Source organism: Streptomyces sp. NPDC058872 (assembly GCF_042743065.1).
In the GTDB taxonomy this organism is placed as follows: domain Bacteria; phylum Actinomycetota; class Actinomycetes; order Streptomycetales; family Streptomycetaceae; genus Streptomyces.
The window spans coordinates 1-44,575 of sequence record NZ_JBHYMK010000064.1 but is presented as its reverse complement, the minus strand read 5'-3'; the positions used below and the strand labels follow the sequence as shown (position 1 = coordinate 44,575).

Below are 44,575 nucleotides of genomic sequence, written 5' to 3'. Positions count from 1 at the left end.
TCGTTTGTCCACACACCAACCGATGATCACGCGGTGGCCGTACCCGTTCCCAGCCAGGGTCGCCACAAGATCGCGAAACCAGACTGGAGTATTAGCCGGCGGGTAGTGCTCTTGAGCTGTTATCGCGAGGTCTTCGGTGAAGGCTTCGAGTGCGCCGACAGCGGCAACGACGACAGCGCGGTTCAGAGCCGAGTGCTCCGCTCCGGGCTGTCCGCTCCCTCGTTTGCCCTGCGCCTGCCGCTCGGTGGTCTTCTGGGTGAGACGTTCCTGGGTCGCTCGGTGGATGAGCTGTGCGTCCCGGAGGTAGTCGGTCATCTTGTCCAGTGGGGACTGGAGAGGGTGCAGTAGGAGTGCCACGCGAAGCCCTTCGGGGAGTGCGGAACGCCATAAACGGTGCTGGGGTGCGGCTGACCCTGAGAATATGGCGCGGTTTCTGAGATCTCACAGAACGACAAGGGATATCAGTTCGCCGGGGGCAGACAGGAAAGATGCCTGAAAGACTGGCCAACGGGGGCAGGGGCATGTCAACGTAGACGACCTTGCAAGAAACTCCAGGTCAGAGAGGTGATTGCTCGTGACCGTGGCTCCTGTGAGCCCTGGATTCTCCACGAATGTAGAAGCTCTGCGACTCCGTGAGTGGCAGCTCGGTCCCGGCCAGCCCACGCTAGTGATGGACCAGTTCTCCGCGGAGGACTTCCACCTCATCGTGGATGATCGCGCGGACGTACACGTCAGCAGCAAGGACGGCCGGTTCTACCTCGGCTGGTTCCCGCTCGGTCGTCCCGGCGCCAACGGCGAGGGATGGAAGATCGCCGTCACCGGCACGGCCAAGGTACCTGGCTACCACGTGTCGTTCGACACCGAGACACCGGCCGAGATCGTGGCCGCCACCGTGGCACGCGTACTGGAGACCTCACGTCGCGTGTGACGGAGCAGGTGCACCAGCCTTTGCTCCTTCCGAGCCCGGCGGCCGGCTGAGAGCCACCGGCCGCGTACCTATCGCCCGCTGCATTTGCCCCAGGAGGCTATTCGTGACGTCCCCGGAGATCACCGTCGGCAGTCTCATCGACCTGCTGTCCCGATGCGACCGTGACGCTCCGGTTCGCCAGGCCATGAACCCCTTCTTCCCGACCGCGCACCGCCTGACACAGGTTGTGCAGTCCGTGGACGCGACCGGCCAGACCGTCGTATACCTCGCCGAGGGCCGCGACGAGAACGCCCAGCTCGGCCACCTGCCACCCGAGGTCGCTGTCGCCCTGACCTGGCAGGGCCCCGTCCAGGCACCCCCACGCCGCCCCCGCCGCACCGCCGGCGGCAAGTAGACCCGCACCGAGCCCTTGGAGGCGCCCCTGTCCCCCGACATTCCGCCCATCTCGTCCCATGGCCAGCCCGAGTTCTGGGTCGGTCCCCGACACCTTGCCGGTGACGATGGCAGTCTCTACGACACCGTCGCCGACACGCTCGCCGGCCTGGGCTGGGCGAGCCTGACGGTCGTCCGTGGTCGCCATGAGCCGGACGAAGCGTGGGAGGACCGTCAGGTCCTGCGCAGCACCGTCCTGCACATCAGCCCGGACCGCCTCCGGTGGGCCCAGTGGAGTCTGGCCGATGAGCCGTTCTACCTGGGGGAGCTGCCGATCGCCTGGCAGGTCTCCGCCCGCGCGGAGATGAGCAGTCCGCTTGCTGGATGGTCGGCCTACTTCACCCCCGATGTCCCCGGCGAGGCCGTGGCCGACTTCCTCGTCGCGCTCGACGCCCGCGACCAGCCCGTCGAGCCGCTCGCCGGCCCGGAGGTGGTCCTCGACGCCGTCGCCGCACACGGATGGCTCCGTGACATCGACCAGCCGCAGGCGGTAGCGACCGACCCGACGTTCACCTCGCACCTCAGCCTCGGTGAGGTACCGCCTCTCATCCAGGACGGCGACCCGCGTGTCCTGACCACGAACGCGGGTGAGGCGGGACCGCCAGGTTGGCAGGCATGGGCCGAGCCCGTGCTCGGGGCACCGTGCCTGTGGGTGGCGTCCTTTGGCCCCAGCGCTCCGCACGACCTGGTCGCCGCCTTTGCCGCCTCCCTCAGCTCGACCGCACCGGTCCTGCGCCGGGTCTTGCCCGAGGCCACCCGGGATCGGCTCCTGAGCTGCCCCGAGTTTCGTAGAGTCCGGTGATCTTGTTTCAGGCGGACTGCGGGGTCTGTTCCTGGCTCCGCCAGAAGGCTTCTTCGTACTCGGCGGGCGGTACGTAGTCGAGCGCGGAGTGAAGGCGTTCTTCGTTGTACCAGGTGATCCACTGGAAGATCGCCCGCTCGACCTGGTCGACGTCCTTCCAGGGACCCTGCATCTCGATCAGCTCGGCCTTGAAGGTCCCGTTCAGCGCCTCGGCCATCGCGTTGTCATACGAGTCCGCGACGGAGCCGACGGAGGCGGAGGCGCCGATGTCGGCGAGCCGGTCGGTATACCGAATCGACACGTATTGCGACCCGCGATCGCTGTGGTGTATCAGTCCGGAGTCCTTCTTGATCCGGCGCCGCCAGAGCGCCATCTCCAGTGCATCCAGCGGGAGTTCGGTCCGCATGTGGTTCGCGACCTGCCAGCCGACGATCATCCGCGAGTACACGTCCAGGACGAACGCCACATACGCCCATCCCGACCAGGTGCGGACATACGTCATGTCCGCGACCCACAGCTGATCGGGCCGGGAGGCGGTGAAGTCGCGGTCGACCAGGTCCGGCGGACGCGGCGCCGACGGTTCCGGAATCGTGGTCCGGCGCCGCCGGCCACGGATGACGCCCTCCAGGCCCAGCTCGGCCATCAGCCGCTCGACGGTGCAGCGGGCCACCCCGTGGCCCTTGCGCCGAAGCGCGCGGGTGATACGGCGGGCGCCGTAGGTGCCGCCCGATTCCGTGTGGACCTCTTCGATCAGCGGCATGAGCTGCTCGTCCCGGAGCCGTCGGGCCGACTTCGGCCGCTTCTTGCGGGCGAAATACGTCGACGGCGACAGCTCCAGCACCCGGCAGACGGGATCGACCCCAAGGCCCCTCTCGCGCAGGTGGTCGATCACCTGCTCGGCCTCGTCCGGGGACGGTCGATCTCCTGGGCAAAAAACACCGAGGCGGCTTTCAGGATCTCGTTCGCCCGCCGCAACTCCGCTACTTCTTTACGGAGTTGCTTGAGCTCGTCCAGCTCGGCGGTGGTGAGCCGGTCGTCCCGCTCGCCGCGGTCGGCCTCGGCCTGGCGGACCCAGCCTCGCAGGGCCTCCTTGTGGATGCCCAGGTCCTTCGCGACGTGCGCGATCGGGCGGCCGGTGGTGCGGACCTCGCGGATCGCGCGCTCGCGCAGTTCGTCCGGATATTTACGGGGTGCTGCCATGGTGCTGGTGGATCTCCTTCGCCAGGACCGTAACCCTGGCATCAGGGACTCCACAAATCTCAGTACAGCTCATCCTTCGCGCGCCAGCCATTTAACGCCTGGCGGCCACCTTCTCGCGCGACGCGCACAGCCCGGCTTCTCCCTATGGGAGGGCCGGGCTTCTTGCTGCTCGCGCCCCGTGCCCAGGCGCCGCCCGGTCAGGGCTGGTCCTGGTGCTGGTCCCGGCGGCATGTGCTGTTGAGCGTGTTGATCAACGCGAGGATGCCCCCGACGAGCAGGTCGGGGGCGTCCGTGGGTTAGTGCCGGTCAGGTGGTCGCTGTGGCCTTGGCGAGGGCCGTGCCGAGGTGGCGGTCGACCAGTGCCGGCGAGCCCGAGACGATCAACAGCAGACTGCCGTCACGGATCGCGGTCTGCTTCACCACGGTGCTCCGTCCTCCGGCGGTGAACGTCAGGAGCTGGCTCCACTGCTCGTCACCGAGACCGTGGGGCGCGGGCAGCTTCCGCGTGGAGACGTCGATCGGGGTCCCACCCGCGACGACCTGATAGCTCGGGCAGCCGGTCATGGCGTCGGAGATCCGGCTTATGCCGTCGGACAGCTTGTTCGCGCTGTCGCTGTACAGCTCCTCCGAGAGTTCGGAGGAGCCGTCGGCGTAGGTGAAGGCGGCCTTCGCCTTGCGCGGGAAGGCGAGCGTGCCGCCGGTCGCCGCGTCGCCGCCCAGCTTGCTCAGGGCCGGGCAGCCGACGACGGTGATGTCGTCGTGCTGGGCGGCGCGCTCCGGCTTGTGCACGTAGCCGCCACCGAGATCGCTCTCGTCGAGCAGGCGCCTCTCCAGGATGTCCGAAGACAGCAGAGCGGCGTTGCGGTCGGAGAGGGCCGGCTTCTCGGAGGGGACGGAGGAGGGGGTGTCGGACTTCGTGTCGGCGGTGGTGCTGGAGCACGCGGACACGGCGAGAAGAGCGGCGGTGATGCCGAGGGCGGTGGTGGCGACGCGAACGCGCATGACGGAACTGACCCCTTGGTGCTAGGCGACGGGTGGTCAGTGCGGGCCCGTGGGCCCGGTGGGGTTGTAGGGGTGGGGGTCAGTGGCCGAGGTGGCGCAGGCAGTCCTCGAACGTGGCATGCGTCGCGTCTGCGGGCCCGGCACTCCGGTTGTACCAGGCGGTGTCGAGGCGGTTCTCCTGCTGCTGGTGGCCCGCCGGGCAGCGCAGCCAGATCTGATCGCGGGTGGACAGGACGAGCCAGTTCCGGTACGCGCCGCACTCGGTGCAGGCGACCATCTCGTCGTCGAGGACGAGCGGCTGCTTCCAGGGCATCATCCTGCCGTCGAGCTGGTCGTGGCTGGGCACCCGCAGGTCCGGCGGAAGGAAGTCGTCCATCGGGGCGGCCTGCTCAGCGGGCTCGGGCTCGGTCGGCGGCCCCCCGATGCCCGGCGGGACCTGGTCCTGCAGCCGCGCCGACATCTCGAAGAATCGGCGCTGCGCCTCGCTGGGCTCCGCCGCCCGGCGGCGTATCCGGTGAAACATCCTGACGTCCTCCTCTGCCTCGTCCTTCTCGCGTCATGATCGTGCCCCACGCCGCCGGGAGGTTCAATTCACAAAGTCTCCAGTGGCCTGGAGGCGGCGGTGGCCCTGTTGCTGGCGGTGTGCTGGCACGGCGGTACGGCATGTGCTGGAGGGTTCACCGGGTCTTTCCGGCGGTGCCCTCCGCGCTGCGACGCCGGCCAGGGGCAGAGGGTCGGGATGCCGCCCGGCTCGTGGGGGACGAGCCGTCTGTTGTGCCGTACGCGGGCAGGTCCGAGGCGTCGGCGGGCAGATCGGCCATCCGCCGCATCCGCCAGACCAGCACGTCGCTCACTGACTCCGCGGTGTCGAGTTCGCGGCGCTCGACCGCGTTGGACAGCAGGGCGGCCGGGTCGTGGCCGGCGGCTTCGGCGTCCGCGATGGTCGCGGCCAAGGCGTACCAGCCGGGTTCGGCGAGGATCTGCTCGGCCAGGGCGGGCAGTGCCTCGCGTAGCACGACCGTCTGTCGCTGGAGCAGGGGCCGGTTCAGGCGCCGGCCTCGCTGGTAGAGCACGCCCAGGGGGTGGGCGGCGGCGGCCTGGTAGGCGGAGCGCAGGTGCTCGGCGGCCCGCGCGGCGGCGACGGCCTGCTGCGCGTGGCCCTTCTTCGCGTGCCAGTGGGCGGCGGTGGTGATCAGGAAGAACAGCATGTCGATGGCCATGGCGGTGGTGGCTCCGTCCTCGCCGCGGCCGAGGGCCGGACCGCCGTGGACGAGGTCGCGGGCGGCCTGGCGCAGGGCGCGGTCGTGCCCTCGCACGGCGCGGACGTGCGAGCGTGAGGCCCGTTCGAACGCGGTGGCGGCGTCACGCAGTTCGCTGCGGGTGTGAGCGGCAGACGTCTTCGCGAGGGCGTCCAGGATCTCGCCGGCCGCGGCGATGTGGGCGGCTGCGACCGCGTCGTCACCGTGCTCGATGACGAGCACGGCCTGCCACGCGGCCGATGCCGCCCGGCGACGGGCGCTAGCCGGGGTGCTCGACCCCGAAGGAGCCGCGTCCTCGCGTCGGGGAGCGGCGGCGTCCTGGGCGTCGCCGGACCAGCGCTCCCGGATACGGGGCAGTGAGAGGTCGGGGGCGAGGCGGGCACCGGGGTAGAACACCGGCTCGCCGTCCTTGTTCCGGTCGTCGGGCAGCGCGACCTTGTACCCGAGGAGGTCCCCGGAGGGCGCGGCGCGCTTGCGGATCAGCAGGCCGGCGTCGGCGAGCCGGTCGAAGAACTCCTCCTCGCTACTCGCCCCGGCCACCGCCCGCCGCACCGTCTCACGGAGTTCTTCGCGGGCGGTGCGCTCACGGCCCTGACGCTCGGCCTTGTGGCGTTCGGCGCTGGTGGGCCGCTGAGCGGCGGTGCCGTCCCCGGGCGCGACCTCGTGAAGGCCGAGTTCCTTCTCGATGAGCCGGGCTTCGGCCTGGGCGCGGGTGCCCGAGCGGAAGTCGTCGGGGCGTCGGCCGTCCTCGGCCACGAGCGTGGCCACGATGTGGATGTGGTCGTCTGCGTGCCGCACGGCGGCCCAGCGGCAGCCGGGCTGTCCGTCGCCGGGGTCGATGCCGGTGGCGGCGACGATCCGGCGGGCGATACCGGCCCATTCCTCGTCCGACAGCGTCCGGTCGCCGGGGTCTGCGCGTACGGAGGTGTGCCACACGTGCTTGGCCGGGCGGGCGTGCCTGGGGAGGGCTTGGACGGGTTGGTCCAGGAGCTGCTGGAGGGCCTTCAGCGTGGCGTTCGGGTCGCGACCGGGGTCGGGGGCCATGCCGTCGAAGGAGGCGACGAGATGCGGGTCGATGTGCTCCTCGTGCTTGCCGGGGCCGTAGAGGTAGGCGAGCAGGCCGATGGTCCGGTCGCCGGGGTTGTTGACGCTGGGGATCATGTTGCCTGCCGCTGTTCGAGGACGGCGGTCGCGGCGGCGTGCACGGCGTCGGCGGCCCGCCGTACGGCCGCGAGGCTTGCCTCCAGCTGAGGGATGGTGGCATCGGCACCGGTATTGAGGGCCTTCGTCATCTGGTTCAGGTTGCTGCCGGCCCAGCCGAGCTTGCGCCGGCTGTCGAACAGCGCGGTCAGGACATCGCGCTCGGTGGCGATCTCTGCGTCCGTTCGATCGAGATCTCGGGCCGCGGCGAGCGCGGCACGAGCGAGGAAGCCGCCGACGGTCAGGTTGCACTGGGCGGCGGCGGAAACGATCAGAGCGCACTCGGCGTCGTTGAAGCGGGTTGTACGCAGGTGACGGCGCTTCTTCTCGGGCGGCTGACGTGGACGCTGACGGGCAGAACGCTCGCGAGGCTCACGATTCGACTTGCGTTCCCCCTCAGGCTTCGATCCGCCCTCGGTCGAAGCCTCCAGGACCTGCGCCCCCCGGTGCAGGTCCTCTCCCGCCCCTTCAGGGGCGGGCTTGGCGGAAGTACTACTTCCGCCCCAACTTGCTCGCCCCGAGACCGAGTTGTGGTCGCGAGCAGGTTCCGGGGTGGTGCCGTTCTGGATCGGGTACGTCATCGGGATTCGGGCCTCGTGGAACGGATGTGGAGCTGGATGGCGGCGGCCAGTCCGAGGACGTCGGCCGGTCCCGCAAGGACGCGGACCGGGCCGTCGGGACGGCCCTGGACGAGCCACTGGCCGGTGGGCACGAGAGCAGCGGCGTGCACGAGCCGCCGACGGACCAGGACGTCCGCCCAGGCGCCGGCCTCGGCGACCGTGGGCTCGGATGACCGAGGAGAAGGCGGAATCACGGCGTACCTCCATAAGCGGGGCGGTGGCCCGGCGCGAGGCCGGGCCACCCATGGCGGATAGGGGCGTTGAGCTGCGTCTTTGCAGGCTCAACCGCACTCGGGGCAGCGCCCGACATGACCGCTGAGGGCCCGGGCCATCCGCTGCTTCGCCGATGCGGCCTGCTTCGCGCTGGACTTCGCCGCCGGACTGCCCTCGTGCCGCTTGGAATGGGCGAGCATGAAGCCGATCTCCCGCTCGAACTGCGTACGCATGCGGGTGAAGTAGTGGCAGGTCTTCATCGGACGGTGCTCCTTGTCGTGGTGACGTCTTCGGTGCGCAGCTCCTGCAAGACCAGGCCGAGCCGGTCGTTCCCGACCCCCGTCAGGCCCTGGCGGCGGATGATCTCGCGCAGCTGCACTCGGGTGATGGCTCCGTTGCCGTCGCGTTCGAGCAAGGCAGGGACATGGGGGCGCACTTCGTGGACGAGCTGGCGCTCGGACTCGCCCAGCTCACGTGCCGGGGGCTGCGACTGCTGGAGGCGGGTCCGGGCCCGCTTCTCCTTCACCTTGGTCCGGGACTTCCGGGTCGGCTTCCGACGGAGTGGGACCTTGTGTCCTCGGTCCTGGGTGGTGTCGGTCCCGGACCGGGGGGTGGTCGGTCCTCGGTCCTGGGTGGTGTCGGTCCCGGACCGGGGGGTGGTCGGTCCTCGGTCCTCGGCGGTGTCGGTCCCGCACTCCGAAGGGCTCGGTCCCCGGTGAGAATCTGGGTCCTGAGCTGCAGCTTCTCGTGCTGGGGCATCGGGACCGGCGGATTCGGTCCTCGGGACCGCGCCGTCTTCGGACGGCTCGGTCCCCGCGAGTGTTTCCGTTTCGCCGCCCGCGGTCCTCGCCCCGGGTTTGACGTCCCGGTCCGCGTTGCAGGGGACCGGTCCCCGAGAAGTCTTCGGTCCTCGGTCCCGGACCGGCTCGTCGGGACCGTGGCCACAGACCGACGCATTCGATGCTGGCTGTGCGGGGACCGTCGCTGCCGCCGTGCCGCTGTCCACAGCGGACCAGGGAGAAGGAAGCGGGACCGTGGCGAGCGCGAGCGCGTGTCGCCGAGCGGCGAGCTGGTCGAGCAGCTGTGCGCGTTGGAGGGGGTCGGTACCCACCGAGGCCCTGTCGATCGCCTTCGACAGACGCCGGGTCAGCCGCCGGCCGCGACGGCTGGCCTGCTGCTCTGGGGTGCGCTCGGCGAGACGGGCAGCGAGAGCGACTGCGCGGGAGGTGGCCCGGTCCCGGGTGATCTGCGCGGCGTCGCGGTCCCGAGCGGCGACGCCCAGCCGAGACAGCAGCCGCTCGCGTGCCTCTCGGCTCAGGACGGCGAGCACCCCGTTTGAGGCGGCGCCGGGGGTGTGAAGACGCAGCTCGATGCCCATGGCGAGGTGCCACAGCATGGCCGCCATGACCGGGCCGACGAAGGCCCGGACGGTACCGCCGATGGGACCGCTCTCGGCATAGGCGGGGATCACCTGCACCCCGGTGATCACCCAGACCAGGGTGCCGGGCAGGCCGGGGGCGCCCTGGGTGGCCAGGTTCTGGCGTGCCATGAGCGCGGTCGCGAACAGGGCCAGTTCCGCGGCGGCGAACATGCCGGCGCGCTCGGCGGTGCCGGCCATGTTGAGGTAGTCGGCCGCGAAGCGCCAGCTCGTGTCGGCGCTGTAGGCGGTGCAGCCCAGGGCAGCGAGGGCGGCGACCTTGACCGCCGGGCCGCCGAGGCGCTTTCGCGGGCGGCTTCCCCGGCGCCGGATCGTCCAGGTGATCAGCACCAGGGCGAAGGCGGCGGGGACGCCGGCGACGAGCAGGAGCGGGAAGTCCAAAGGGGCCCCCAGGGACAGGACGGGGTGGGTCATGCGGCCTTTCCGAAAGAGGCGGACGTCACGGTCGGCGCTGCCTGGCGGGGCACCGGCCGCCGGGTGCCGGGCTTGGCGGATACAGGGCTGCCTACTGCCGGAGCGGTCTTCTTCCGCTTCTTCTTGGGGCGGGGCACATCGTAGGTGCGGTCGCGGTCGAGGACCTTGTTGGCCGATTGCCGGAGGAGGTCACGGGCGTGCTTGGGGCTGATCTGCAGGCCGGCGGCGAGCCGGGCGGGTCGCCAGCCGCGGACGTAGGCGTGGTCGATGACGACCTGGCGCTCGGCCTCGGTCAGGTGGACGTCGCGGCCCAGGAAGAATCCAGTTATGCGCCGGTAGTCGAGGCGCTTGGGCAGCCCGTCGTGCCACGGGCGGCGCTCTGCTTCGGTGAGTCCGCCCCAGATGCCCTCTTTGAGGATGTTCTCCAGGGCGTAGTTGAGGCAGTCGCCGCTCACCGGGCACCAGCCGCACAGCTCCTTCGCCTCGGCGATGGCCTCGTGGTCCCGGGGGAGTGGGAAGAACACGGCGTCGGCGTCCTCGACGTCCATGCCGTGGCACGCCCCACGGGTGTGCCAGCTGGTGTCTGCGATGCCGCGCAGGCCGGAGGCCGGCGCGTCGTGGGTGGTGATGTTGCGCAAGGGGTTCTCCGATGTGCTGCCGCGTCTGCGGGCCAGGGCGGTGCCCGGCGGGCGCGGAGTCGGGTGCGGCGCGGGAGCGTGCGCCGTAGCCGAGGAAGGACGGTGGTGGCCGGTGGCGTAGGGAGCGGGGTGCGCCAGTCATGTACGCCGGTCAGGCCATGGCCGGCTGTTGCGCCTGCTGGGCGGCGGCGAGGTCGATCCGGCCGGGGTGCGGGGTGGCACGCGGGGCGATTCCCCGCACGCCGCTGTCCGGACCGACCCGGCGCCGACGGCAGGGCTCACCGGGCTGCGCCAGGCACCAGCTGCACCGGACGCCGAGAGGATCGGGCAGTCCCTGTGCGACAGCGGCCTCGCGTGCGGCTCGGGCGGGCCGGTAGGGCGCGAGGGCTGCTCGGGCGGCGGGCGGTATACAGGAGCCGATCTCCTGCAGCCGCGCCTTCAGCGCCGGCTCGATCCCGTCGCGACCGCTCGTGATCGCCCGGGCCTGCGCGGGCTGCGCGAGACCGGTGGCGACGGCGCGGCGGGCACCGATCAGCTCGGCGGTCCAGGCGGCCTGGTCGTCCGGGTCGACGGAAGGCGTGGGGTCGGAGTGCCGGGACAGGCGGTCGCGCCGGTAGCTCTCCCAGGGACGGGCCACGTCCGCGGGCAGGATCTGATACGGCGAGGTGCGGATGTGCTGGCGGGCGGCGACGCGGGCGTCCCAGCCGTGCGGAGTGGCCATCGGCACGTCGCCGAGCAGCTCGTGCCACTGGGCGAGCTGGTCGCGGGCCTCGCCCGGGTCGGTGCGGATGGTGCGGGGGTCGAGTCGGCCGATGTAGGCCAGCAGGGCGGCGGTTTCGCGGCGGTCCACGGTCAGCCCTCCGTTCCGGTCGGCTCGTCGAGGGCGGCGAGAAGGGCGGCGGTGTGGGCTTCGGCCCGCGTCATGCCGCCCGGGGCGGCAGGGGCTCCGCCAGGCACGGCGTAGAGGTTCGGACGGCTGGGGGCGTGCTCCCGGGCGACCCAAGAGCGCCAGTCGACAGCCCAGGCATCCGCCGGCCTCGGCTTCAGCGCCGCCCGGTGGGCGCGCCACTTCGCGTCGGCTGCCTGCAGACCGTCCTGGCCGAGGCGGTCGAGGTGCCCCTGCTGGCGGATCCAGGTGTGGGTGGCGGGGTCGACCTGCCACTCGCAAGCCGAGATGACGGCAGCACCACTGCTGTACCTACGGTTCAAAACCGGTTCACTACGGTTCTGTGTGCCGGTTTCCGGTACATCGCTGTGCCGGTTTCCGGTACGGCGGGGTGCCGGTTTCCGCCGGGGCCTGCCGGATTCCGGTACTGCCGGTTTCCGGTCCCTCGCGGGGGATTCCGGTACCTCGCGAGGCCGGATTCCGTACCGCCGCAGGACCGAGATCCGCAGGGCAGAGGCGGCTTCGGGCTCGCCCTCAGGCGCCCGGTCGGCGTCCCTATCCGCGTCCCGCGCGGTCTCTGCCACGGCCTGGGCGGCGAGGGGCAGGCGGTAGACGGTGCTGCGCTGCGGGCCGGTGAGGTCGTCGAGCTGCTCCAGCTCGCCGGCATGGACCAGGCGGTCGATGGCCTCGCGCACCGTGGAGACGGAAGCGCGGGTGCGCTTGGCGAGGCTGGACAGCGAGGCCCAGGAGACGCACTGCTCGTCGGCCACCCGGTCGGCGATCGACAGCAGGACCAGGCGCGCGGTCCCTCGGCTGGAGCTGTGCTCCCACACCCACTCGCGGGCTTCGCTGCTCATCGGCCGCTCCCGGTCACGGGGCGGCTCTGTCGGCTCGCCGAGGCCGGCATGAGGTGCTCCCGCCCGGGGCCCTGAGGCACCGGGGCGGAGATGGTTGCCGCGCAGGCCAGGCGAAAGGGCCTTTTGCGCAGGGCAGGAGACATGCGATACTCCTCGTTGCAGTGTTGCCACGCTGAAGCGCCCCTCGGAAGGACTCAGCGTGGTGATGGTGGGCAACCTCCGCCCTTGCCGGGGCGGACATGCCACTTAGCGTTCGGCGTCCGTGAGTTCCCGCTCTCGGGCGCCGTCGCTGTATGCGGACCTACACGATCTGCCGTGCTCCTCAGGTCCGACGTGCCGGGCAGGGTGCCCGGGGGACGACGAACATACGCACGGACCCGTGTCAAGATCCAGACTTGGTTCTTAAACTCTGTACTGGTTGCAGAGAGTCACGGGATGGCGCGCTCCTGTGCCTATTTGGGAGCGGGGGCTCATGCAGCGTCCGTCCGAGAGTTGCCGCTCTCGGCCTGACGGCCCCTTCTTGCCCCGCCGGGCGTGGCGCCCCTCGGCTGGGTGGCATGCCGGCACACCATGTGGCGTGCAGCTGGCGTGCGCGCATCGCCCCCATCCCCCTCTTTGACGTCATACTGGACATTTGGTGTAGCTTTGAGGTCTCGCGTTCGCCCCGCTGGCTCGGCGCCGAACGTGACGGCCGCTGGTCATCGGTGGTACTCCTGCTGGCCAGGCCGTTTCCTGTGGTGCGTTACGCAGTCGACGACGCGCTGTGCACACAGGAGCCCCCAGGCTGATGCCGTGGAGGGGTGAACCTCGGCCAGCTAGTGCGATACGAGAACGTACGCCAATTGCGAAGCCGTATCAACCCTGGGCTACAGTTACGGTAGACGCCGCCCCATCGCCGCCCCCGCAGGAGTTCATGTGCCACGTCAGTTCGACGGCAGACGCGTTCGCGCTGTCCGGCGAGGCAAGGACCTCCATCAGAAGGAGCTGGCCGAGATGGTGGGCGTCAGCGCCCCCTCGGTCGCGCGATGGGAGAGCGGCCAGGACTTCCCCAAGGGCGAGAAGCTCCCGGCCATCGCGGCTGCACTTGACCAGTCGCTCGACGTCCTTTTCCCCCACGACGGCCCGGTGGACCTGCAGCTCCTGCGCTGCGATGCCGGCCTTAGCGTGGCAGAGGCCGCTGCCATCATTGGTGCGAGCCGCGCGCCAGTGAGTAACGCCGAATCCGGCCGACGCCGCCTCAGCGATGCTTACGTGCAGCCGCTTGCACAGGCATACGGGGTGACCGAGCAGGAGCTGCTGGACGCCCAGAACTGCTCGTTTGGGCTTCGCTCCAGTGCCTCGCGCGACAGGCAGTCGTCAGCGCCCCGCACGGTCGGAGAAAAGATCAACTATCTCTTGGAGTACGGGTACGTCGGTCAGGAAGCGCCCTCTGAGGAGGAAATCGCCCGCCTCGTCAATGAGCATGCGGGCGTGACGGCCGTCACCGCCGACGGCATTGCTGCTCTTCGCGCGGGTGACACGACGGAGGCTTCCGATGTGGTGCGCGCCGGCCTTGCCCATGCTTTCCAGGTCGACATGCCGCTCTTCCAGGACGACGCCCAGGTCGACCCCAAGGTCCGCGAGTTCATGGAGGCGCTCCGCTTCCTCTCCTCGATTCACCGAGGGCAGATCCTTGGCCTGGCGGCCCGCGGTAACAGCCAGGGCCTGTCAGCCGAGATGATGGCCCACATCAACCAGCTCGTCGGCGAGCTCAAGCACAAACTGCCCGAGGCGCACGGCGGGGAGTAACACCGCTCAACGCTCGGGGTCGGGACGGCCACGACGTTTCCGCTCCGCCGACTCGGCGACCATGTGTGGGGCCAGACCGGAGCGGGCTGCTGCGCAGCGGCGGCGGTGGCAACGACAGCGAAGGGATACCTCGACGCCTCCTGCCGAGCCGTCGACGTATCCCTTCCTTGGTCCCCGCCACGGCGCTCCCAGGTCAAGGGCGGAGGCTGCTCTCTCAACGATCGCCGGCACCGTGACCGGCGGCGCCTGTGCGCAACGTCAGGGGTGCGCCGGTCCGCGACAGCCGCTCCCCGAAGGCGTCGTGGCCGGCATCCGGCGATCTTAGGGCGGCCAGCTGCCCGGCGATGCTCGCCCGCGCCTGGACATGATCCACGACGCGGAGGTCCCCGTGCTCGTCGCGTCCGGAGACCATGCGGCCGTGCTTAAGTGGACCTGCGATGCGCTTGCGGCTGCGCTACGCGGCGTGCCCCCAGCGCTGGGCACTTCGTTGCCGGGAACCAGGGTTCGTCGAACGGCTGGAGGGCTTCATACACACGAATGCCGTGTGGTCGCCCTCTTCCCGCAAGCGTGTACGGCTGCCGGACTAAGACGCGGCGAGGTCCACGCCGAGCAGCTCGGAGACAGCAGCCACCGTCTGCCGGGGGTCCTGGTTGTGAACGCCGGCGAGACCGAGCTGCTGTGCTGCCTGGACATACGCTTCGGTGTCGTCGACGAAGATGCACTCCTCGGCCGGCAGATCCATCAGCTTGAGCGTGATCTCGAAGAGCTCGGGGTCGGGCTTGCGCAGCAGGTGCTGCTCGGAGATCACGACGACGTCGTACAGTCGCTCAAGGTCGTAGCCGTCGTACAGGTCCCACGGGGCAAGCCCTACGCTGTTCGACAGGATGCCCACCTTGATCCCGGCCCGCCGCGCTGCAGCAGCCGCATTGATGATCACCGGCTCGGGGCGAAGGCCGCCGAAGATGCGGCCCATCAGGTTGTCGGCAGGCACTCCCAGCATCTTGCCCGCGAATTCGTTCCACTCGGTCTGGGAGACCGCTCCGCGCTCCAGGTCACTGGTGATCCGGACGCCCTCCTCGTCCTTGTACAGGGCAGCGAGGCAGGCACCTTGCGGGAGGCCCTCACGCTGCTCGAACGCGAGCACTGCCGGCAGCAGCGGAGTGGTGAGAACGCCTCCGAAGTCGAGAACGAGGCCCGTGCGGCGGTTGGACATGCGTGAACTCCAGATTGCTGAGACTTCGAACGCCTATCCAGACCGGATAGCGTCACGGCCCGGCTACATGGCGCGACGCAGATAGCTGTGCGTCGCGGGCCGGGATGCACTTACAAGGCGGAGCAAGACCGATCAGTCCGCATGACCCACGGTACCAGCCCAGCCCATTCGGTGGACGGTGCCAAATCTCACCCGCTGACCCGCTCCAGGATCGATGTGTCGCCTATCTTCCCGACCGAGGGGAGAGCAGGCCAAGGGTGAGATGGCGTAACACATTGCTGCCTACCGATGCGGCTCTGATTCCAATCGGCCGACGTTCAGGAGAAGCTCCCGAGCCTGATCCCGGGTGCCGCACGAGTAAGCCGTGCTGACTCTTGCAAGCCAGAGGGCTTCGCTATAAGAGTCAACGAACGGCTTGTCTCTCAGTGGTGTGGTGGCGCAGGCGCTAGCGGGCGTGCTTTCAGCAGATAGGAGCGCGGCTCTAATCCAATAGGCTTCGGCGGCCGGCTCAGGGTCGGAGTGCGAGGCGGTAGTGTCCTCCGCGGCGAACATCAAGTCTTGTGGAGCGTAGTAGCGCAGCTTCTCGCAGGCATCAGCAATATCCTGAGTCCAGCGGTCCAGTCGGACGTCGATGGGGACTCGTATGTGCCTGAGCTCCGCTAGGCGCCGGCCTGGTGGATACAGGCTCGTCCCAGGAAAGGCTTTCACTAGATCGAACCAGAGCGGATGCATTGTGTACAGGGTGCGCCAGGTTTTCCAGCGGGCCATCGCAGCGCGAGTGGTGGGGATGCTCGCTCCTACGGCCACGATCAGGAAGAGCAAGTTCATCCAGATCACCGTGGCATCTATGAGGAGCTGCACCGTGGAACGGCTCAGTGGAAAAGCAACTGCAACCCAAAGGATGGTGATGCGCGCCAACGTGTGGGTAAGCCCCATCCACATCGAAATCCCCATCAAGCGCAGCCCAATGCGCATACTTGTGCTCTCGGCCTGTCGTGCAGCCCTCGTCCACTGGTACCCGCAGACTGCGGTGGTGACAAGCGGGAAGAAGTAGAAGACGGTCATGTAGACCGCGACTCCCCATTGTCCAGCGTGGTCGATCAGGAAGTTCTGACTCGGTGTGCTGCGGTCCACCACGGTGAAGAATAGGACCGTGAGGAGAGCGACGCCGGCCGCACCCGCTGCATAGGAGGCGCGGGCGATCCAGCGAGACACTGCTACGTGTCGGGGCACAGCTGCTTCCGAGCTCCTCCCGTAACTGATGGCGACGTAGGTCAAGGCAGCCATGATCGCCGCAGTGCTGGCGAAGTGCCTCAGGAGGGCACTCAGATCTACCACTGGAATGCGATTGGCCGCATGCATTGCTGCTGGCGTGTAGAGCCACAGTGCTACGGCGAACCCCGCGTAGCCGCCCCAGAGCGCCCGGCGGTGGGCGTCGGCGTACCGGACCGCGGGGAATCGCCATATGACGATGACGGTCATTACCGCCGCGGTTAGGTATTTGAGATAGTCGAACACGTGATTAGTGGGTTTCTGTATCGGCTGCGCGTTATGACGTGCCGGTCGGCGGGTTTATGGCAGTCCTGGAATCGGTGGGTGGAATGTGCGACGATGCGGAATCCGCCCCCTAACGGGCTGCTTCTGTGCGCCGGACGCTTGATCGCGGCTAACGTTGACGCCGCGGAGGAGCGACTGGGTGGGAAAGTGATACCTCCAGGAGGCTGATCATGTCGTCCCCTGCAACGGACTGGCGCCGCGCCAATCGCTTTATCAAAGACGCTGAAAGCTCGGCCTGTCGTTCCTCGGGACTGTGAAAGTCGACACGTCCCTGAACCAGGGGCGAAGGGAACCTCCGGAGTATCTCCTCCCGAATGCGTTCGGGGACGTACCGCTCTATCTCGGCGGCCGTCAAAGAGGTTCCGTGATTCAGCCATTCGTGCACGAGTTCATGGAGGATGATGTGCTCGGTCTGATTTCGACTCGAGCGGCGGCGATAGAGGATTACCGTGAACTCGGGCGCCTTTACTCGCAGGCCGCATGCCGCACCCAGGCCCCTGTCGGGATCATCCAGGGGAACTAGCCGGATCTCGCGGCCCAGTGCGTTCTCCATGTTCTGCACCAGCGCCTCAACGCTGAAAGGGGCAGGTATGGGCAAGTCGGCGAGTAGTCTCTCGCATTCCTTCACGAGGGCGCGTCGTGAAGAGTCCCTGCGCCAACGCATGGTCGCTCCAGTGAGGTTCCGCTGAGATGTTTACAGCCAGCCCCAGTCCCGCTGCTCGTGCATCAGATGCCGGTGATCCGGAGCATGCGCCCGAGGCGTGCGGTGGTCAGCCGACAAGCCGTGCCCATTGATCGTACAAGGCAAAAAACGTGATCTTTGCGGAATAGGGTGTCGTGAAGGTCACGGCGCCTACGGCCTCGATTTCAAGATCGAAATTCGGTAATTGAACTCTGAATTTCGCTGCACGGGGAGGGTTGCACTCGCTCGTGCCGCACGTCTTCCAGAGAGCGCAGCACGATCGCCAGGCCCCGGGGGGCGGGGGCTGGACTGCAGTAGTGGCCCGGCCGATCGCGATCTGCGCGGCGTCGAAGCCGGCGCGGAGGCATGCCTCCTGGAGGGCGGGCTGGGCAGGGCCACTGAGGCTTGGCGGATGAGCTACGAGGTGGCCGTCCAGGGCGGTCTGGAGCCGTACGGGACAGGGGTGCGGATGCATGGAGTGCGGGCGTTCGTGATCGGGTCAGAGCAGCCTGGGGTCGTCATCACCCGATAGGCAGCGAGGTCTGTTCCGCCGCCGGCCCCAGGTAAGTGAACTCGGTCGACCGTGCGATGCCCACCGAGTCGAGCCGTTGCCGGAAGCGGACCCGGAAATGGACGTTGTCCCCGAGTCCGGGATGCATACGTAGCAGCTCCTCGGCGTCCTCGAAACGGACGTTGTACGCGGGGGCGTTCTTGGCGGGGGCGGTCTTGACCTTCACCCAGCCGCTTTCGCGGAGTTCCGTGATGCGACCGGAGATCGTGATCTCCTGGTCCCTGTCCTGTGTCCGCCTGAGCCGTTCCACATGGCATCGACCACGTTCGGTCAGCTGGGCGCGGCGCGTGCCGCCATTGGCGTCGTACCAGGTCAGACCAAGGTCCAGCCGGAACTTGCCGAGGGCTCGGGAGAGCGAGTCCACGGCATCGAAGAGCGATGCCCACTCACGGACGTCGCCTTCGGCCTCCAGCGCCCTCAGTAGTTCGGTGAGCGCGCTCAGTCCTGTGCTAGCCGCTGACGTGGCTGGTACGTCGAGGACGTCCGCTTCCGCGGAAAGCACAGGGACGACCGGTCGGGCATGTACGACGGTGCTGCCCGCCGAGATGCCCGTGACCTCCAGCTGGACCGGGGTGCCGGCGGCGGCCGATACGGCGGCCTCCATTGGTTGCAGGAGCGCGTCGCCCCACTGGAACCGGAGCGCGCCGCCCGCAGTGTCCGGGCCGGTCAGACGGAGCCGGAGCTCCTCGTCGAGGCGGGCGTGCGGGCTGTACTCGCGAGCCGCCGCGAGGCGACCGGCCCGATGATCGGCCTCGATCTCTTCGTCGTCCCGGTCCTCGGTCCCCAGTTCGTCGAGAAGCCGAGACGCCCTCGCCTTCGCCACCGGGTCGCCGCTGAGGAGCGCGCGCCTGCGCACGCGCCAGCTGTCGCCGGTCACAGTCGCACCTCCAGATAGCCGCGTGCCGGGACGGCACTCTGTTCGGACGGTGAGCGGTCCGTCTGGTCGGCCAGCCGACAACGCTGCCACCAGTCGTCCCAAACACCTCTTTCTGTGAAGTATGTCCGCTCTTCCGGGGTGAAGCGCTCCGGCTCGAATACATGGGCAACACGGCGATACCCGATACGGACCGGCGAGACACCGAACTTCTCCCGCATGCTCTGCCGACTCTTGAAAGCGGTGGTCAGCCATTTGGAGCCTGGCCGGCCACGCACCGCACGCTCGGCGTCCGTGTCGATCAAGAGCGTCGCATCGATGTTGCCGGGGTCGCGCTTCGCGCTGACGAAGCTGCCGCCGAGCCACAGCCTATGGATGAGCGACATGCCAGCGAGGGCGTCCGCGTACTGCTCCTCCAGCTCGAGGAACGGGTCGAGGTAGTCGAGCAGCCCGTCCCACAGAGCCCTGCGGGACGTGGAGTCCTCGAATTCCGCCGCGCTGACCAGCATGGACTCGGCCTCGCTGAAGGAGACGGAGTGCCGACCCAGGGGGAGGAATCCGTCGGTGGCGAAGGTGGGCACCACGTGAGGTCCTCTCGTCTGTAGGCAGAGCGTCTTCTGGTCGGGCGGGCTGAGGCGATCCGCATCATCTTGCCGGGAAAGGTTCCGGGGCGTCGAGGCTTTCGCCGATTACCCCACTGATGTGCGTCCGCCGCAGGTGCCGGGTCCCGGTGCGCGAAAGGCAAGGTCGCAGACGTCGCAGGTCTGGAGCGAGTGTCGGACGGACAGCTCCTTGCGGGGGCGGAAGGGCAGTAGAGGCGGGAGCCAGGACGTGAAGTGGTGGGCCAGGAGGGCAACGGGGCGCTGGAGAGGCTTGGGGGCGTCGGTCAGGACGCGATGGACGGCTTCGGCAGGGACGCCCCGTTCGAGCCAGACGGCGACGCCCGGGGCCAGGCGGTCGACGTCCTTGGCCGAGAGGGGCTCCTTGCCGTTGTGCCTGAGAGTTGCCGCTCATCGGGCGTGCCTCTTCTTGGTCGAGTGGTAGCTGGGGCGCTGGAGGGCGGGCGCATCCTCTGTCTCGCGTCTACAGGCGTGGACGATCTGACGGGCGGTGCGGAACATCTCGGCGCCGTGGGCCTGGACGGGGAAGCGTTCGACGACGCGGTGATGCACGTGCTGTCGGTAGGCCAGTTCGGTCAGGCCGCTGAAGACCCTCATGTCGAGCTGCTGCTGGGAGGCGAAGCAGGCCAGTGCCGCCCGCTTGGCGGCCAAGAGGCCAGGGGTGCCGACGAAGTAGAGGTTCGGCTCGAAGTTGCGGCTGTAGGGGGAGCGGAAGTGGATTAGGTCGGCGGCCTCGCGCATCGCGACGGTGGTGGCCTCCTCGCCGGTGACGGCGTGGTCTAGGTGCTGGTCGTCGGGGTAGTGGGTGTAGACGACATCGGGCCGCTCGGCCGCGAAGGCGTCGAACAGGGCCGTGTTGATCGCGCCGCGGTGGTCGGTGAACCGGGTGTCGGGGATCCGAGAGAAGGTGTAGCCGCCGATGCCGAGGATCTTCGCGGCGGCTCGACACTCGTCGCGGCGCGCAGCGCCGTCGTCCATGCCGACGCGCCCAGCGCTCAGGCAGTGAACACGGACGCGGTCGCCGGCGAGGACGTGGTCGCGTATGCGCATGCCCATGGCGAGCTCAGCGTCGTCGGGATGCGCGACGACGACCAGGACGGACCGGGGAGTGGTCAACGGGACTCCTCGTTGGGGCTGATCTGCAGAGCGCTGTGCAGACGGCGGCCGTCGAGGCCCTGCCAGCGGAAGGGCTCGTGCTCGTGGCGGGGCCAGCGCAGGTAGTGGAGGCTGCCGATGGCATCCACTGGTCCGCGGCCGTGCCGGTAGGCGATCTTGGAGGTCTGGCCGCCGTCGAGGTGGAACACTGCCGTCGGGTCGTGGCCGGCCCGCTCGCACAGTTCGGCGGTCTCCTGGACGGTGACGCCCTGGAACGTGGGGGCGAGCGGTGCGCCGTCCAGGACGGTCAGGGTCAGATGCCGGCCGTCGAGGGCGAGCAGGGTGCGGGCGTAGCGGGCGTCGGGGCGGAAGGGGCTTGTGCCCAGACTCTGGTCCCAGGCGGTGGTCAGGCCGGTGGCGGCGTCGGCGGCGGACGGCCCCAGGGAGAGGGCGCTGCCGACGTCGGCGGTGGCGAAGGCGTCGATGGCCGTGACGTTGACGGGCGCGCCGGGGACGAGGTGGTCGGGCCAGGGCCGGTGGCTGCGCAGGACGTAGGCGCCGGCAAACAGGTCGGCGCCGCCGCCGGGGTGCACGGCGGTGATCCGCGCCCCGGCAGGGGTGGGAGCGACGGTGCAGTCGAGGGCAGCCGGATCGCGCGGTGTGGTGTTGGCGGCCGGGTTGACGTCACGGCGAAAGCCCGTGCGGGGGTCGTTGTGGTAGCGGATGCGACAGTTCGCCGCGCCGTACACGGTGAGGTGGCCGGGCGGGGCCGGGTGCGGAGGAGGTTGCTTGGAGCCGGTCCAGGTGTGCGGGTGGCCGGCGACGGTGAGGGTGCCGGTGGCGGGCAGGGTGCGTACGACCAGGCGGCCCTGGTGCATGAGGAGGGCGGGCTTGGTGACGGTGGGCAGGCTGGCGGCGTGGTGGTCTCGGACAGCGAGGTCGAGGCAGGGCTCGGCGGGCTGGTAGTCGGGGTCGTCGGAGATGTAGGCGAAGGCCCCGGAGACTGCGGCGACGACGGGGTCGGCGACGAGCTGGCGCAGGTGGAATCCACATGGAGAGGACACCGGCTGGCACAGGGCGCGGTCCAGGTCGACGGTGAGGGTGTAGGCGTTGGTGAGGCAGCCATAGCTGAGGTCGATCGGACGGGCGGTGAGGACGACGCCCGGTGCGAGGTGGCAGGTCCAGGTCGATGTGGGGCGGGCGAACGGGCTCTGGTCACAGGCCAGCGACTGGATGCTGGGTGCGTGGATGCCGCGGGCGCTCAGTTCGGCGAGCGGGACCAGGTCCGGATGCTCACCGGGAGGGGTGAAGGGGACGTTCATGCCGTCACCGGTCCGGCGGCGGCGTCCAGCAGGTCGGGGACGGTGAACGGTCCGGTGTCCAGCAGTTGGCGCAGGGTGTGGCGCAGCCGGTCGCAGGTGGCGGGCGGGGCGGTCGCCGGGTAGGGGACGGTGCGGGCCTCCAGCCGGTACAGCAGCACTCCGGCGGTCACCGTCGCGAGGAGGTCGTCGCCGCGCCAGGGCCGGGCGGGGCCGGGAGGGGTGTAGGCGTCGAGGAACGCGGAGGCGAGCGGGTGCAGGAGTTCGGGCCGGGCCGCGTGGTGCAGGACCACGTGCGCGAGGAGGTAGGCGAGATCGAACAGCGGCGCGCCCGTGTGCACGTTGTCGAGGTCGACGAACGCGGTGCGGCCCGCCGCGAGGCTGAGGTTCTTCGGGCAGACATCGCCGAGGACCAGTTGCCGGCCGGGCAGGGTGTCCAGGCGGTGGCACGCCTCGTCGAGGGCGCGGTGGCCGCAGGCGCGCAGGCAGTAGCCGTAGGCGTGTTCGGCACGGAAGAGGTCGTCGCCGTCGCCGTCGCCGTCGCGAAGCGGCGGCAGGCCGGCCGTGGCGTGGTGGATGCGGGTCAGGGCGGTGCCCAGGCGCGTGCACTCCTCGACGGTGGCGGCGCGCTGGTCGAGGTGCTCGCGCCAGGTTCGGCCGTCGGGGAAGACGTCGGTCATCACCATGGCGTGCGCCTCGGGCAGGAACGCCAGGACCTTCGGGAAGAGGTCCGGCAACAGGCTGTGGTGGATCGCCAGGGCACGGTGTTCGACCGAGATCAGTGCCGGGTCGGTGGCGATGTGCGCGATGCGTGCGAAGCGGCGACCGCGGATCTTGACGATGACGGTGCCCGCCTCGCCATGGAGGCGGAACACGTGGCTGACGCTTCCGCCGGTGCACGCCTCGATGCGGGCGGGGCGTCCGGTGTGCGGCCGGCAGGCGGCGAGGACCTGGGGCAGGTGCGTGCCGAGGACCGTTCGCAGGTCGGGCTCGGCGTGGTCGGTGGCGAGAAGGCCGGTCATCGCGTGGCTCCCAGGGCGGCGAGGGTGCGCGGGGTCGGGGCCGGGGCTACGGCCGGGTGGAAGTCGAGCACGGCGGGGGCGGCGGGCCGGTCGGCAGCGGACCATCGCCGGGACATCGACAGGTAGGCGCCGGCCATCAGGCGCGCCGGGCGCCGGTGGTCGTCCAGGTCGGAGGCCATCTCCGTGCGGGGTATGTGTCCGGCGAGGTAGGAGAGGAACTCGGTGATGGCGCAGGTGCGTGCCGAGCGCTGGGTCGGGAGCACCGCGGTCTCGCCGCTGCCGTGGACGAGGTCGGCGAAGCCGAGCGCGCGGTGCCGCTGCCAGTCGGGTCGCAGCCGGTTGTTGCGGAAGACGTGGAGTTCGATGTGGTCGGCGCCGCCGGCCGCCTGCCTGTCGATCCCGTCCTCGTTGCCGTGGAGGGTCTGCAGGACGTGCAGGTGCAGGGCTTGGAAGGGCCCTTGCTGGATGATGTGGGTTTCCTGTCCGATCCGGCCGTTGCCCTTGTAGAGGCCGCCGGGTACGGGGTGAAGGGCGCTGCGCTGGGAGAAGGTGGTGTGGGCGAGGTTGTGGCTGCCGAGCGTCAGCACCCGCCCGCGGCTGCGGTAGGCGACGTTGAGGAACACGTCGACCTCGCCGAACCCGGCGGTGAGCCGGTCCAGGTCCTGCCCGGTGTACGGGTTGCGGTCGGCGAAGCCGGGCAGCAGCCGGGCGTGGTCGGCGACGGTGAGCTGGGCGAGGAAGTCTGAGGGCCTGGTGCACGCGGCGTGGACCTCGATCTCGTCGATCTCCTTGCCCGGACGCTCGCCCGCGGCCAGCCACCACGGCACGATGTCGAAGTGGTGGTACCCGGAGTGCGCGGCCTTGCCGTAGCCGCGGTCGAAGCCGTGGTAACCCAGGTCGACGAGTTCGTCCGGCAGCCGCCACTGGCCGTCGCCGTGGCTGGACTGGACGGAGGTGACGGCGCAGTTCGTGGCGTCGGCGACCTCGGCGATCAGCTCCCGCACCCGGCGGAAGGCGGGGTGCCAGCGTCGCTGGCTCAGAACGCTGACCACCATCTGCGGATCGCGCCGTCGTGCCGCCCTGTAGGCGTTCAGCAGGGCGTCGAAGTCGTCGGCGACCGCCTGCGCGGCCTCCGGGTCGGTGGACGCGCCCGGATGCACGGTCAGCGGCTTGTCCAGCAGCACTGGCAGGCCCCGCTCCATCGCCCACAGGGCGTAGGGCAGGTGCACGGACGGTGCGGTCGCCACAACGACCGCGCCGATCCGCTCCCGCTCCACCACGTCCTCCAACACGCGCCGCACCCCGTCGGGCAGGGACCGCCGGGAGACGGGGAACGGCTGGACGGGAACGACGGGCATCCGCCGTGGCCGGCCGGGCGTGCCGTACTCGACTGCGGTGGCAGCCACGTCGGGCAGGTCGGCACCGGTGACGGTGCCGGCGAGGCCCGCGTTCTGCGCGACGGCCAGCGCGGGCAGGTGGTTGAGACGGGTGTGCGGGCCGACCCCGACGACCAGCACGTTCACGGCACCGCTCACCTGCCCACCACCGCGCGGCCGATGCCGGCGCCGAGCAGCGGCAAGACGCCCTCGCCGACCTCGTACGCCTCTTCCAGGTGGGGGAACCCGGACAGGATGAACTCCGTGATGCCGAGATCCGCGTACTCGGCGATCCGGTCGGCGACCTCGCGGTGCGAGCCGACCAGCGCGGTGCCCGCGCCGCCGCGCAGCAGCCCCACCCCCGCCCACACGTTCGGCCACACCTCCAGGTCGGAAGTCCGGCCGCTGTCCCGGAAGGCCGCGTGCAGGCTGCTCTGCCGGGCCTGCCCGGTGGACTGACTGTCGGCCAGAATGGTCTGCACCCGCGCGACGTGCTCCGGGTCGATCCCTGTCAGCAGGCGCTCGGCGGCGGCCCACGCCTGCTCGCTCGTGTCACGGGCGACGACGTGGAACCGGATCCCGAACCGCGGTGCGCTGCGCCCGGCGTCGGCGGCCAGGGCGCGGATGCGGTCCAGCTTGGCCGCGACATTGGCCGGCGGTTCGCCCCAGGTGAGGTAGACGTCCGCGTGCCGGGCGGCGACCGGGGCGGCCTCGGCGGAGGAGCCGCCGAAGTACACGCCGGGCAGCGGGTCGGGAGGCGAGAACACTGCTGCGCCCCGTACGTCGTAGTGCGCACCGGTGAAGTCGAACGGCTCGGGGGCCCAGGCGCCACGCAGGACGGTCAGCCACTCGTCGGTGCGGGTGTAGCGGGCGGCCTTGTCGAGGTGGTCGCCGAAGCGGGCCTGCTCGGCCTTATCGCCGCCGGTGACGATGTTCAGCAGCAGCCGGCCCCGGGTCTGTCGCTGGAACGTCGCGGCCATCTGCGCGGCGAGGGTCGGGGATATCGAGTCCGGGCGCTGTGCGACCAGGAACTTCAGGCGCTCGGTGGCCTGGGCGAGGGCGGCGCAGGTCATCCACGGGTCTTCGTTGAAGGTGCCGGCGGGGGTGAGTATCGCGTCGAAGCCCATGTGCTCGGCGGCCTGTGCGATCTGGGTCAGGTAGGGCAGGTCGGGGGCGCGGTGCCGGTCGGCGCCGGGGCCGGCTGCCGTGGTTGTGTCGTGGCCGGGCCCGTGGACCCCGCGCATTCCGGTGGTCAGGGTGCGGCCGTCGCTGCCGGTCGGCAGGAACCAGTGGAACTGCAAGCGGTTCAAGGGGGTCTCCTGGTGGTCAGTCGGAGGTGAAGTCGCCGGCCGCGCGGGCGGACAGGCGGGCGAGGAGCGGGCCGGGGACGGGGACGGTGCCGACTCGGCGGGCGGCGGCTTCGCGGGCGCGGCCCTGGTCGCCGGGGACGCGCCAGGTGCCGTCGGCCGCCGCTGCGGCCCGCAGCTGGTCCGCGAGGCGTGTGTTCGCGGCGGCCGGGTCCTTGTCGGGTGCGGCGAAGGTGGGGTCGAGGGCGATGAAGGCGTAGCCGGTGGTCCAGGTGGAGTCGACGTCGCTGCCCATGGGGAAGCCGAACAGGGAGCCGGTCAGGGACTGGACGAGCAGGGAGAGCGCGAGGCCGCGGTGCTCGCCGAAGACGATCGCGGAGGAGGCGGCGTGGGGGTCGCGGGTGGTGCGGCCGTCGGCGTCGACGAAGCACTCCTCGGGCAGAGGCCGGCCCGAGCGGCGGTGCTCCCACAGCACGCCCATCGGCGCGAGGGTGGTGCCCATGTCCGCGCTCAGGGGCTCGCCGAGCGTGGGCAGGGCGAAGGAGAGGGGGTTGACGCCGAGTACGGGGGTGGAGCCGCCGGCTGGGACGGCTTCGGCCCGGGAGGTGTTGGCGGCGATGCCGACCAGGCCGTGTGCGGCGATGGCCTCGGTGAAGGTGGACAGGACGCCGTAGCGCTGGGTGTTGATGATCCCGACCAGACCGACGCCGAGACGGCGGGCCCGCTCGATGGCGGCGGCGGTCGCGAAGTCGGCGCTGAGCGGTCCGATCTCGCGGTGCGCGTCGACGACGGCGAACGCCCCGCGCTCGCGGACGATCTCGGGCGCGGCCTGCCGTTCGGGGAAGAACCGGGATTCGAAGGCGAACTTCGCCAGCCCGTGGGAGGGCTTGCCGCGCAGTTCTCCGGTCAGGAAGTGCTCGGCCACCCGGCGGGCCGCGCTGTCGGGGACGCCCACGGCCTGGCAGGTCCGGGCCATCAGGTCCCCGAGTTCGGCGATCGGCACCGGCACGCGTGCCGGTTCGGCCGGCGCGGGACCGCGGGTGGAGATGGCGGTGTTGGACATGGTTCTCCGTTCGACGGTGGCGGGAGAAGGTGGGGAAGGAGGGGGGTGGTTCAGGTACGGGTGCGGAAGCGGCGCCAGGTCATGACGGAGCGCATCTGCCCCTCCCGCTCGGCGCGGCGTGCGGGAGGGCAGGTGGCGGCCTGCTCGGCGCGTCGCCGGGTGAGCGCGGTGACAAAGGTGTCGGCTGCCTCGGTAGGGGCGGAGGCCCAGCTGGGCAGCGCCCGGCGGGCCCACGCCTCGGCGTCGGCCGCAGGGGTGCCGGCGTCGATCAGCTGCGCGAGCAGAAAACCGGCGCTGAGCCACCCGGCGCCGCGCCCGGGCCAGGCCCAGTCCAGCAGGACGGCACTGCCGTCGCCTCGGACGAGGATGTTCCCCTCGTTCAGGTCGGTGTGCACGAGCCGGTCGCCGGCCAGCAGGCCGAGGTCCAGGTCGGCGCCGAGGTGCGCCCAGCGGTCCTCGACCCGCACTGCGGCGGCGGGGGCCGACAGGGTCGCGAGGCGTCGCAGCGCGTGGGCGGCGGCGTCACGGTCCGCCGAGCCCGGGGACAGGTCGGCGGCCCGGCCGGGGACGTGCTTGAACAGCAGCCACCGCCAGGCGCCGGCGGTGCCGTGGTGCAGCAGCCTGGGCGCGAGCGATCGGACAGCGGGTGCGAGGCGTGCCTCGGTGTCCAGGGTGAGCGCCTGGCGGTGGGACAGCGGAGTGGCCTTGAGGAACAACCGGCGCCCGGGGACGTCCAGGGACAGGCGCAGCCGGGCGGTCCTGCCCTCCGCGGCCTCGACGGCGTCGAGGCCGGGGCCGGCGGCGGCTTCGACGGCGGCGCGCAGCGGCTGCGGGACGCCGCTCCACACGGTGGTCGCGGCGAGGGCGGGCAGGTCGGGGGTGAGAGTCATCGGGCAACTCCTGATCCGGATCGCTGCGGCAGGGGAGGACGCGGACCCGGCCCCAGGGCCGTGCCGGATCCGCGCGGGGTTTGTGCTAGGGCTGGCGGGCGGCCATCCGGTCCAGGACGAGGTGGCCGCGCGTCACGAGCTCGTCGCGGTCCTTGGCCAGGCCGTTGCGCAGGTAGGACACGCCGAGGCGGACGGTCAGCAGATGCAGCAGGCGGTCCTCCTCGGCCGTCAGCGGCCGGCCGTAGCCCGTGAAGTACGCCTCGCGCAGCTCCGGGCGGACGGACCAGACCGCACCGCACAACCAGGCGAACTCGGATGCGGCGACGCCGTGCGCGGCCATCGCGAAGTCGATCAGACCGTGACGACCGGTGGCCTCGTCGTACATCCAGTTCCGGGTCTCGTAGTCGCCGTGTCGGTAGACCAGCGGCAACTGCTCGGCGAGGCCGGGGAGCTCCTTCGACGCGGCCTCGACCAGGGCGAGCCGGTCGGCGGCCAGGTGCGGCGCGACATCCTCCAGGCAGTCGGCGGCTTCGTGGGCTTTGGCCTCCATGTCGGAACGAACCGCGGCGCGGTCCGCGTCCGTGCCGGGCTCGGACGCGTCGTGCCAGCGGCGCAGCAGCCGCCCGGCGTCCTCGTACAGGCGCAGCTCGGTGTTGGTTTCCAGGGGCAGGTCCCGTACGACGCGGCCGGGCAGCGGCGTGCTGAGGATCGCGCGCAGGCCCGGGTCGCAGGCCAGCAGCCGCGGCGCCTCCGTCTCGCTCAGGTGCGCCGCGGTGAAGGCGTATCCGGCGACTTCGCGCTCGAAGTCGAGGTCACTGGGACTGATCTTCACGTAGGCATCCCGGCTGGCCGCGCTCACGCACCACACGAGGGAGGTGCTGCGAGGCCAGGAACGGTCTTCGTTCGCGTCCAGGCCAGAGAGGTGGCCGACGACCCAGTCGCGCAGCTCGGGCGGGAAGGGCTTGGTGGGCTTGGCGGTCGTCATGAAGATCGGTCTCCGAACGGGGGTGTAGCGGGTGGATTAGGTGGGGCCGTGCACGCGGGTGCGAGGGGCGCGCTGCGGTTCCCGCCGGTTCAACGGCCGGATAACGGGCGGGGTGCGAGGGTCAGAAGTAGTCGGCGAGCCACGGCTCCCGGTCGGCGGTGGCGGCGAGCAGGCGGGCGAGGACGGAGTCCTCCCCGCGCAGGCCCGCCAGTGCGGCGGTGGCCGGACTGCGGTAGCCGCCGGCGTACCAGAGCGAGAACTGCCCCATGGTCAGCGTGACGTCGGCGGTACGGCCGCGCTGCGCGCCGCCGGGGAGGAGGCGGGCGCTGCCAGCACTGATACTCAGGGTCTGGCGGCTGAAACCGGCGCCGTTCAGGTCGGCGAGGTCGAGCACGAACTCGTCGTCCACGTGCTCGGGCCAGCCGCGCAGTTCGACGGCACGGGCGGGTTCGAGGACGCGCAGCATCCACGGATGCCAGGCTCTGGCCGTCGCCGTGCCGACGCTCGCGAGGCGCTGCTGCAGCAGCGGGCCGGGCGGCAGCCCGGTGCGCTCGAACATCACCGTGGGGATGCGGCCGTGGTGCCGTCCGAGGAAGGCGAGCATCGCGTCCGTGGCCGGCGCGTCGGCGGCCCAGAAGTCGTGGACGACCAGCTGTCGGCCGCCCGGGGTGCGCTGCGTCGCCGTCGTCAGGACACCCCTCGTCTCCCGCCCGTGCGCGGCGAACGCGTACGTCTCCAGGTCCGGATGCCGTTCCTGCTGCCAGGTGCCCCACCAGGCGGGCCGCTGCCACGGCCCGTTCCACCGCCCGGCCAGCCGGTCCCGCAGGTCCGCGAGCTGCGCGGTGTCGCCGTGGGTGATCTCCATCGTGTCGGCGGCGGCCTGCTTGAGGGCGGCGGTGGGCACCGTCCAGGAGAACACCTGTGCCGGGGCCTCCCAGCCCAGCCGCCGCACGTAGCCGTTGGAGGCCGTCCACAGCGTGGCAAGGACCGCGCCCTGGTCCTGCAGGGCGCGCACCCTCTCCTGCACGAGGTGGGCGGCGAGTCGGCCGCCGCGCTCCTCCGGGGCGACGCAGCCGCAGCCCATGCTCGCGGCGGGCACCGGCCGGCCGCCGAACCACTGCGGCACGAGCATGCCCATGCCCCCGGCGACGACCCGGCCGCCGCGCAGCGCCACCCGCCGGTCCGCGTACGGTCCCAGGCGCGTGATGTCGGGCACCGGCTGGCCGTAGGCGCGGCGGGCCAGAGCGTCGTACTCCTCCCACTGGGCGTCGTCGGCCTCGGTGAACTCCACGTCCATGGTGGCTCCCCTTCTTCTAGTAGCCGGTGGCGTCGCGGACGACGTCCGGGTCGGCGGGGACGAAGAAGGTGCGGGTGCCGGTGACGACCAGCTCGCCACGCTGGTTGAACCCGTCGACCCGGCAGGTGACGATGCCCTGGTCGGGGCGGCTGTTCGAGCGGCGGGCGGACAGGACGGTGCTGCGCGCGGACAGGGTGTCGCCGACGTGGACGGGCTTCTTCCAGCTGACCTCGTCCAGGGCGAGGTTGCCGGTGGTCATGCCGCTGGTGGTGCGGACCGTCATCCCGAGCACGATGTTGAGGGTGAGCATCCCGCACACCAGAACCCGCGGGTGGCCGGTACGGCGGCAGTACTCGGTGTCGGAGTGGACCGGCGCCTCATTGCCCATCAGCGCGAGGACCTGCACGTGCTCGGCCTCGGTCACCGTCCGGGCCGGCCGGTGCTCGATGACCAGGCCGGGCACGAGGTCGTCCAGGCCCAGGCCGACGACCTCCCGGAGGCGGCCGTCCTCCACCTGGCGGAACCCAGCCGGGACGGATGACGGGGGCTGCTGCTTCTGCATCATCAGCTCGCTTTCGTGACAGAGGTGGTGGTGACGGCGGGGCGATGGCCGGCTCGGCGGACGACGGCGAGGGCGGCCTCGACGAGCGGCGGCCCCACCATCACGCCGTCCGCCGTGGTGATGGCGCCGCCCGCCTTGGCCACCGCGGAGGCCGCGTCGAGCACCGCACGAGCCGCCTCGAGCTCGCGCGGGCTCGGAGCGAACGCCTGCGCGATGACGCTCAGCTGGCGCGGGTGGACAGCGACCTTGCCCGCGAAGCCCAGCTCGACCGCCTCCAGGGCGTCCCGGCGCAGCCCGTCCTGGTCATCGAGAGAGAAGAAGGGCGAGTCCACGGCCGGAATCCCGGCAGCGGCGGACGCAGTGACGAGCTGAGCGCGCGGGTACCACATCGCCCGGGACGTGAGCTGGCACCCAGCCGCCGCCGCGTAGTCGGCGGCGCCGAAGAGCACGCCCGCCAGACCCGGTGACTGCACGATGCAGGACAGTTCGACGATTCCCCGCGGGGACTCGATCAGCGCCCAGACCTTCGGCGCTGTCTGCGCCCCGCGCGCGGCCTGCACGACGGCCTCGATCTCGCGGCCCGACTCAACTTTGGGCACTACGACGAGGTCCGGCCGCAACCTCCCTTCGTCCATGGCGGCAAGGTCCCGCAGGCCCTCGGCGCCGTCCACCGCGTTGATCCGCACGCCCAGCAGCGGCCCGCCGGCCCCCCGCGTGCGGGCACCGGCGAACGCCAGGACGGCCGCTCGGGCATCGGCCTTGGACCCGGCCGGCACCGAATCCTCCAGGTCGAGCAGCACCACATCGGCGCCGGAGCCGACCGCCGTGTCGAAACGCGCGGGCGCGATACCGGGAGTCACCAGCCAGGTCGGCCCACTGGGCCCGGCAGGGTAGGGCGGCGCGGAGTTCGCCCGATTCAGCTGCACGTCGATCTCCTCTCGAACGGTCGACCGGCCCGGTCGCTGCCCGTACGAGCACGACGGACCGGAAGCAGGAACAGGGATTCGGGCAACGGCACCCGGGCGGTCGGACATCGAGCGGGGGTGGCAGTGCGCTGTGCGCTCTGGCCGATGCCCCGAACCATCACTCGCGGCTCAGCTCGCCGAACTAGCCTAGGAAGACCGTGTTCTGAAGAAGACTCACTCCCGGTACGGGTTTGTCTGCGCGGGCGGGCAGGGGGCACAGCCGGGGTCGACCGGAAGGAACCGACATGGGGACCGGGAGCCGGAGCTGGGCCGCTACCGGCGTGGTCTCGGGGTTCATCCTTCGGATACTGCGCGAGAGCATCCCCCTCCCGCAGACCGTCCTGGCCGAGCATCTGGATATCGACCTCGGCACCGTCCAGGGCTGGGAGAGCGGGCGCCGGCCGCTCGGCAACGTCCGCACGATGGACCTGCTGCAGTTGCGCCGCCGCCTGGCGCTCCTGGGCGCCGACGGATCCCTGCTCGGCTGGCTGGAGGCCGCGATGGACGCCGACCGGATCCTCACCGCCGTGCTGCACCCGCCGGCCGACCCCGCCGACCACCCGCTGGCGGGCTGGGTGCAGTCCCGCGAGACGGCGCACCTGGTCGCCTGGGCGGTACGCGGCATCATCCCGCCCGCCCTGCGGTCGCGCGCCACCCGGACGCGCCGCGGCCCCGTCCCCGCCGGACCGCAGCTCTCGGCCGCCGACCGGGCGGACTTCTTCGCCCAGCTTCGCCGGACCGCGGAAAGCGCCGACCGGGCGGGGGAGCGCGGGCTGCTCCTGCGCCGCCAGAGCCTCTACCTCGCGTCCTACGATCCGGCCCCCGACGCCGGGGACTGGGCTGAGGCGGCGCTGCGCACCATGCGCCCGGCTCTGGCCCTGCGCGACTACACGCCGCGCTGGATCGAGGCCCGCACCGCCGCGACGGTCGCTGCCCGCCAGGGCGACCCGGTTCCCCTGCGCGACTTCGTCGACGCCATGGCCGACGACCAGCACAGCGAGCTCGCCAACCTCGCCTACTGGGCCTACTGGCTTGGCTCCATGCCGCCCACCCAGCCGGACGACGGGTTCCTCCACCGGCCGGATCCGACCGCGTGGAGCCCGGTCCACCTGTTCCAGCAGCTGGCCGGCTCGCTCCACGACGCGCCCGGCACCGTCGACCTGTACGTGCACTCCCTCCACACCCTGCTCCACCTTCACCCCTGGCTGCCGCTCGCCGACCCCGCCGCCGCCCGGCGTCTGGGCGGGCGCGCTGTCGAGCTCCTCGACGCCGGGGTCCTGTCCCCGGTATCGCGACGCGACTTCGAATCGGTCCACTACCGTCTCTCGCAGCCGAACTGACGAACCGCCAGGAGAAACGACGTGCCCGAACACGCACCCACCGACGCCGAGACCGCCGCCACAGCCGCCTTGCTCTTCGAGGCCGGCGCCCTGCGCAACCAGCCGCGCACCGGCTGGCCCTACGACGGCGTTCCCCTCTCTGCCACCGAGACCGTCGCCGAGCACAGCCACCGCACCACCGTCATCGGCGTCGCACTGGCCGCGATGGAAGGCGCCGACCCCGCCCGCACTGCCCTGCTGTGTGCGCTCCACGATCTCCACGAGACCCGTGTCGGTGATCAGACGCCGGTCACCCGTCGCTACGTCGCGACCGCTGACCCGCGGAAGGTGACAGCCGACCAGGTGACCGGCGCGCACCCGTCCGTCGGGAGCGCCGTCACGGCGGCCGTCGAGGAGTTCGAAGTCGGGGAGACCCTCGAAGCCAGGTGCGCGCGCGACGCCGACAAACTGGACTGCTTTTACCGGGCCTTGGAGTACCGGGCGGTCGGCTACCGCACCGACGGCAAGATCGAAAGGTGCCGCGCCGCGTTGAAGACAGACTCCGCCCGCAGCCTCGCGGACGCCGCCGCCGCGATGGAACCCACCCAGTGGCAGCGCACGCTGCCCGGTGTACCGGCCGTACGCTGAGCTGCCCTCAGCTGTTCCAGTCCATTCCGCTGGTACGGGATCGGAATCCTCCGCTGGGCGGCGACGCAGGGGAGCGTCCGTTTCAGAGCAGTGGGCCTGCTGCTTTTCGCCGTTGTCGGACAGCTTCATTGAGCGCCCCCCTCGTCCTTGGCCGTCAGACGTCGGACGGGTGAGCGCCACAACATCCCCACGGGCAGCAGGAGGGCGATCACCCCGATGGCCATCACGGCGCGGACGCTGATGAGGGTGCTGAGGGCGCCGGCGGCAAGCGCGGTGAGCGGCAGGATTCCGGTGGTGAGCCACAGGCTGGTCTGCTGGACGCGAGAGCGGAGTCGTGCAGGGCTGGTCTGCTGCTGTATGGAACGCTGGGTCGTACCGATACAGGTCGCCGTCGCCCAATGGAGGAATCCGCTGCCGACGAGGATCGCGAGCCAGGCTGGGCCCGGCTGGGCGAGCATCGGGGGGACGTGCATCAGCGCGTAGACGGGCCAGGCGCAAAGGAGGACCAGGCCGGTCCCGTGCCGGCGGGCGAGCCTGGGAGCGAGGAGTGCCCCGATGAGCCCGCCGAGGCTGCCGGCGCCCATGATCATGCCGAGGCCCGTGGTCCCCTTCTGCACGGTGTGCAGAAGGTGGTAGGGCAGGAGCGGTGCGGTCAGCCCGTCCCCTACGCCAGTAACGGCCAAGGCCAGGAGCAGCGGACGCAGTACCCGATCGCTCGCGCAGTGGGCGACGCCCTCTCGAATCGCGAGGATCGCCGGCTGCCGCTCGGTCCGAACTTGGACGGGGGCGGACAGGGCGCGGATCCGGGCCGCGCACCACGCGGAGACGACGTACGACAGGGCGTCGACGGCGAAGGCCCGGGCTGCGCCGACTGTGGCCACGAGGAGAGTGCCCAAAGCGGCGCCGGTAGTGCCGGCGATGGTTAACACGGCAGTGAGGCGGGCGTGGGCCTGGTGCAGCTGTCCCGGAGCGGCCAGCCTGGGGATGGCCGCGAGCGACGTGGCCGAGTGCAGCGTCGATGCGGTGCCCAGGGCGAGGGCGACGGCGTAGAGGAGCGGCATCGACAGCCGGTCGAAGGCGGCGGCGAGGGGGATCACGCTCACCAGGGCAGCCGCGGTCAGGTCCGTCGAGATCAGTATGGTGCGCAGCGGGTGGCGGTCCAGAACCACGCCCGCGGGCAGCGCGACCACCAGAGCGGGGAGCCTCGCGGCGCAGGCCAGGAGGGCGACCTGCCCCGGGTCGGCGTGGAGGTAGAGGACGGCGAGCGCTGGTAGGGCGATGGCGTGCACAGCAGACCCCGCGTGACCGATGCCTTCGCCCATCAGCATCAGGGCGAACGACCGCTTCACGCCCTGGGCGCGGTTGAGGAAGGGCGGTTTGGTGTGGATCTCGGGTGCCGCTGTCACAGAGGGGCTCCGGGAGACAGAGAAGGGTGGTCGGGGACAAGGGAGTACGGTGCGGCCTTCGGGGTGAGCAAGGCGTCCGTGGGTGGTGCGGGTGACGGGCGCCTGCGCCACCCGGTAGGAACTGATGCCGCAGGCGGGGCTGGCCGTTGGCGGCCGGCTGGTCAGCGGGGGCCGTCGGTCGCCGCGCCGACGCCGACCGGGGGTCCCGGCGGAAGCGTCCGGGCCATGGCCAGGACGAAGTCCGTCTGGTATCCGGCGGTGTGGGACAGCGGAAGGGGCCGGGGGCGGAGGGCCTGTTCCGCCCGGCGGCACCAGGCGAGCAGGATGGCCTCGGTCTTGGCTCGCCGCTCGTGGAGCTGGTTGCTGTAGGGGCCGGTGGCGAGGGGCTGGTTGCTGTGGCGCAGGAGCATGCCCGCGGCGCGCGCCGGGACGAGGAGGACCAGGTCCTGCCCCTTGCCGGATCCGGGGCTCTGCTGGATCTGCCGGATCATCACGGGGAGGATCGAGAGAATCTCCTTCGCGGCGGACAGGAACACAGATTCCTCGTTCGGGACTGCGGCGTGCTCGGCGATGAGGTCGCCGAGCACGTGGCGGGCGTCTTCGAGGATGCCGATGGCTTCCTGGGGCGAGAGCTTGAGGGAGGTGGACGCCCACATCGGGACCTCTGTGAAGACGCCGAGGCCGCCGTGCCGGTCGGTGTAGTGGGCGCTGCTGGATCCGGCGGGCTTCCACTCCTGGTCGTCGCCCCTGCTGCTGTCGCCGTCCACCTTGGCGACGGCCGGAGGTGCCAGGAGGTAGGCGCCGGTCCCGATGGAGGGGAGGCCGATGCAGTCCGAGGGCGTCTCCTCGACGGGCAAGCCGTACCGGGCCGCCAGGTCCGCCATGACCGGAGCGAGGCCGGGCTCGGCACGGGAGGTCATCGCCCACACACCGCCGGAGTCGCTCCCGTGGAGCGAGACGGTCAGGGCCGGCCGCACGTCGTCGATCACGCTCATGAGGGCGCGGGTCTCCGGCAGGGGCGCGTTGAACGACTCCGTGGGGAAGGTCCACTCGGGCTGTGCGGCGGCCGTGGGCCGGTACAGGCCGCGGTGGTACGACGCCATTGTCGGAGGCCAGGTCCTCGACCACCAGTCCTGGTTGGCCGCGACGCCGTCGGGGTCGGCGCATCCCACGAGGTGCCAGGTGACCGTCTTGCGGTCCTCGGGGTGTTCGGCGATGTACCGGGCGAGCGCGGGGATCACCGCGAGCCCGATCGGTTCGTTCGGGTGCGGGGCGCCGATGACGAGGACGTGCTCGGGGCCTCCGGGGATGGTCAGCATGAGCATGGGACGGCCGGCGCGGGAGCGGCCGATCTCGCGGAGGGCGCAGGCCGCCGGGTGCTCGGTGGCGATCTTCTCCAGCTCCTGGTCCAGTTCCTCCAGCGTGGGCGGCCGGTCGCCGATGTATGGGGCGAAGGTTCCGCGGGTCACGACCAGACCTCCTTGCTGTGGTCGCCATCGTGGATCGGGACGGTGTGGTGGGCGGGGCCCAGCGCGTGGGGTTCGTAGCGGTAAATGTGGGTGCTGCTGGCCGTGGCGTTGGCCGCGTACTGCGGCTGCTCTTCGGCGTGCGGCTCCAGGTCCGGCGCGGACGCGGCGGCGCGTTCCTGGGCGCTGTCGATCTCGTGGGCGACCAGGCTTCCGGCCAGGGTGATACCGACGGCGTTCATGCCGAGGATCATGAGGCCGGGGATGGTTTCGAGGAGATCGAAGGCGGACCATCCGACTCGGGTGGCGGGGACGGGTAAGCGTGCCTTGTGGGTCACGGCTGCTCCTTTCCGGAGGCGGGGTTGAAGAGGCTGGGCAGGAGGCCCCAGAAGGCGGCCAGGGCGATGAGGTGCGGGTCGGTGCGGGCTCTGCACCGTTCGCGCAGCTCGTCGACGTGGTCGAGGAACGGGCCGCTGGACCGGAGTTCGTCTGGGAGGTCGTCGTCCGTGGCGAGGCCGGCGAGGACGCGCAGGACGGCGAGGTCGGCTGGGGAAAGCTCGGGGGCCAGCATCGACACGGCAGGGGGAGCGACGTGGCCGCCTGCGAGCAGGGCGGCGGCTTTGCGGACGGCGGTGGGCGCGCCGAAGTAGCGGCCGATCCGGCTCAGGTGCTGGCGGATGGTCCCGACGGGCATTCCCAGCTCCTCGGCCATCTGCGTGTCCGACGCGCCGGTGAGCAGCAGTCGCCCGACTGTCAGCTGGGCCGGGGTGAGCGGGCGCGGCTTGGACGGGGCGGTGACGCGGGCCGGTGCCCTGCTGGGGAGTCGTGGTCCCGTCGGGGCATGGGTGAGGACGGCAGGGAGAAGCGGGCCGTGCAGGACGCGGTGAAGGTCGGCGGGCGAGGTGACGCCCTGGCCGGGGGGCACGGCCCAGTGAACGTCCCGGCCGCCGGTCGTTGTCAGCGGCGGGATGCCTATGGGTCTGCCCTTCGGCATGACCCGGACGCCGTAGGGCCAGTCGTGCGGGAGGACGGAATCGGGCGGCAGCAGGAAGTGCCATGCTCGCGTGGTGCTGTTGGCGAGCACGGGTCCGGTGCGCGGGCCCAGCGCGGTCAGCGACGGGCGGGCGAGGTCGGCCGGGACGCGGACCGCGGTGAAGTCCTCGCCACAGCGAGCGCGGAGGGTCTCGCTGCTGCCCGATATCCAGGAAGGCATGTCCCAGCCGCCCACGAACGAGCGGGTGTGCGTCCAGGCCGTCACGACTCCGCTCCCACTAGGTGGGGCGAGCTGAAGGCAGGGAGGTCCGCGAGTGCGGCCGTCGCGCCGAGGTGACCGACGTGGCTGAACGCCTGAGGGAAGTTGCCGAGCTGGCGGCCGGTGGCCGGGTCGTACTCCTCGGCGAGCAGGCCGAGTCCGTTGCGGACGGCGAGGAGGCTGCCGAGGACGATGCGGGCCTCGTCGGGCCGGCCGATCAGGGCGAGGGACTCGGCGAGCCACCCGGTGCAGACGAGGAAGCGTCCCTCGTCGCCGGGGAATCCGTCGGCCCCGACATCGTCGCCGGCGGTGCGGTAGCGCAGGACGAGTCCGTCGTCGGTGCCCAGCTCACGCTGGACGGCCTCGATGGTGCCGATCACCCGCTTGTCGTCGGCGGGCAGGAAACCCACGAGCATGGCGTGCAGGAGCGAGGCATCCAGCTCCCGTGACCCGTACGACTGGGTGAAGGAGGCGAGGTCGTCGTCGAAGCCCTTCTCGCACACCTCGGCGTGGATCGTCTCGCGCAGCGCCCGCCACCGCTCCAGCGGCCCGTCGGCGTGGCTGGCCTCGATCGCGCGGACGGCGCGGTCGAAGGTCACCCAGGCCATGATCTTGGAATGGGTGAAGTGGCGCTCCGGACCGCGCATCTCCCAGATGCCCGAGTCGGGCCGGTCCCAGACCCGCTCCAGCTCCTCGGCGAGCGCGACGATGAACGAACCGAGCCACCGGGACCAGCTGCTGTCCGCCTGGGCGAGTTCGTAGAGCTCTACGGCGAGTTCGCCGTAGACGTCGACCTGGAGCTGGTCCGCGGCGGCGTTGCCGATACGGACCGGCGTGGACTGCTCGTACCCCGGCAGCCAGCCCAGCTCCCTCTCCGGCAAGTCCCTCTCGCCGCCGACCCCGAACATGATCTGCCGCCGGTCCTGGCCGTGGGTGGCCTGCACAGCCCAGCTCACCCAGGCGAGCGCCTCGCTCAGATAGCCGTACTTGCGCAGGGCTCCGGCGGTGAGCGCCCCGTCCCTCAGCCAGGCGAAGCGGTAGTCGTAGTTCCGGACACCGTCGATCTCCTCCGGCAGCGAGGTCGTCGGCGCGGCCACGATCGCGCCTGTCGGGGAGTAGACGAGGGCGCCCAGCGTGATCAGGGAGCGGACGACCGCCTCGCGATCGGGGCCGGAGTAGGTGCAGCGCTCCGCCCACGCCTCCCAGAAGTCCAGGCTGAACTTCAGCAGGGAATCGTCGACGGGCACGGCCCGCGGACTGTCCACGCCCTCGCGCCAGGAGAGGCCGAAGGCGACCGTCTGGCCGGCGGTGACGGTGAAATCCGAGACGAGGTCGGCGCGGTCGACGTGCACGGGGACGGTGGCGTCGAGCCACAGCCGGCCACCGTCGTGCTCCGGCAGGTCGATCGCGTGGTGCCCGTCGAACTCGACGATCCGGGGGACGATGGCTCCGTAGTCGGGGCGGGCCCGCAGCAGCGACCGCATGGTCATCGTGCCCGAGAGCCCGGTCACGACCCGCACCAGGCGCGGGGAGCCACCGCCGGGCACCATGAAGTCGGAGACGACGACGCTCGCCGTGGCGTGGCTCCATGTGGTCTGCAGGATCAGCGAGTTGCCCGCGTACTGGCGGCCGGAGGCGGGGATGGCGGTGCCGTCCATGAGCACGGTGGGCGCGATCTGCCAGAAGCCGTGCTCCTCCGTGCCCAGGAGGCCGGCGAAGACGGCCGCGTCGTCGAACCGAGGCATGCACAGCCAGACGATGCTGCCGTCCCGGCGGACCAGGGCACTGCCCTTCTGGTCGCCCAGCAGGGCATGGTCCTCGATTCGCGGGCCGACGACCGGCACGCGGTCGACCGCGTGCTGGTGCGGGATGGCGGGCAGGGCGCTCACGCGGCCACCGCCGCGGTCATGGGACGGTGCGGGGCGATGATCTGGCCGTCGGGCAGCAGCTCACCGGTGTCCTCGAAGAGCAGGACGCCGTTGCACAGAAGGCTCCACCCCTGCTCGGGGTGATGGGCCGAGAGACGGGCCGCCTCACGGTCTGCGGAGTCGGCGCTCGGGCACGGGGGTTGGTGCTGACACATGGTGGGAGTCCTTGTGGGTACGGCAGGAGACGGGAGCGGTGGACGAGCAAGCCGGCGGCTTCCGGTGGTCAGTTCCCGGGGGGCACGAGCGGAGATTGCCGAGCGCTCGGAGGCCGGGAGGAGCCAGGGAGCCAGACGGACGTTCGCTCTACTCCGTGCGTCGTGCGGCTATCAGTGGCAGGAATGAGCCGTGGGAGGCTCGCTGGCATAGGGATGCGGCGCGTGCGGAAATCGCGCAGTTTTAGGGGAGTCGGCGAGTGCGTGCAGAATCTCCGCGATGCACTCGGCCATGGGCTGTTGGGTGTCCACGACGATCTTCGGAGCCAGAATCGAACCCGCGCTCCCGGCGTCTCCCGGGGGCCCTTCAGCGTCCTTGTGGGCCTTTTGAGCGGGATCCTCCGACACAGGGGCTGTGCGGACGCATTCGATGACGTGAAGGCGGTGGCCTATACCGCCGGCGAGATGCCGGAGCGCTCGCACATCGCGGGCCCGTGTGAGGGGATGAGCATCGAGGACTACCGGGGAAGTGGGGCGCTGGTGGAGATTCCACACCGCGGCCTGCAACAGCCACTCGTAGAGGCGGGCCGCTTGCTCGTGCGAGGTGGTGCGGGACGTAGGGAACATCACGGTTCGCAGTTGGGCGAGGTCGAGCAGGACCCCGCCGATGACGATCGCGAGATGTCTGGCCAATTCCGACTTGCCCGTACGCTGCCGACCGCCGATGGCGACGATCACCGCGCCTCCACAGCCGTGCATCCGATCGAGGCGACCGCACGCTTACGAGCGGGTACCTCCGCCTCGCCCGGCCAGCGGAAGAAGGCCCACACTCCCTTGCCGACAACCTCTCCATCACGTGTCGCGGGAGCCGCCGTCCAGTGGTCGGCAATCGCGGAGACGAGCCGGAGACCGCGCCCACCGTCCGCGGTGTCGGGCCGGAACACCGGCGCGGGAACATTCGGCGAGTTGTCAGTCACCAGGATGCCGAGTGCCGCGCCGGGTTTGACGGAGAGCGACAGCCCGAGCGTCTCGGTCTCGCCCGCCGGCCGAGTTCGACCATGAAGCACGGAGTTCGTCACCAGCTCGCTGGCCACGAGAAGGACGCGGTCCGTCAGCTCGTCTTTGCGGCTGAATCCCCAGCCCATGAGCTCTTCCTGGAGGAACTGCCGCGACTGGGGCACGGCCTGTCCCGAGTTCGCGAGATGGATCGTAGCCAGTTCCGCCTCGACATCGTGCGCCAGGACAGCGAGGAACTGCCCGGTCTTCCGAGTCGACGTCATTGAGCGCACCCCCAATCCTGGATGGCGGGTGCCGCCGGCCGATGTCCGGAGCGCGGCGGCACCCGCAGGCTCACGAGCCAAGACCGTCAGGTGTCGTGGCCGGCGAGCGGCTTGTGGTCTCGGGAAGCCCGAGGAGGGCAAGAGTTGCCCCCGTGCACCACGAGCGGCAACCGTGACGGTTCACGTAAACGTGACTGGCTTGCGTGACGCTTCACGTATTCCAGGGCCGTACTTGACGGAGCCGCGTCTTCTTGACGCAGAGCGGACAGCATGTCAGTACGCTGGTCGGCGAGTTCGAAGGGAATCAACTCCATGCGACGTGGCCCTGGACCTCATCGTCCGTCCTGCGCAAAGCGGTTACGTGCGAGCGGTGCCGAACGCGGACACTCAACCGACGAGATCGCCCGTACAATTCAGGCGCACTGCTCCGTCTCCCCCTTGCGCGCACAGCGTCTGGCCAAGGGCCTCACCCTGACCGAGGCAGCGGACCAGATCCGCGAGCTCGTCTCTGACCTGGACAGGGGCCCCCGGGTCACCGTGGAACAGCTGCGGCTCTGGGAAACGGGAGGGCATCAACCGCTTCGCACCACCGTGCTCGTGCTCGCCGCCTTCTATGGCTGCTCGCCCGGGGATCTGGGCCTGGAAGACACCGAGGCCGTCGCCGGCATCGTCCTCCGGGCAGAGTCCCGGCATGGGCACCGCGCCGAGATCACCTCCATGTCCGCCATCGGCGAGCGGATCCCGACGGCTGCCGAGCACCTCTCGCACAGGGTCGACGCCGCGCGGCGTGCGGTGGACCGTACCCTGGCCTCCGCGACGGTCAACTCCAGCCAGCTGGACCACATCGACGAGATGGTCCTTTGGGCCAGCCAGGAGTACATCTCCACCCCGCCGGCCCTGATGCTCACCCGCCTTCTGGACCTCCTTGCCGAGGTCGAGGAGCTGGCCGCATGCCGACAGCCGGCCGCCGTCCAAGTTCGGCTCTCGGAGCTGACTGCGATGCTCTCCACGCTGACTGCCGACGCGCTCATGAAGCTTGGCGACCTCACGCGGTCGCGATCTTGGTACGCCACAGCGCGTACCGCTGCGGACGACAGCGGAAACTCGGAGCTTCGAGCTCGCGTCAGGGCTCAGGCCGCGATGCTGCCCTTCTACTACGGTCCGATCACCCAGGCGGTGAATCTGTGCCGGGAGGCCAGGGTGATCAGCAGCAGAGCACGAACCAGCGCCACGCACGCCTTCTCGGCAGCAGCAGAGGCGCGGGCCCTGGCCAAGCTTGGCGCCGAGGCCGAGGCCGAGGCCGCACTGCGCTACGCGACGAAGGTGTTTGAACAGTTCGGCGGAGACTCGGCGGACGATGCCTTCGCCTTTCCGGAGCGCCGCTACCTGCTCTACAAGAGCGGGACGCTGACCGCTCTCGGGCACACGCGCGAGGCCCGCCAGGTCCAGGAGCAGGCGCTCGTCCTCTACCAGGACAAGACAGGGATCGATCCTGCCCTCCTCCGGCTTGAAGCAGCCATCTGCTACGCGCGGGACCGAAGCCCTGACGAAGCGTGCCAGCTGGCCGGCGCTACCTTCCTGCGGATGGACCCCGCCCACCGCACACCGATCGTGGAGGAAAGAGCCCGCGAGGTTGTAGAGGTCCTTCCGGCGGTGATACGGACAGGCCGGGCGGCGCGCGAGCTTCTTGAGATCATCGAGCTTCCGCCAGGCCGGATGTGACAGGACGGGCCCGTGTCGGTAAGCCTGTGCGACATGACAATCACGCCGGCCCCGGGTGGGTTCGACGAGTTCGAGATGTACCAGGTACTAGAGCGGGCATGCGCGAAGGCCGGCCTCGACAGCCGTGATGCGCGTCTGCTGCGCGGTCACACCAACGCGGTTCTCCTCCTGGAGAAGGAGCAGGTGGTGGCCAAGATTGCTCGGAAGGGAACAGACGTCGAGAGCGTTGCGCGCACGGTCACCTTCGTACGCTGGCTCATCGAAGCAGGCTTTCCTACCGCCCCGCTGCACCCTTGCGATCAGCCGCTGATCGTCGATGGGCACTCTGTCACCTTCTGGACCTACCTGCCGCAACCCGAGCACCCGGTGGCGGCCGGGCAGCTGGCCGGTCCCCTCAAGGCGCTCCACTCACTGCCTCCGCCCCCGATCGCACTTGCTGAGCACGACAACATCCGTGCTATCCGCCGCTCACTGACCGCGATCACATGTCTCCCTGCCGCAGCCATCCGATACATGGAGGAGGAGGCAGACCGACTCGAGGGGGCATTGTGGGGAGTCGACTTCGCTCTTCCCCCCGGGCTGATACAGGGCGACCCACAGCACCGAAACGCGTTGCACACCACCGACGGATCTGCGGTGCTGTGCGACTGGGACACGGTCGCCCATGGTCAGCCGGAATGGGACCTCGTCACGGTCGAAGTCCACTGTCGGCGGTTCGGCTACGGCCAAGCTCACTACCAAGCCTTCGCGAGCACCTACGGGTGGGACGTAACGAAATACGCCGGCTACTCGGTTTTGCGTGATATTCGGGAGCTGCGCATGATCACCACTAACGCACGAAAAGTTCGACATGCTCCTGAGTCTTTGAGTGAGATCCGGCGGCGATTCGACGGGCTTAGGAGGAGGGACACGCAGCTCCCCTGGAACATCCTCTAGCCTCAATACCAGTGACTTAAGGGTCGCTGCTGGTAGCGTGGCATCCAGGAGGTGCCTGGATGCCACGCCCTGGGCAGGTCAAGCCGGAGACGGATGAGCGGTTGTCGGACCGGATCGCGGTCGGGCTGCTGACGCGTACGTTTCCGCCGGAGCTGGTGGACCGGGTGATCGCCGAGTCCGGTCGCTCGGGCCAGCGCACGCGGCTACTGCCGCCGCGGGTGGTGGTGTACTTCGTGCTGGCGATGTGCTTGTTCTCTGGGCAGGGGTACGAGGAGGTCGCGCGACTGCTCACGCAGGGGCTGACCTGGGCGAAGCGTTGGTCGGGCGCGTGGCAGGTGCCGACCACGGCGGCGATCTCGCGGGCGCGGGTGAAGCTGGGGCCGGAGCCTTTGGAGGCGCTGTTCGCCGAGGTTGCCCGGCCGTTGGCGACCGAGGGGACCCGGGGTGCCCGGTATGGGCGGTGGAGGCTGGTGGCGGTCGACGGCACGGTCTTCGACGTGCCCGACAGCGAGGCGAACGCCGCGTACTTCGGGCGGCCGAAGACCCATCGGACCGAGCGATGTGCGTATCCGCAGGTGCGGATGGTGGCACTGGCCGAGTGTGGCACCCACGCCATCACTGCCGCCGCTCTGGGGCCGCTGTCATCATCCGAACCGGCCCTGGCCCGCAGCCTGTTCGGTCATCTCGGCGTAGGGGATCTGCTGCTGGCCGACCGCGGGTTCACCGGCCTGGAGCTGTGGCGGGCGGCCTCGGCCGGCGGCGCGGACCTGTTGTGGCGGGTCCGCGCCCACCAGGTACTGCCGGTCCGTCAGGAACTGCCCGACGGCTCGTACCTGTCGGAGATCGTCACCGCGAAGGACCACCGCAAACGCGCCGACCCCGAGGTGGTGCGGGTCATCGAGTACACCCTGCAAGGCCCGGGCCTCCCGGAGCAGGATGCGCCCTACCGACTGATCACCACCATCCTCGACCCCGACGCCGCCCCCGCCACCGACCTTGCCGCCCTCTATCACGAGCGGTGGGAGATCGAGACCGCACTGGACGAGCTCAAGACCCATCAGCGCGGCCCCGCCCAGGTCCTGCGGTCCCGTTCACCTGAGGGCGTCGAGCAGGAAGTCTGGGGCCACCTGCTCGTCCACTACGCGATCCGCAGCCTCATGCACGTCACTGCGGACGCCGCCCAACTCGACGCCGACCGGCTCTCCTTCACCCGCAGCATCCGCCTCGCGCGCCGACAGGTCACCGCACAGGCGGCCTTTTCCCCCTGACCACCTGGCCGCAGCCCTGGCAGAGGGCCTGCACGAGATAGCCCGGCACCTGCTGCCCGCTCGCCGCAGACGCTTCAACCCCCGCGTCATCAAACGCAAGATGTCCGGCTTCGGCGTCAAACG

44 protein-coding genes are annotated in these 44,575 nt (G+C 70.5%); 10 read left to right on the top strand and 34 right to left on the bottom strand.

Annotation, left to right across the window (positions count from 1 at the left end; all coding sequences use genetic code 11):
• The coding region (locus ACFW22_RS30290) for a hypothetical protein (protein WP_386410606.1) at positions 1–315 on the bottom strand (315 nt) is incomplete at its 3' end.
• A 259-nt stretch (positions 316–574) separates the two neighbouring features.
• On the opposite strand from ACFW22_RS30290, the gene ACFW22_RS30285 reads away from it, so the two are divergent.
• From ACFW22_RS30285 to ACFW22_RS30275, 3 genes are all read left to right on the top strand, one after another.
• A complete protein-coding gene (locus tag ACFW22_RS30285) occupies positions 575–928 on the top strand; it encodes a DUF317 domain-containing protein (protein ID WP_386410603.1) in 354 nt (117 codons plus the stop codon).
• Positions 929–1,031: 103 nt separating this feature from the next.
• Entirely contained in the window at positions 1,032–1,322 is a 291-nt protein-coding gene (locus ACFW22_RS30280) for a hypothetical protein (RefSeq protein ID WP_386410600.1), read from the top strand.
• Positions 1,323–1,337: 15 nt separating this feature from the next.
• Complete coding sequence (locus ACFW22_RS30275) at positions 1,338–2,162, top strand: DUF317 domain-containing protein (protein ID WP_386410597.1); 825 nt, start codon at positions 1,338–1,340, stop codon at positions 2,160–2,162.
• A 7-nt stretch (positions 2,163–2,169) separates the two neighbouring features.
• On the opposite strand, the gene ACFW22_RS30270 is transcribed toward ACFW22_RS30275, so the two are convergent.
• The 5 genes from ACFW22_RS30270 to ACFW22_RS30250 form a co-directional block, all read right to left on the bottom strand.
• Positions 2,170–3,362, bottom strand: a protein-coding gene (locus tag ACFW22_RS30270) for an IS3 family transposase (RefSeq protein WP_386410594.1) whose coding sequence is annotated in 2 segments (ribosomal slippage) — positions 2,170–3,098 and positions 3,098–3,362 — 1,194 coding nt in all. Because the reading frame shifts where the segments join, the coding sequence is not laid out codon by codon here.
• A 306-nt stretch (positions 3,363–3,668) separates the two neighbouring features.
• On the bottom strand, positions 3,669–4,364 hold the full coding sequence (locus tag ACFW22_RS30265) for a hypothetical protein (RefSeq protein ID WP_384876624.1): 696 nt from the start codon (positions 4,362–4,364) through the stop codon (positions 3,669–3,671).
• A gap of 79 nt (positions 4,365–4,443) precedes the next feature.
• A complete protein-coding gene (locus ACFW22_RS30260) occupies positions 4,444–4,887 on the bottom strand; it encodes a hypothetical protein (RefSeq protein WP_384876622.1) in 444 nt (147 codons plus the stop codon).
• Positions 4,888–5,041: 154 nt separating this feature from the next.
• The gene (locus ACFW22_RS30255) at positions 5,042–6,784 is read right to left on the bottom strand and encodes a relaxase/mobilization nuclease domain-containing protein (RefSeq protein WP_384876620.1); all 1,743 of its coding nucleotides are present in this window, start codon (positions 6,782–6,784) and stop codon (positions 5,042–5,044) included.
• Positions 6,781–7,404, bottom strand: coding sequence for a hypothetical protein (locus ACFW22_RS30250; protein WP_384876618.1), 624 nt, complete (start codon positions 7,402–7,404; stop codon positions 6,781–6,783). The genes ACFW22_RS30255 and ACFW22_RS30250 overlap by 4 nt, the downstream gene beginning before the upstream one ends.
• Before the next feature lie 26 nt (positions 7,405–7,430).
• Between ACFW22_RS30250 and ACFW22_RS30245 the strand changes: the two genes are divergently transcribed.
• The gene (locus ACFW22_RS30245) at positions 7,431–7,616 is read left to right on the top strand and encodes a hypothetical protein (protein ID WP_386410588.1); all 186 of its coding nucleotides are present in this window, start codon (positions 7,431–7,433) and stop codon (positions 7,614–7,616) included.
• A 108-nt stretch (positions 7,617–7,724) separates the two neighbouring features.
• Here the strand turns inward: ACFW22_RS30245 and ACFW22_RS30240 are convergent, their stop codons facing one another.
• The 5 genes from ACFW22_RS30240 to ACFW22_RS30220 all read right to left on the bottom strand — a co-directional run bounded on the left by ACFW22_RS30240 (position 7,725) and on the right by ACFW22_RS30220 (position 11,889).
• Positions 7,725–7,916 carry a hypothetical protein gene (locus ACFW22_RS30240; protein WP_384876614.1) on the bottom strand — a complete coding sequence of 64 codons (192 nt, stop codon included), beginning with the start codon at positions 7,914–7,916 and terminating at the stop codon, positions 7,725–7,727.
• Positions 7,913–9,508, bottom strand: coding sequence for a hypothetical protein (locus tag ACFW22_RS30235; RefSeq protein ID WP_384876612.1), 1,596 nt, complete (start codon positions 9,506–9,508; stop codon positions 7,913–7,915). Before ACFW22_RS30235 ends, ACFW22_RS30240 begins: the two co-directional genes overlap by 4 nt.
• Positions 9,505–10,146, bottom strand: coding sequence for a WhiB family transcriptional regulator (locus ACFW22_RS30230; protein ID WP_384876610.1), 642 nt, complete (start codon positions 10,144–10,146; stop codon positions 9,505–9,507). Before ACFW22_RS30230 ends, ACFW22_RS30235 begins: the two co-directional genes overlap by 4 nt.
• Positions 10,147–10,297: 151 nt before the next feature.
• A complete protein-coding gene (locus ACFW22_RS30225; protein WP_384876609.1) occupies positions 10,298–10,996 on the bottom strand; it encodes a hypothetical protein in 699 nt (232 codons plus the stop codon).
• Between the two features lie 2 nt (positions 10,997–10,998).
• Positions 10,999–11,889 (bottom strand): helix-turn-helix domain-containing protein, encoded by an 891-nt coding sequence (locus ACFW22_RS30220; RefSeq protein WP_384876607.1) that lies wholly within the window; start codon positions 11,887–11,889, stop codon positions 10,999–11,001.
• 915 nt (positions 11,890–12,804) lie between these two features.
• On the opposite strand from ACFW22_RS30220, the gene ACFW22_RS30215 reads away from it, so the two are divergent.
• A complete protein-coding gene (locus ACFW22_RS30215) occupies positions 12,805–13,677 on the top strand; it encodes a helix-turn-helix domain-containing protein (protein ID WP_384876606.1) in 873 nt (290 codons plus the stop codon).
• 583 nt (positions 13,678–14,260) lie between these two features.
• Here ACFW22_RS30215 and ACFW22_RS30210 read toward each other — a convergent pair.
• From ACFW22_RS30210 to ACFW22_RS30140, 15 genes are all read right to left on the bottom strand, one after another.
• Entirely contained in the window at positions 14,261–14,890 is a 630-nt protein-coding gene (locus tag ACFW22_RS30210; protein WP_384876604.1) for an HAD-IA family hydrolase, read from the bottom strand.
• A gap of 282 nt (positions 14,891–15,172) precedes the next feature.
• Positions 15,173–16,408 carry an MAB_1171c family putative transporter gene (locus ACFW22_RS30205; protein WP_384876602.1) on the bottom strand — a complete coding sequence of 412 codons (1,236 nt, stop codon included), beginning with the start codon at positions 16,406–16,408 and terminating at the stop codon, positions 15,173–15,175.
• Between the two features lie 1,242 nt (positions 16,409–17,650).
• Positions 17,651–18,577, bottom strand: a complete 927-nt coding sequence (locus ACFW22_RS30200; RefSeq protein WP_384876598.1) for a hypothetical protein — start codon at positions 18,575–18,577, stop codon at positions 17,651–17,653.
• A complete protein-coding gene (locus ACFW22_RS30195; protein WP_384876596.1) occupies positions 18,574–19,158 on the bottom strand; it encodes a DUF6932 family protein in 585 nt (194 codons plus the stop codon). Before ACFW22_RS30195 ends, ACFW22_RS30200 begins: the two co-directional genes overlap by 4 nt.
• A gap of 426 nt (positions 19,159–19,584) precedes the next feature.
• Positions 19,585–20,310, bottom strand: a complete 726-nt coding sequence (locus tag ACFW22_RS30190; RefSeq protein WP_384876594.1) for a PIG-L deacetylase family protein — start codon at positions 20,308–20,310, stop codon at positions 19,585–19,587.
• Complete coding sequence (locus ACFW22_RS30185; protein WP_384876592.1) at positions 20,307–21,611, bottom strand: hypothetical protein; 1,305 nt, start codon at positions 21,609–21,611, stop codon at positions 20,307–20,309. The genes ACFW22_RS30190 and ACFW22_RS30185 overlap by 4 nt, the downstream gene beginning before the upstream one ends.
• Positions 21,608–22,630: an aminoglycoside phosphotransferase family protein gene (locus ACFW22_RS30180; RefSeq protein ID WP_384876590.1), complete on the bottom strand. Its 1,023-nt coding sequence runs from the start codon at positions 22,628–22,630 to the stop codon at positions 21,608–21,610. Before ACFW22_RS30180 ends, ACFW22_RS30185 begins: the two co-directional genes overlap by 4 nt.
• Positions 22,627–24,165: a Gfo/Idh/MocA family protein gene (locus ACFW22_RS30175; RefSeq protein ID WP_384876588.1), complete on the bottom strand. Its 1,539-nt coding sequence runs from the start codon at positions 24,163–24,165 to the stop codon at positions 22,627–22,629. Before ACFW22_RS30175 ends, ACFW22_RS30180 begins: the two co-directional genes overlap by 4 nt.
• Positions 24,162–25,250 (bottom strand): LLM class flavin-dependent oxidoreductase, encoded by a 1,089-nt coding sequence (locus ACFW22_RS30170; protein ID WP_384876628.1) that lies wholly within the window; start codon positions 25,248–25,250, stop codon positions 24,162–24,164. The genes ACFW22_RS30175 and ACFW22_RS30170 overlap by 4 nt, the downstream gene beginning before the upstream one ends.
• Before the next feature lie 82 nt (positions 25,251–25,332).
• Complete coding sequence (locus tag ACFW22_RS30165) at positions 25,333–26,376, bottom strand: Ldh family oxidoreductase (RefSeq protein ID WP_384876586.1); 1,044 nt, start codon at positions 26,374–26,376, stop codon at positions 25,333–25,335.
• A gap of 50 nt (positions 26,377–26,426) precedes the next feature.
• Positions 26,427–27,266, bottom strand: coding sequence for a hypothetical protein (locus ACFW22_RS30160; protein WP_386410575.1), 840 nt, complete (start codon positions 27,264–27,266; stop codon positions 26,427–26,429).
• 85 nt (positions 27,267–27,351) lie between these two features.
• Positions 27,352–28,251 (bottom strand): aminoglycoside phosphotransferase family protein, encoded by a 900-nt coding sequence (locus ACFW22_RS30155; protein WP_384876584.1) that lies wholly within the window; start codon positions 28,249–28,251, stop codon positions 27,352–27,354.
• Between the two features lie 121 nt (positions 28,252–28,372).
• Entirely contained in the window at positions 28,373–29,548 is a 1,176-nt protein-coding gene (gene eis / locus ACFW22_RS30150) for an enhanced intracellular survival protein Eis (RefSeq protein WP_384876582.1), read from the bottom strand.
• Positions 29,549–29,564: 16 nt separating this feature from the next.
• Positions 29,565–30,113, bottom strand: a complete 549-nt coding sequence (locus tag ACFW22_RS30145; RefSeq protein WP_384876580.1) for a MaoC family dehydratase — start codon at positions 30,111–30,113, stop codon at positions 29,565–29,567.
• Entirely contained in the window at positions 30,113–31,036 is a 924-nt protein-coding gene (locus ACFW22_RS30140) for an HpcH/HpaI aldolase/citrate lyase family protein (protein ID WP_384876578.1), read from the bottom strand. Before ACFW22_RS30140 ends, ACFW22_RS30145 begins: the two co-directional genes overlap by 1 nt.
• A 284-nt stretch (positions 31,037–31,320) precedes the next feature.
• On the opposite strand from ACFW22_RS30140, the gene ACFW22_RS30135 reads away from it, so the two are divergent.
• Positions 31,321–32,415, top strand: coding sequence for a helix-turn-helix domain-containing protein (locus tag ACFW22_RS30135; protein WP_384876576.1), 1,095 nt, complete (start codon positions 31,321–31,323; stop codon positions 32,413–32,415).
• 21 nt (positions 32,416–32,436) lie between these two features.
• The gene (locus ACFW22_RS30130) at positions 32,437–33,042 is read left to right on the top strand and encodes an HD family hydrolase (RefSeq protein ID WP_384876575.1); all 606 of its coding nucleotides are present in this window, start codon (positions 32,437–32,439) and stop codon (positions 33,040–33,042) included.
• Between the two features lie 125 nt (positions 33,043–33,167).
• On the opposite strand, the gene ACFW22_RS30125 is transcribed toward ACFW22_RS30130, so the two are convergent.
• The 8 genes from ACFW22_RS30125 to ACFW22_RS30090 all read right to left on the bottom strand — a co-directional run bounded on the left by ACFW22_RS30125 (position 33,168) and on the right by ACFW22_RS30090 (position 40,526).
• Entirely contained in the window at positions 33,168–34,448 is a 1,281-nt protein-coding gene (locus ACFW22_RS30125) for an MFS transporter (protein ID WP_384876573.1), read from the bottom strand.
• Positions 34,449–34,609: 161 nt separating this feature from the next.
• The gene (locus ACFW22_RS30120) at positions 34,610–35,917 is read right to left on the bottom strand and encodes a M14 family zinc carboxypeptidase (protein WP_384876571.1); all 1,308 of its coding nucleotides are present in this window, start codon (positions 35,915–35,917) and stop codon (positions 34,610–34,612) included.
• A complete protein-coding gene (locus ACFW22_RS30115; protein WP_384876569.1) occupies positions 35,914–36,252 on the bottom strand; it encodes a hypothetical protein in 339 nt (112 codons plus the stop codon). Before ACFW22_RS30115 ends, ACFW22_RS30120 begins: the two co-directional genes overlap by 4 nt.
• Positions 36,249–37,172, bottom strand: coding sequence for a helix-turn-helix transcriptional regulator (locus ACFW22_RS30110; RefSeq protein WP_384876567.1), 924 nt, complete (start codon positions 37,170–37,172; stop codon positions 36,249–36,251). Before ACFW22_RS30110 ends, ACFW22_RS30115 begins: the two co-directional genes overlap by 4 nt.
• Positions 37,169–39,055, bottom strand: coding sequence for a glycoside hydrolase family 15 protein (locus tag ACFW22_RS30105; protein ID WP_384876565.1), 1,887 nt, complete (start codon positions 39,053–39,055; stop codon positions 37,169–37,171). The genes ACFW22_RS30110 and ACFW22_RS30105 overlap by 4 nt, the downstream gene beginning before the upstream one ends.
• Entirely contained in the window at positions 39,052–39,249 is a 198-nt protein-coding gene (locus tag ACFW22_RS30100) for a DUF5999 family protein (protein WP_384876563.1), read from the bottom strand. Before ACFW22_RS30100 ends, ACFW22_RS30105 begins: the two co-directional genes overlap by 4 nt.
• A 171-nt stretch (positions 39,250–39,420) precedes the next feature.
• Entirely contained in the window at positions 39,421–39,984 is a 564-nt protein-coding gene (locus tag ACFW22_RS30095; protein ID WP_384876561.1) for an AAA family ATPase, read from the bottom strand.
• Entirely contained in the window at positions 39,981–40,526 is a 546-nt protein-coding gene (locus ACFW22_RS30090) for an ATP-binding protein (protein ID WP_384876559.1), read from the bottom strand. Before ACFW22_RS30090 ends, ACFW22_RS30095 begins: the two co-directional genes overlap by 4 nt.
• Before the next feature lie 438 nt (positions 40,527–40,964).
• Between ACFW22_RS30090 and ACFW22_RS30085 the strand changes: the two genes are divergently transcribed.
• From ACFW22_RS30085 to ACFW22_RS30075, 3 genes are read left to right on the top strand one after another with little or no spacing between them, the layout of a single operon-like run.
• Positions 40,965–42,248, top strand: coding sequence for a helix-turn-helix domain-containing protein (locus tag ACFW22_RS30085; RefSeq protein ID WP_384876557.1), 1,284 nt, complete (start codon positions 40,965–40,967; stop codon positions 42,246–42,248).
• A gap of 33 nt (positions 42,249–42,281) precedes the next feature.
• Entirely contained in the window at positions 42,282–43,184 is a 903-nt protein-coding gene (locus tag ACFW22_RS30080) for a phosphotransferase (RefSeq protein WP_111335808.1), read from the top strand.
• Between the two features lie 59 nt (positions 43,185–43,243).
• Positions 43,244–44,452 carry an IS4 family transposase gene (locus ACFW22_RS30075; RefSeq protein WP_384876555.1) on the top strand — a complete coding sequence of 403 codons (1,209 nt, stop codon included), beginning with the start codon at positions 43,244–43,246 and terminating at the stop codon, positions 44,450–44,452.
• Positions 44,453–44,575: the final 123 nt, after the last annotated feature.

Excerpts from the sequence above, each read along its gene's own strand:
- ACFW22_RS30220 (WP_384876607.1), bottom strand. The coding sequence starts at position 11,889 with ATGAGCAGCGAAGCCCGCGAGTGGGTGTGGGAGCACAGCTCCAGCCGA.
- eis (WP_384876582.1), bottom strand. The coding sequence starts at position 29,548 with ATGGACGTGGAGTTCACCGAGGCCGACGACGCCCAGTGGGAGGAGTAC.
- ACFW22_RS30165 (WP_384876586.1), bottom strand. The coding sequence starts at position 26,376 with ATGTCCAACACCGCCATCTCCACCCGCGGTCCCGCGCCGGCCGAACCG.
- ACFW22_RS30260 (WP_384876622.1), bottom strand. The coding sequence starts at position 4,887 with ATGTTTCACCGGATACGCCGCCGGGCGGCGGAGCCCAGCGAGGCGCAG.
- ACFW22_RS30160 (WP_386410575.1), bottom strand. The coding sequence starts at position 27,266 with ATGACTCTCACCCCCGACCTGCCCGCCCTCGCCGCGACCACCGTGTGG.
- ACFW22_RS30210 (WP_384876604.1), bottom strand. The coding sequence starts at position 14,890 with ATGTCCAACCGCCGCACGGGCCTCGTTCTCGACTTCGGAGGCGTTCTC.
- ACFW22_RS30255 (WP_384876620.1), bottom strand. The coding sequence starts at position 6,784 with ATGATCCCCAGCGTCAACAACCCCGGCGACCGGACCATCGGCCTGCTC.
- ACFW22_RS30135 (WP_384876576.1), top strand. The coding sequence starts at position 31,321 with ATGGGGACCGGGAGCCGGAGCTGGGCCGCTACCGGCGTGGTCTCGGGG.
- ACFW22_RS30090 (WP_384876559.1), bottom strand. The coding sequence starts at position 40,526 with ATGACGTCGACTCGGAAGACCGGGCAGTTCCTCGCTGTCCTGGCGCAC.
- ACFW22_RS30155 (WP_384876584.1), bottom strand. The coding sequence starts at position 28,251 with ATGACGACCGCCAAGCCCACCAAGCCCTTCCCGCCCGAGCTGCGCGAC.
- ACFW22_RS30185 (WP_384876592.1), bottom strand. The coding sequence starts at position 21,611 with ATGAACGTCCCCTTCACCCCTCCCGGTGAGCATCCGGACCTGGTCCCG.
- ACFW22_RS30100 (WP_384876563.1), bottom strand. The coding sequence starts at position 39,249 with ATGTGTCAGCACCAACCCCCGTGCCCGAGCGCCGACTCCGCAGACCGT.
- ACFW22_RS30170 (WP_384876628.1), bottom strand. The coding sequence starts at position 25,250 with ATGCGCGGGGTCCACGGGCCCGGCCACGACACAACCACGGCAGCCGGC.
- ACFW22_RS30075 (WP_384876555.1), top strand. The coding sequence starts at position 43,244 with ATGCCACGCCCTGGGCAGGTCAAGCCGGAGACGGATGAGCGGTTGTCG.
- ACFW22_RS30265 (WP_384876624.1), bottom strand. The coding sequence starts at position 4,364 with ATGCGCGTTCGCGTCGCCACCACCGCCCTCGGCATCACCGCCGCTCTT.
- ACFW22_RS30235 (WP_384876612.1), bottom strand. The coding sequence starts at position 9,508 with ATGACCCACCCCGTCCTGTCCCTGGGGGCCCCTTTGGACTTCCCGCTC.
- ACFW22_RS30250 (WP_384876618.1), bottom strand. The coding sequence starts at position 7,404 with ATGACGTACCCGATCCAGAACGGCACCACCCCGGAACCTGCTCGCGAC.
- ACFW22_RS30180 (WP_384876590.1), bottom strand. The coding sequence starts at position 22,630 with ATGACCGGCCTTCTCGCCACCGACCACGCCGAGCCCGACCTGCGAACG.
- ACFW22_RS30240 (WP_384876614.1), bottom strand. The coding sequence starts at position 7,916 with ATGAAGACCTGCCACTACTTCACCCGCATGCGTACGCAGTTCGAGCGG.
- ACFW22_RS30080 (WP_111335808.1), top strand. The coding sequence starts at position 42,282 with ATGACAATCACGCCGGCCCCGGGTGGGTTCGACGAGTTCGAGATGTAC.
- ACFW22_RS30145 (WP_384876580.1), bottom strand. The coding sequence starts at position 30,113 with ATGATGCAGAAGCAGCAGCCCCCGTCATCCGTCCCGGCTGGGTTCCGC.